This is a genomic window from Herpetosiphonaceae bacterium (assembly GCA_036374795.1).
Taxonomy (GTDB): Bacteria; Chloroflexota; Chloroflexia; order Chloroflexales; family Kallotenuaceae; genus LB3-1.
Map to the genome: position 1 here is coordinate 1 of DASUTC010000003.1, position 56,454 is coordinate 56,454.

The 56,454-nt window shown below is 62.1% G+C and carries 53 protein-coding genes and 1 riboswitch (1 of these 54 only partly in view); of the genes, 25 read left to right on the plus strand and 28 right to left on the minus strand.

Going from position 1 to position 56,454, the window contains the following annotated elements; all coding sequences use genetic code 11:
* The first annotated feature begins 301 nt into the window (after positions 1-301).
* Entirely contained in the window at positions 302-730 is a 429-nt protein-coding gene (locus VFZ66_00115) for a BlaI/MecI/CopY family transcriptional regulator (protein ID HEX6287555.1), read from the plus strand.
* A gap of 235 nt (positions 731-965) precedes the next feature.
* Here the strand turns inward: VFZ66_00115 and rimO are convergent, their stop codons facing one another.
* The 6 genes from rimO to speB all read right to left on the minus strand — a co-directional run bounded on the left by rimO (position 966) and on the right by speB (position 5,882).
* Entirely contained in the window at positions 966-2,408 is a 1,443-nt protein-coding gene (rimO, locus tag VFZ66_00120) for a 30S ribosomal protein S12 methylthiotransferase RimO (protein ID HEX6287556.1), read from the minus strand.
* Between the two features lie 118 nt (positions 2,409-2,526).
* Positions 2,527-3,024: a YajQ family cyclic di-GMP-binding protein gene (locus VFZ66_00125; GenBank protein ID HEX6287557.1), complete on the minus strand. Its 498-nt coding sequence runs from the start codon at positions 3,022-3,024 to the stop codon at positions 2,527-2,529.
* Entirely contained in the window at positions 3,025-3,894 is an 870-nt protein-coding gene (locus VFZ66_00130; protein HEX6287558.1) for a RodZ domain-containing protein, read from the minus strand.
* 75 nt (positions 3,895-3,969) lie between these two features.
* On the minus strand, positions 3,970-4,413 hold the full coding sequence (locus VFZ66_00135) for a hypothetical protein (GenBank protein HEX6287559.1): 444 nt from the start codon (positions 4,411-4,413) through the stop codon (positions 3,970-3,972).
* Between the two features lie 48 nt (positions 4,414-4,461).
* Complete coding sequence (locus VFZ66_00140) at positions 4,462-4,866, minus strand: RusA family crossover junction endodeoxyribonuclease (GenBank protein ID HEX6287560.1); 405 nt, start codon at positions 4,864-4,866, stop codon at positions 4,462-4,464.
* A 113-nt stretch (positions 4,867-4,979) separates the two neighbouring features.
* Positions 4,980-5,882 (minus strand): agmatinase, encoded by a 903-nt coding sequence (speB, locus tag VFZ66_00145; GenBank protein ID HEX6287561.1) that lies wholly within the window; start codon positions 5,880-5,882, stop codon positions 4,980-4,982.
* 104 nt (positions 5,883-5,986) lie between these two features.
* On the opposite strand from speB, the gene VFZ66_00150 reads away from it, so the two are divergent.
* The gene (locus tag VFZ66_00150; protein ID HEX6287562.1) at positions 5,987-6,205 is read left to right on the plus strand and encodes a hypothetical protein; all 219 of its coding nucleotides are present in this window, start codon (positions 5,987-5,989) and stop codon (positions 6,203-6,205) included.
* 51 nt (positions 6,206-6,256) lie between these two features.
* Here VFZ66_00150 and speY read toward each other — a convergent pair whose 3' ends face one another.
* From speY to VFZ66_00165, 3 genes are all read right to left on the minus strand, one after another.
* On the minus strand, positions 6,257-7,408 hold the full coding sequence (gene speY, locus VFZ66_00155) for a deoxyhypusine synthase (protein ID HEX6287563.1): 1,152 nt from the start codon (positions 7,406-7,408) through the stop codon (positions 6,257-6,259).
* A 268-nt stretch (positions 7,409-7,676) separates the two neighbouring features.
* Complete coding sequence (locus VFZ66_00160; protein ID HEX6287564.1) at positions 7,677-8,249, minus strand: hypothetical protein; 573 nt, start codon at positions 8,247-8,249, stop codon at positions 7,677-7,679.
* A 240-nt stretch (positions 8,250-8,489) separates the two neighbouring features.
* Entirely contained in the window at positions 8,490-9,077 is a 588-nt protein-coding gene (locus tag VFZ66_00165) for a hypothetical protein (GenBank protein ID HEX6287565.1), read from the minus strand.
* Positions 9,078-9,272: 195 nt separating this feature from the next.
* On the opposite strand from VFZ66_00165, the gene VFZ66_00170 reads away from it, so the two are divergent.
* Positions 9,273-9,965 (plus strand): hypothetical protein, encoded by a 693-nt coding sequence (locus VFZ66_00170; GenBank protein HEX6287566.1) that lies wholly within the window; start codon positions 9,273-9,275, stop codon positions 9,963-9,965.
* 109 nt (positions 9,966-10,074) lie between these two features.
* On the opposite strand, the gene VFZ66_00175 is transcribed toward VFZ66_00170, so the two are convergent.
* Together VFZ66_00175 and VFZ66_00180 are read right to left on the minus strand one after the other, a co-directional pair.
* Entirely contained in the window at positions 10,075-11,046 is a 972-nt protein-coding gene (locus tag VFZ66_00175; GenBank protein HEX6287567.1) for a hypothetical protein, read from the minus strand.
* 219 nt (positions 11,047-11,265) lie between these two features.
* The gene (locus tag VFZ66_00180; GenBank protein HEX6287568.1) at positions 11,266-12,366 is read right to left on the minus strand and encodes an aminopeptidase; all 1,101 of its coding nucleotides are present in this window, start codon (positions 12,364-12,366) and stop codon (positions 11,266-11,268) included.
* Between the two features lie 222 nt (positions 12,367-12,588).
* Here VFZ66_00180 and VFZ66_00185 point away from each other — a divergent pair, with 222 nt between their 5' ends.
* Positions 12,589-13,494: a hypothetical protein gene (locus tag VFZ66_00185; protein ID HEX6287569.1), complete on the plus strand. Its 906-nt coding sequence runs from the start codon at positions 12,589-12,591 to the stop codon at positions 13,492-13,494.
* Between the two features lie 57 nt (positions 13,495-13,551).
* Here VFZ66_00185 and VFZ66_00190 read toward each other — a convergent pair whose 3' ends face one another.
* From VFZ66_00190 to VFZ66_00205, 4 genes are all read right to left on the minus strand, one after another.
* A complete protein-coding gene (locus VFZ66_00190; GenBank protein HEX6287570.1) occupies positions 13,552-15,351 on the minus strand; it encodes a response regulator in 1,800 nt (599 codons plus the stop codon).
* Positions 15,352-16,105: 754 nt separating this feature from the next.
* The gene (locus VFZ66_00195; GenBank protein ID HEX6287571.1) at positions 16,106-16,747 is read right to left on the minus strand and encodes a hypothetical protein; all 642 of its coding nucleotides are present in this window, start codon (positions 16,745-16,747) and stop codon (positions 16,106-16,108) included.
* Between the two features lie 237 nt (positions 16,748-16,984).
* Positions 16,985-18,187, minus strand: coding sequence for a cysteine--tRNA ligase (gene cysS / locus VFZ66_00200; GenBank protein ID HEX6287572.1), 1,203 nt, complete (start codon positions 18,185-18,187; stop codon positions 16,985-16,987).
* A 188-nt stretch (positions 18,188-18,375) separates the two neighbouring features.
* Positions 18,376-18,828 (minus strand): hypothetical protein, encoded by a 453-nt coding sequence (locus VFZ66_00205; protein ID HEX6287573.1) that lies wholly within the window; start codon positions 18,826-18,828, stop codon positions 18,376-18,378.
* 69 nt (positions 18,829-18,897) lie between these two features.
* Here VFZ66_00205 and VFZ66_00210 point away from each other — a divergent pair, with 69 nt between their 5' ends.
* Positions 18,898-19,695: a class I SAM-dependent methyltransferase gene (locus VFZ66_00210; protein HEX6287574.1), complete on the plus strand. Its 798-nt coding sequence runs from the start codon at positions 18,898-18,900 to the stop codon at positions 19,693-19,695.
* Between the two features lie 298 nt (positions 19,696-19,993).
* Here the strand turns inward: VFZ66_00210 and VFZ66_00215 are convergent, their stop codons facing one another.
* The gene (locus VFZ66_00215) at positions 19,994-20,158 is read right to left on the minus strand and encodes a hypothetical protein (protein HEX6287575.1); all 165 of its coding nucleotides are present in this window, start codon (positions 20,156-20,158) and stop codon (positions 19,994-19,996) included.
* A gap of 192 nt (positions 20,159-20,350) precedes the next feature.
* Between VFZ66_00215 and VFZ66_00220 the strand changes: the two genes are divergently transcribed.
* From VFZ66_00220 to VFZ66_00235, 4 genes are all read left to right on the plus strand, one after another.
* Positions 20,351-21,340 carry a lysylphosphatidylglycerol synthase transmembrane domain-containing protein gene (locus VFZ66_00220; protein ID HEX6287576.1) on the plus strand — a complete coding sequence of 330 codons (990 nt, stop codon included), beginning with the start codon at positions 20,351-20,353 and terminating at the stop codon, positions 21,338-21,340.
* A gap of 33 nt (positions 21,341-21,373) precedes the next feature.
* Positions 21,374-22,654: an NAD(P)/FAD-dependent oxidoreductase gene (locus VFZ66_00225; protein HEX6287577.1), complete on the plus strand. Its 1,281-nt coding sequence runs from the start codon at positions 21,374-21,376 to the stop codon at positions 22,652-22,654.
* Positions 22,655-22,726: 72 nt separating this feature from the next.
* Positions 22,727-24,076, plus strand: coding sequence for a hemolysin family protein (locus VFZ66_00230; GenBank protein HEX6287578.1), 1,350 nt, complete (start codon positions 22,727-22,729; stop codon positions 24,074-24,076).
* A gap of 148 nt (positions 24,077-24,224) precedes the next feature.
* Complete coding sequence (locus tag VFZ66_00235) at positions 24,225-24,863, plus strand: CoA pyrophosphatase (protein ID HEX6287579.1); 639 nt, start codon at positions 24,225-24,227, stop codon at positions 24,861-24,863.
* Between the two features lie 245 nt (positions 24,864-25,108).
* Here the strand turns inward: VFZ66_00235 and metH are convergent, their stop codons facing one another.
* Together metH and VFZ66_00245 are read right to left on the minus strand one after the other, a co-directional pair.
* Entirely contained in the window at positions 25,109-28,702 is a 3,594-nt protein-coding gene (gene metH, locus VFZ66_00240; GenBank protein HEX6287580.1) for a methionine synthase, read from the minus strand.
* Positions 28,703-28,759: 57 nt separating this feature from the next.
* A complete protein-coding gene (locus tag VFZ66_00245) occupies positions 28,760-29,053 on the minus strand; it encodes a hypothetical protein (protein HEX6287581.1) in 294 nt (97 codons plus the stop codon).
* Positions 29,054-29,199: 146 nt separating this feature from the next.
* A riboswitch (SAM riboswitch) is annotated at positions 29,200-29,315 on the minus strand.
* A gap of 177 nt (positions 29,316-29,492) precedes the next feature.
* Here VFZ66_00245 and VFZ66_00250 point away from each other — a divergent pair.
* The 3 genes from VFZ66_00250 (at position 29,493) to VFZ66_00260 (ending at position 31,644) form a co-directional block, all read left to right on the plus strand.
* On the plus strand, positions 29,493-30,494 hold the full coding sequence (locus tag VFZ66_00250) for an alpha/beta hydrolase-fold protein (GenBank protein ID HEX6287582.1): 1,002 nt from the start codon (positions 29,493-29,495) through the stop codon (positions 30,492-30,494).
* 26 nt (positions 30,495-30,520) lie between these two features.
* Positions 30,521-31,150: an SGNH/GDSL hydrolase family protein gene (locus VFZ66_00255; GenBank protein HEX6287583.1), complete on the plus strand. Its 630-nt coding sequence runs from the start codon at positions 30,521-30,523 to the stop codon at positions 31,148-31,150.
* Between the two features lie 95 nt (positions 31,151-31,245).
* Entirely contained in the window at positions 31,246-31,644 is a 399-nt protein-coding gene (locus VFZ66_00260; GenBank protein ID HEX6287584.1) for a VOC family protein, read from the plus strand.
* Positions 31,645-31,740: 96 nt separating this feature from the next.
* Here the strand turns inward: VFZ66_00260 and VFZ66_00265 are convergent, their stop codons facing one another.
* Entirely contained in the window at positions 31,741-32,028 is a 288-nt protein-coding gene (locus VFZ66_00265; GenBank protein ID HEX6287585.1) for a hypothetical protein, read from the minus strand.
* Between the two features lie 164 nt (positions 32,029-32,192).
* Positions 32,193-32,648 carry a hypothetical protein gene (locus VFZ66_00270; protein HEX6287586.1) on the minus strand — a complete coding sequence of 152 codons (456 nt, stop codon included), beginning with the start codon at positions 32,646-32,648 and terminating at the stop codon, positions 32,193-32,195.
* A gap of 243 nt (positions 32,649-32,891) precedes the next feature.
* Between VFZ66_00270 and VFZ66_00275 the strand changes: the two genes are divergently transcribed.
* From VFZ66_00275 to VFZ66_00300, 6 genes are all read left to right on the plus strand, one after another.
* Positions 32,892-33,671, plus strand: a complete 780-nt coding sequence (locus tag VFZ66_00275) for an inositol monophosphatase family protein (protein HEX6287587.1) — start codon at positions 32,892-32,894, stop codon at positions 33,669-33,671.
* A complete protein-coding gene (locus VFZ66_00280; protein HEX6287588.1) occupies positions 33,668-34,753 on the plus strand; it encodes a radical SAM protein in 1,086 nt (361 codons plus the stop codon). The genes VFZ66_00275 and VFZ66_00280 overlap by 4 nt, the downstream gene beginning before the upstream one ends.
* A 180-nt stretch (positions 34,754-34,933) precedes the next feature.
* Entirely contained in the window at positions 34,934-35,401 is a 468-nt protein-coding gene (greA, locus tag VFZ66_00285; protein ID HEX6287589.1) for a transcription elongation factor GreA, read from the plus strand.
* Between the two features lie 108 nt (positions 35,402-35,509).
* Positions 35,510-37,009, plus strand: a complete 1,500-nt coding sequence (gene lysS / locus VFZ66_00290; GenBank protein ID HEX6287590.1) for a lysine--tRNA ligase — start codon at positions 35,510-35,512, stop codon at positions 37,007-37,009.
* Between the two features lie 39 nt (positions 37,010-37,048).
* Positions 37,049-37,264 (plus strand): hypothetical protein, encoded by a 216-nt coding sequence (locus VFZ66_00295; GenBank protein ID HEX6287591.1) that lies wholly within the window; start codon positions 37,049-37,051, stop codon positions 37,262-37,264.
* 32 nt (positions 37,265-37,296) lie between these two features.
* Positions 37,297-37,692 (plus strand): type II toxin-antitoxin system death-on-curing family toxin, encoded by a 396-nt coding sequence (locus VFZ66_00300; GenBank protein HEX6287592.1) that lies wholly within the window; start codon positions 37,297-37,299, stop codon positions 37,690-37,692.
* A 115-nt stretch (positions 37,693-37,807) separates the two neighbouring features.
* Here VFZ66_00300 and VFZ66_00305 read toward each other — a convergent pair whose 3' ends face one another.
* Positions 37,808-38,776: a polyprenyl synthetase family protein gene (locus tag VFZ66_00305; GenBank protein ID HEX6287593.1), complete on the minus strand. Its 969-nt coding sequence runs from the start codon at positions 38,774-38,776 to the stop codon at positions 37,808-37,810.
* 207 nt (positions 38,777-38,983) lie between these two features.
* Here VFZ66_00305 and infC point away from each other — a divergent pair, with 207 nt between their 5' ends.
* The 7 genes from infC to pheT all read left to right on the plus strand — a co-directional run bounded on the left by infC (position 38,984) and on the right by pheT (position 47,284).
* Positions 38,984-39,628: a translation initiation factor IF-3 gene (infC, locus tag VFZ66_00310; GenBank protein ID HEX6287594.1), complete on the plus strand. Its 645-nt coding sequence runs from the start codon at positions 38,984-38,986 to the stop codon at positions 39,626-39,628.
* 15 nt (positions 39,629-39,643) lie between these two features.
* A complete protein-coding gene (gene rpmI, locus VFZ66_00315; GenBank protein HEX6287595.1) occupies positions 39,644-39,847 on the plus strand; it encodes a 50S ribosomal protein L35 in 204 nt (67 codons plus the stop codon).
* A 193-nt stretch (positions 39,848-40,040) separates the two neighbouring features.
* Positions 40,041-40,400 (plus strand): 50S ribosomal protein L20, encoded by a 360-nt coding sequence (rplT, locus tag VFZ66_00320; protein HEX6287596.1) that lies wholly within the window; start codon positions 40,041-40,043, stop codon positions 40,398-40,400.
* Between the two features lie 72 nt (positions 40,401-40,472).
* Positions 40,473-41,216, plus strand: a complete 744-nt coding sequence (locus VFZ66_00325) for an RNA methyltransferase (protein HEX6287597.1) — start codon at positions 40,473-40,475, stop codon at positions 41,214-41,216.
* 587 nt (positions 41,217-41,803) lie between these two features.
* Positions 41,804-42,841, plus strand: a complete 1,038-nt coding sequence (gene pheS, locus VFZ66_00330; protein ID HEX6287598.1) for a phenylalanine--tRNA ligase subunit alpha — start codon at positions 41,804-41,806, stop codon at positions 42,839-42,841.
* Positions 42,842-44,698 (plus strand): glycosyltransferase family 39 protein, encoded by a 1,857-nt coding sequence (locus VFZ66_00335; protein HEX6287599.1) that lies wholly within the window; start codon positions 42,842-42,844, stop codon positions 44,696-44,698.
* A gap of 66 nt (positions 44,699-44,764) precedes the next feature.
* Entirely contained in the window at positions 44,765-47,284 is a 2,520-nt protein-coding gene (gene pheT / locus VFZ66_00340; protein ID HEX6287600.1) for a phenylalanine--tRNA ligase subunit beta, read from the plus strand.
* A gap of 79 nt (positions 47,285-47,363) precedes the next feature.
* Here pheT and VFZ66_00345 read toward each other — a convergent pair whose 3' ends face one another.
* From VFZ66_00345 to VFZ66_00375, 7 genes are all read right to left on the minus strand, one after another.
* Complete coding sequence (locus VFZ66_00345) at positions 47,364-48,650, minus strand: beta-propeller fold lactonase family protein (GenBank protein ID HEX6287601.1); 1,287 nt, start codon at positions 48,648-48,650, stop codon at positions 47,364-47,366.
* Positions 48,651-49,079: 429 nt separating this feature from the next.
* Entirely contained in the window at positions 49,080-50,789 is a 1,710-nt protein-coding gene (locus tag VFZ66_00350) for a phytase (GenBank protein ID HEX6287602.1), read from the minus strand.
* A 347-nt stretch (positions 50,790-51,136) separates the two neighbouring features.
* Complete coding sequence (locus tag VFZ66_00355; GenBank protein HEX6287603.1) at positions 51,137-51,937, minus strand: glycosyltransferase family 2 protein; 801 nt, start codon at positions 51,935-51,937, stop codon at positions 51,137-51,139.
* Positions 51,938-51,967: 30 nt separating this feature from the next.
* A complete protein-coding gene (locus VFZ66_00360) occupies positions 51,968-53,143 on the minus strand; it encodes a glycosyltransferase family 4 protein (GenBank protein ID HEX6287604.1) in 1,176 nt (391 codons plus the stop codon).
* A gap of 14 nt (positions 53,144-53,157) precedes the next feature.
* Positions 53,158-54,495, minus strand: coding sequence for a glycosyltransferase family 2 protein (locus VFZ66_00365; protein HEX6287605.1), 1,338 nt, complete (start codon positions 54,493-54,495; stop codon positions 53,158-53,160).
* A 42-nt stretch (positions 54,496-54,537) separates the two neighbouring features.
* Entirely contained in the window at positions 54,538-55,794 is a 1,257-nt protein-coding gene (locus VFZ66_00370; protein ID HEX6287606.1) for a glycosyltransferase, read from the minus strand.
* A 95-nt stretch (positions 55,795-55,889) separates the two neighbouring features.
* Positions 55,890-56,454: the 3' portion of a hypothetical protein gene (locus VFZ66_00375; GenBank protein HEX6287607.1), read on the minus strand. 425 nt of this gene lie beyond the right edge of the window; 565 of the gene's 990 nt are visible here — the last part of the coding sequence; the start codon falls outside the window, past its right edge — the gene reads right to left on this strand; it ends in the stop codon at positions 55,890-55,892.

A 56,454-nucleotide genomic window follows, 5' to 3' on the forward strand; every position in this document is an offset into this window, starting at 1 on the left:
GCGGGCGAATCAGCTTGCCGCTGCTGGCGCTCGTCGGCTCGAAGCGCTCGTTCAGCCAGCCGAGATGATACTGCATCATGGCGTAGAACGGCTCGATGCCCGGCTGCGGCTCTGGAAAAACATCGCGCATCGCGGCGACGATACGCTCGTGGATATCTGGATGGTGCATAGCTGCTCCAAAAAAGAGGCTGGTACGGCTTGTAATGAGGCCGTAATCCCAACTGCTATACAGCAGACTACCCTGAGCGCTACACTACATGGTGCAACTCAAGAACGCTGCCTTTGAAAGGAGTCGCTGAATATGCCACGACAGCCTGAATTTCGCTTCAAGCCAGCCGCCGGTGGTCTGGTGAAGGTGTTGGGGCCACTCGAAACCAAGATTATGCAGATCGTGTGGCGCGAAAAATCGATCACCGTCAAACAGGTACACCGCAAGCTGCAAGATAGCCCTGAGAAGCCCGATATTGCCTATACGACCGTGATGACGACGATGACCCGCCTTGCCGATAAGGGCATTCTGGATCGCCGTCGCGATGGCCTGGCCTATGTGTATACTCCCGCCGTGACCAAAGATGACTTCGAGACGATGATGGTGCGGCGTGTCCTCGATGGGCTGATGGATGATTACGAAGACGAGACGATCGATTACTTGCTGGACTACCTGGCCCGCAACGATCCGAAGCGACTTCAAAAGATGCAGCGCGAGCTACAAATGCGCGCCGCGAGCTAGCTCTTTACGGACAGCGCCCCCTGAGTTGCATAGGAAACGGCAGTGCATCATGCACTGCCGTTTGCGCGCTAAGCGTTAAGTGCAGAGTCAAAGAGTCTGCTCGGAAAACAGGATGCGCGATTCTACATAAAAAAGGGAAATGATCGGGGGACGCACCCCCGGTCTGACGGCGCACGACGTGCATCATCAACATACCTCGGTTCTCTCTGGCCCTCACTCCTGGCATGCCGACGTATTAGGCCGCTGCTCGCGCCTCTGTCGGCTGCGGAACGATGCTGCCCCATAGATCGTACGCATTGGCATGCTCGATCATCACCTCGACGAACGAGCCTACCGGCGCTTCTCCAAACGCCCACACGAAATTATCGATCTCAGGCGCGTCGCGGAACGAGCGTCCGATCACGACCGGTCGGCCCTCCGCATCGCCGATGCCTTCGACCAGCACCCGCAGCGTTCGCCCGACCCAGCGCTGATTCTTGCGCAGCGAAACCTGCTGCTGTAGCTCGCTGGCCTGCTCGAAGCGGCGCTGCTTCACGCGCTCGCTGACCTGCCCGCCCAGAGTCGCGGCGTGGGTGCCTGGCTCGTTCGAGTACTTGAAGAAGCCCGCCCGATCAAACTCCATCTCGTCCAAAAACTCCAGCAGCGCATCGAACTCGTCGCGCGTCTCGCCCGGAAAGCCGACGATAAACGTCGTGCGGATCGCGATGTCGGGCACCAGCCCGCGCAGGTCGGCGATGATCTGTTTGGTCTTGGCGGTGTCCGGTGGGCGGCGCATACGGCGCAGCGTGTCGGGGTGGGCGTGCTGCAACGGCATGTCGAGATAACACGCGATTTGCGGATAGTCGGCGATGGCCTGCATCACGCCCGGCGTGATCGACGCGGGATAGGCGTACATCAGCCTGATCCAGCGATCGTCGGGCACGACCTGGCACAGCTCGCGCAGCAGCACCGCCAGCCCATCCTGCATCTTCAGGTCGCGGCCATAGTCGGTGAGATGCTGCGCGACGAGGATGATCTCGTTGGCTCCTGCCGCTACCAGCTCGCGGGCCTCGCCCAGGATCGCGCCCATCGCTTTGGAGCGCAGGTCGCCTTTGAACGACGGGATCGCGCAGAACGCGCAGCGCAGGTTACAGCCGTCCGAAATTTTGAGATAGGCCGACGGCCCGGTGATGTGGCGCTTGATCGGCGTGGTGCGCCAGTCGCCGTACGTTCCCAGCGTCGCCGGATCGGCCACCGTCTCGACGGTCACAGGTGCCAGCTCGATCAGCGGCTTGGCTGCTTTGGCGGGCGACGAAGCGGCTGGCATCAGCTCGATCAGACCGGCGCTGCGCTTGCTGGCGCTCGGCGCGATCACCTCGCCGATGCGCATCCACTCCTTGGTCGAGAGCGTCGCATCGATGCCCGGCACCTCGCGCGTCAGCTGCTCGCGGTGGCTTTCGGCCATGCAGCCCGCCGCCACAAGCCGCTGCCCGGGGCGCTTGGCCCGCGCCAGGCCCTGCAACACGCCGACAGTTTCGTCGCGCGCGGCCTGAATAAACGAGCAGGTGTTAACAATCACGACATCGGCCTGCTCAGGCGAGCCGACCGCGTTATGGCCCTGCGCGAGCAGTAGGCCGTGCATTCCTTCGCTGTCCACGTTATTCTTCGGACAGCCGAGTGTAATCAAATGGTATTTCATCGTTTGTATGCAGCCAGGCAGCTATGTGACGCTGGCATCAAACAGGGGCGCAATCGAGCCGCCCCCGCTAAGGTTTCCCATTGTAATTGTGACGATTCCTCGAATTGCTTTACGCACCTTAGCGATAATTGGTGAACTGGAGCGGCACCGGAAAATCATCCTGGCGCTCGCGCAGCGTCCGAATCACCGCTTGCAGCTCATCCCGACTCTTGCTGCCGACGCGCACCGCATCGCCCTGGATGCGCGCCTGCGCTTTGGGATGGCGCTCTTTGATCAGCTTTTGCAGCTTTTTCGCCAGCTCGTCGCTGATGCCCTGCCTGAGCGTGATCACCTGCTTGACGCGACCGCCGCTGACCTCCTGAATGTCGCCGTAGTCGAAGATCTTCAGCGACAGGCTGCGGCGCAGCGCTTTCGTCTCCAGAATATCGCGCACGGCGCTCAGGTGCATCTCCGACTCGGTGGTGAGCGTCAGCTCCTTGTCGCCCAGGTCGATCTCGGTTTTGCTGTCTTTGAGATCGTAGCGCGTGCGCACCTCGCGCTGGGTCTGATCAACAGCGTTGACGAGCTCCTGGCGATCGAACTCGGATACGATATCAAAGGTCGATTCGGCTGGCATCTATGGTCTACTCCCTGTTGGCTCTGGTGCTCTGATAGTCTCTTTAGCCGTACCGCCGCGCACGCTGCCCATCAGCCCGCGACTCTGGCCGTTGACGATCAGTTCGACGGCGGAGGCATCGCCGACATGCAAAAAGACCTCGCGCTGCGCTTGAAACGTTTTGCTGGCGTTGGCGAGCAGCGTGCCCGTGTAATCGGTCCTGCCGTCGACCGCCACCGTCATCCACGAGCCGCGCGCGGCGTTCGGCGCGATCCGCACCTCAACCACGAGCGGAGCCTGCACGCCTGGCGTCGGGCTGGCACCTGGGCTGGCTGCCGGGCTTGCCGCCGGGTTGGGCGATGAGGCTGGCAGCGCCGGATCGGCTGTCGGCGTGGCAGCGGGTGGCAGCGGGCTTGGCGGCGTGCCCGACGGCTGGAACGTAGCGGTAGGAAACTGGGTAGCCGTGGGCACCGCAGGCGTCACGGTTGGGCCAAGCGTAATCGTGGTCGGTCGCATCAGCCCGGCTGCCTGCGCTACCAGATAGAGCACGCCAAGCAGCACCAGAATAGCAAAGAACGAGACGAACGCGCTTGGTATCAGGCACGAGCGCGTACGCGGCGGTACCGCTGCGGGCACGACCTTAATGCGATCGGTGGGCGCACCCCGCTCACGACGGTACAGCAAGATCAGCTCGTCGGCGGGCAAATCCAGGAACTGTGCGTAGTTCCGTATAAACCCACGGGCATACACATCGCCCGGCAATTGATTGAAATCGCCTTCTTCGAGCGCCTGTAAGTACCGCAACAAGATGCGGGTACTTGCCGAGGCTTCGTTTAGCGTGATCCCACGCGCTTCACGAGCTTCGCGAAACCGCGCGCCTAGTTGGCTCATACAACATTCAACCTTATGGTCATCGGGCTGTATTATACACGATCTGGTATCTCTGGGACCGTTGGGGGAGTGATCCTAGAGGATAGTATGCCATACGAAAAAGCCGATACCGGCGGTGAGGGCCAGGACGAAGAGGGTAAGCGCCAGTAGCAGATAGTGCCCTCGCCAGCTCTGACCACCGTACTCGTGATGGTGCAGATGCGAGCGCAGCAGCAGCCGTTGCTCGCGATAGCGGCTACGAACGAATTGGCCGATCCGCCGCGTCTGCTGGTGATTGGCCTGGCTCCAACGGCGGAGAATCAGGCGAATGCCGATCGCAATACGGCGCAGCGTTGGGTCGTGCGGCCCGAGCAGCACGACCCCCAGCGCAAAAAAGACGACGCCAGGCAGAACCGGCAGCATCACGCCAAGCAGGCCGAGCGCAATCGTGCTCCAGCCCATGATCCGGCGGATCATCGAGCGCGGTATGTGACGGCGGTGCATCCGTCGGCGCATATGAATGTGTCGATTCTGGCTCATGCTCTTATATTGTACCAATCATCAGGCCGCCGTGTTCTGATAGGCTGCTTATAGCACCTGCCGCTCCTCGTCGAAGTCCCAGGTTTGGAGCGCCTCCAGCTCAACCTCGATGCGCGGATGCAGCGGATCGATGCGCTTCACAAGATGAATATCGACCACGCGCCGGTCGTCGATGCCGAGCGACTGGCAGATCACGTCCTGGGCGATCTTGAGCCCGCCGTCGAGGTCGCGGCGCAGCGGCGTCTCGAAGTAAAAATCGATGAACAGCGCCAGGTAGCCCTCTTGCAAGGCCGCGCTGAACGCATCCGGCAGCACCAGCCGGTCGAGGACCTGCCGCGCCTGGGTTTTCCAGCGCTGCGCCGGGCGGCTCAACACCCGCCGCCCGTTGACGGTCGCGTACTGGTTGTTGACGCTCGGCGGCAGCGGTAGCGCAAAATGAACGATCTCAGCCATAACTCCCATGCACCTACTGAGCAAACCGGATGCCAGAAGATACGCGCTACGAAAGAACAAAGAACAAAGAACAAGGGAAATCTTGAGCTTTGAACTTCCCGACCGTGCAGCGCTTAGCGGCCCAGCTCTTTCGCCAGCAGAATGTTCATCACCTTGTAGGTCAGCTTCGCGGCCAGATAATCGGGCGCTTGCATGCCCGGAATCGGCGCTAGCTCCATCACATCGAAGGCCAGCACGCGCCCGGCGTTGGCCGCGACAATCCGCACCGCCTCCAGCACCTCGTTCCAGGTCATGCCGTCCGGCTCCGGCGTGCCCGTCGCAGGCATCAGCGCGGCGTCCAGACAGTCGATGTCGATCGTCAGGAAGACCTGCCGACCGCGCACGAACTCGGCCAGCCGCTCACGATGCTTGCCCGCGTGAATATCCTCGGCAAAAAACGTCTCGACGTTGTCGGGCTGTGTGGCAATAAACTCGGCCTCGTCGCCGCTCAGCGAGCGGATGCCAAGCTGAAGCACCGGCCCGCCGCCATTGTCGATCACCCGGCGCATCGCGGACGCATGCGAGAAGGGCGTGCCCTCGTACTCGTCGCGCAGATCGGCGTGGGCATCGAGCTGCACCGTTACGAAGTCGCCAAAGACCTGATGCAGGCCGCGCGCCACGGAGCCGCTGATCGAGTGCTCGCCGCCGATCACACACAGCAGCGCCTCGCCCGCGTAGGCCGCGACCGCCGCCGCGATCTCGGCGTGCGCTGTCTGCGGATCGCGGTAGTTCGGCGCGAGCGACGGCAGCGTATGCACGCCGTACGTCAGGGCAGGCTCGGAGCCAAACTCGCGGTCGTACAGCTCCACCTGCTGCGACGCGACCAGCAGCGCGTAGGGGCCGTTGCGCGTTCCCTGGCCGTAGCTGGTGGTCAGCTCGTAAGGCACCGGCAGCAGGATCACCCGGCTGCTTTCGCGGGCACAATGCTCTTCGGGCAGGCCCAGGAAATTGAGCGGCGGTAGAAATTCATAGCTCATACACGATCCTCTCGTCACTACCGGATCGAGCGCGTCAGGTCTTCGGTAACGCGCTACAATCTAGGTGATGCAATTGATGCTCAAGCTGAAACGGGAGTCGTCCAATGCCACAAGATAAGAAGCGGGTATATCGTCAGCAAATGCTCGGCGAGCGCCGTCATCTCCAGAGAGCGCTCGACCTGCTCGAAAAAGGCGAGCCAATCGCCGACGCGGAACAGCCCAGGAGTCGCGACGGACAGCCGCTGACGATCGAGCAGATCCGCGAGCGCATCCGCGATCTGGAGCGCCAGCTCCACATCAAGCCAGCCGACGCGGAGGCCTAAGCTCGCCTGCGGTGGGGCTGAGGCGCGTCTGCTTCAGTCCCACGCTGTCGCCTAGCCTTCGGGATGCGGATGTGAGCGTCCGACAGCGGTGCCGCCTGTCTCGCTTGGCGCTAGATCGGCGATGTCGTCGGGCGGCGCGTGCTGCTCGTAGGATTCCTTGAGCCGTCCCATCAGCTCCTCGCGCCGATCGTAGAGCCGCTTGAGCGGACGCTGCTGGCATACGTCGAGGACATACGCGGCCACGATCGGCATCGCGATCGTCGAGTCGGTGTAGCACACGATCGTATCCGGCAACTGGTCGGGATCGACCTTGCCCCAGGTCATGGCCTCGCTCGGCGTCGCGCCCGACAGGCCGCCGGTATCAGCGCGCGCATCGGTGAACTGGATAAAGTAGTCGTGGCCTTTTTCGGGAATGCCCATGATCTCCTGAATCTGCGGCTCGGTCTGAAGAATAAAATTCTTGGGCGAGCCGCCGCCGAAGATCACCACCGCCGACTGGCCGCCGGTGTGCTTGGCGCTATAGACAATCGCCGTCGTCTCGTTCACATCGGCCTCGACATCGAAGCGTAGGTCGGAGCCTGCCAGGCGCATCGCGGCGATATTCATGCCGATCGTCGAGTCGCCCGGCGACGAGGTGTAGATCGGCACGCCCGCCTCGTAGGCCGCGCCCAGCACCGAGCGGTAGCTGGTGCCCAGGATCTTCTCGCGCTCGCGGACGTACTTGCCCAGGTTATAGTGCAGCTCGGCGGTGCTCATGGTGCGCTGAAATTCGGGCGCTTTAAGCACCTGGCGCAAGAACGCATCCGACTTAAGCAGCACGTCCTGATCGAACAAAATATCATAGATACGGATGATATGCCGCTCGCGCAGATCGAGATCGTTGACGTTGGGCGATGTGCCAAAGAGTTCAAAGCCGAGCGAGCGATGAATATCGTGGTAGAGATTCGCGCCCGTCGAGACGATCCAGTCGATGTGGCCCGCCTCGATCAGCGGCACCAGCGACGAGTAGCCCAGCCCGGTGGGCGTGAGCGCGCCCGAAAGCGTGACGCCGACGGTCGTATCCGCGCTGAGGATACGTTGCGCTAGCAGGTGACACGCCTCGCGCAGGCGGGCCGCATTGTAGGCAAAAAAATGTCCGTCGACCAGCTCTCGCACCGACGTGCCGCCTGCGAGCGGCTGTGGATCGAGCTTCCGTCCGTACATATCCATTCCCTCCGTATAACCAGGCGTCCATCCTAGCCCAGCGCCTCGATCGGCCTGCTCGCTGAGCAGACGGATGCGTCGCGCCGATGTGTGTGCTTGCACCGCGCCCATGATAGCATCATCTGCGCGCGGCACTGCATCGTCAGCAGGAATGCAGCCATGCGTGGCGGAGGGCGGAAACGTTGAACCGGCTATCAGCCCTGATAGCCGGTCCAACCGCTGGGGGTGGAGGGTGGAGGTACGAGTCTTTAGGCATCAAGCGCGCTCGTCACTCGGCAGAAGTATCGCCGGATGACCACACAGCTTCAACAGTTCGGCGCAGCGGCACACAGCCGACGATCAGCGCCGCTGTAACGTCGGCCAGCGCTTGCGGAGGCTGGTTCTGTCCAAGCAGCCAGAGCACAAGCGGGATCAGCAGCACCAGCACGCCGATGAGCGCCAGGATCGGCCAGGAAATGCGGCGCGCACGGACGCCGGTGGGAGCAAAGCGGGGCTGCGCTAAGCGGCTAGCCGGTGAGGTCGGGGTAGGTGTCGTCTCGGCGATGAGCTGCTGCTGAACGGCGGAGGCAGCGAATGCCTGAGATGCTGCCTGGACGACTCCTTGCTCTTCGAGCGCGCGCAGCGCAGCCTGAGCGCGGTGATCGTCGGGGTTCAACGCCAGCGCCTGTTGGAGACATGCCCGTTTTTGCGTAGGATCATCCTGGGCAGCGGCCAGCCAGAGCCAGCCCTCGGATTTGAGCGGCTCGGCTTGCGTACACTGCTGGAGCAGCGCGCGGGCTGTTTCACGATCGCCATTGCGTAACGCCTGAATTGCTCGTTCTAGCGATGGATCGGTGGACATAATACGCTCCCAACAATACCTGAACGGCTGCGGCGGCGATGCGCTCAGCGGCATCGTCCAGACCATCGTGCAGCCTCAACCAACGCAATCGGTACGGCTGAATCCAGTGTAAAGTAGACCGGGAGCGTCCGCACGCGGCGGAAGTCCAGCGTGATGATAGACGATGTGCTTGTGGAGAGTAGGACAGTACGGCGATGCGTAGTAGGCGATGCTGCCGGGCCATACAACGCGATCTGGTGATTAGGGAAGAACCTCGTGCTCGTAGGCGATCACCATCGCGTGTAGCCAGCACCAGACATCGCTCAGTAGTTGCAGCAGCCGCGCGCGGGCAGCGGGCGGCCAGCCAGGGCAGAGCAGATCGGCATCTTGGAGCGTTACTTCGAGGAGCTGAATCAGCACCATAGCGTGCGTGCGCGGCTGGAGCCAGAGCATGCCGCCGCTCTCAACCTGCTCAAGGTAATCTGGATGCCACACGCCCGGCCACGGCAGATCGCCGAGCTGGCTCACGATTGCTTCGGCAACGTCGGGATAGAACGGCAGATCGCGCATGCGCCCGGCGCGATCGTTGGCTTTGAGCCAGGCGATCATCACGCGCAGCGCGGCAAGCTCAGCGCCGCTCAGGTACAGCTCGCAGGTGTTGGCAAGGTGCTCGTAGGGGAGGACATGCAGGCCGGGCTGGGGATCGTCGGCCAGACAATCGAGTTCGGCGCGCAGCACATCCCAGGCGTGAAGCTGCTGATCGAGCGTCGTCAACGGCAGGCCACTCAGTGTTTCCCAGGCTAATCGCGCTTCCTCGGATAATTCGCTGTAAGCAACATGATGTTCCATACTCAACCTCGATCCGTCTGTTCTGTCGCTGTTTTAGCTGGAATGTGTGCTGCTCTATAATACTATCAATGCGCGTTGGTCAGATTCGTCATCGCCGGTTGGTGGCGGAGGGCAACCTTCGCCCGCGTGATGTATGGTATCCTTCGGCCTGCATGTTGTCGGCAGATCACCATTCTCTGAAAGTAAGCTATGCACATGGTATCTCGATTCGATTCTCCAGGTCGCTGGCTCGTACACCTTGTAGTGATTGCGCTGTTGCTGAGTAGCTGCGGATCAGCGGCCCGGCCAGCGCCAGCAGCGACAATCGCGGCAGGACCGCTGCCCGCCGATTGGCAGCGCGTCGATCTACCGCAGTTGTCGCTCGCGCTGCCACCAGAGTGGGCCGTTACCGATGCCGCCGATGTCGATCTGAGCAGTGCCGTCACCGAGATGGCGGGGCAGAATCCTCAACTCAAGACAGCGCTGGAACAGGGCCGTGCAGCGTTGACCTCCGGCCAGGTACAGCTCATCGCGTACGATCTCGACCCGGCGCGGATCGGCGAGAGCGGCTTCCCGACGAACGTTCGGCTTGGCCGTCACGTCTTTCCAGATGCGCCAGCGCCCGAAACAGTTGCAGATGTCAATGAGCAAGATTTACGCCAGACACCCGGCTTTAGTGAGGTCCAGCGCGCATCTGTCGCTATTGGCGATCTCACGGCTACACGCCTGACCTCGAAGCTGCAAATCAACGACGTTGCGGGACAGCCGCTTGCGCTCGCCTTAGAGCAGTATCTACTGATCAACGGCAACGACCTCTACGTGCTGACCTTTACCACGCCAACTGATCGTCAGCAGAGCTACCGCGCGGTGTTCGATCAGATCCTTGGTACCGTCCGCGTCGAGTCTTAATCTTAGTACAAGTGTTCTAAAATTGCAAGCTGACTGACCAAGCGAGATGTGCTTGATGTGGCGCGAGGAAGCTCTCTGAGGAGCCTCGCGCCGCGAGATCGCGACCGGTTTAGGGCAGCTTGATGCTCGAAACGGTGAACGGCAGGTCAGGCGTGAGGCCGGGACCACGCCGATCGAACTGTGAGTTGACGACCAGCAGCCGCCCGCGCGCCTCGGCGATCGTGGTGGGGAAGGCGAACGATGAATCCGTGGTGCTGGAGACGACGCTGCCGCGCGACAGATCGCCGGAGAGCCGAATCTCGACGATCAGCTCCTGGCGGTTACGGACGACATAGAGCCTGTGGCCTTTGAGCAAAATACCATCGCCGTTCGTGACGGTCGCGCCGCCGAGATCGATCTCAGTAACCTCTCTGGTAGCGATCTCGATGCGGAAGAGCTTGCCCGTGTTCGATTGCACGACGACGAGGTACTTGCCGTTGGCGCTGGCGGCGATGCCGTTGGCGTTAAAGCCCGGCTGATAGACGAAGGGCGTTCCAGTGAAGTCGAGCCAGGTCTGGAACTCGAACTGGCCCTGCTCGTTCTGGGCCACCCGGTACAAGAACGGGTTGATCGAGTCGGTGAAGTAGGCGACGCCGTCTTTGGCGATCGCCAGATCGTTGATGAAGGTTGCGGTGAGATTATTGTCGAACGCGGCAAGCAGCGCTCCGGTAGCGGTATCGTAGACAAAGACCTTGCCGGTATTGCCGCCAGCGATGAACAGCCGCCCCTGGTCATCGACCTTCAGGCCAACTGCCGCCGTGCGCCCATCGGTATTGCCCGGCAGGAATATCTCGGTCAGCGGCTCGCGAACGTTGCCCCGGAAGATCGCGCCGTTGGTGGTGCTGCTCACGAAAAAGTCGCCGCTGGCGCGGTCGAAGGCGACACCTTCGGGAAACACGGCAGCGCCGGGCAGGATGTATTGCGTGGGACGAGGATCTGTAAGTGGTCGGTCGGTCGGCGCGGCACCTGCCTGCTGGGGAGCGAATGCGGCGAGCGCTACGATCAGCATTGCGACGAGCGATACCACCTTGAATCGCATCATGCGTCATCCTCCTTATCGCGCGAATAGCTCTTCGTTTTAGTATACGAAGATTCTCACGCTTTGATCTTTACAAAGATCAGACAGTCGCGGGCACATGCGCTGACCGCGCCTGGCATCTGGCCGCATTGCGGTCTGGTGGAGGACGCAAAGAACACGTAACAGGGACGACACTCTGCCGTCTCTGTTACGTGTTGCCGGTTGGCTGCGGTTGGGCTGGGCCTAGATGATGAACTTACCGGCCTGGTAGCACAGCTCGCCATCGGCATAGACCTCGCCCTGGTGCAGATCGCAGACCATATCCCAATGGAGGCCGGATTGGTTCTTCGCGCCCGTCTCAGGGTAGGATGCGCCTAAGGCCATATGCATCGTTCCGCCGATCTTTTCATCGAACAAAATATTGCGGGTGAAGCGCTCGATACCATAGTTGAGGCCGAACGCCGCCTCACCAAGAATGCGCGCCCCGGCATCCATGTTCAGCATCGTCTCCAGAAACTCCTGGCCGCGCGCTGCGGTCGCCTCGACGACCTTGCCGTCCTTGAAGGTCAGGCGGACATCTTCGGCCTCACGACCGTTATAGACCGATGGATAGGTGAAGCGCACGTGCCCATTCACCGAATCTTCGAGCGGGCCAGTGAAGACCTCGCCATCGGGGAAATTCTCTTTGCCGTCGCAGTTGATCCAGGTCCGGCCTTCGCAGCGATACTCGATGTCGGTATCGGGCGCGACAATGCGGATGTGCTTGCACGTGTTGAGGAAATCGACGATGTGCTGCTGCTGGTCATGCACGCGCCGCCAGGCCGCGATCGGATCTGCCTCGTGGAGCAGGCCAGCGCCGTACACGAAATCCTGGTAGTCTCTCAGCGACATATTCGCGTCCTGGGCGTGCGACTCAGTGGGATAGAGCGTGCCGCTCCAGCGGAGCTTACCTTCGCCATAGCGCTGCATCATCCGCTGGGTAGCGGGTGAGAGCGTCTTTTTTCGCAGCGCCAGACGCTCTGGATCGATCTGGCTAAACTGCTTGGTGTTGGACTCGCTCCAGATCGAGAGCAGCGTGTCGGCCTCTTCCACCTCGCGCATCAACTGGGGCGCGAAGAACTTGAGCTGTTCGAGCGATCCCTCCTTGAGCAGCAGCTCTTCAAAGTTGGGATCGGTGATGCGATACGTGACGAACGCGCCGGAGCGAACTGCTTCGCTATAGACCTCGTACAGCAGCGGCAGCGCATTGGCTGGTCCGCGCAGGGCAAGCTTATCGCCCGCCTTGACGGATAGCGAGTACTGAACCAGGACCTGTGCTAACTTTTGGACGCGCGGATCTGGCATACGGCTTTCCTTTGATGCTATCCAATGATCGGAAGAAGACCGGATCTGCTTGATTGACATATGCGCAAGAGAGGCATACAATCAGCCCCCGCTATGCGCGTCATCCCCGACATCTGTCTGTGCGGGATCGCGCAAGAGTCAGAGCGTTCGAGATCTCCATCATACCGTACCATGAAGCTCCATGCACGGCAATGATGGAATACTTGTCATCTTAGGAGGTCTATGCGCGGTCCCCGTTTTGACCGGATTGTACCGCTGGTAACGCTGGTGCTGGTTGGTCTGGGCGTTGTTTTTCTCCTTGAGCTGAACACCGAGCTGCTGGTGGTGAACGTGGGCGGGAGTCTGCCATCCTTCTCGGTCGCCTGGGCGCTGATCAGTGTGCTGGCGCTGGTGACAGGGATCGGCGTCGAGCTGATCGCGCGCGCGCACTCGCGCATCTACACATCGGGCTGGATGACAACCGTCGCGCTCGGCCAGCGGCGGCTTGAGCTGGCGCTACCGCTATGGATCGTTCCGGCGCTCACGCCGATCGCCATGTTTGCATTCTTTCGGCTGTTCAAAGGAGGGCTACAAACTAACGCCTACCTGCTGGTGCTGGTCGCTACCGCCGTGCTGCTGCTGCTGGTGCTGACGGCGCAGCACTACCTGATCGAAGGCGACGAGTCGGCGCGCAAGATCGCGCGGAATGTGCAGAGCGTAGTCGCCTATGTGCTGATCTTCGCGATCTTTAGCGTGATTACCTTCAATCGCTACCGCACGCTGTACGCGCTGCTGCTGGTATTTCCTTCGACGCTGCTGCTGGCCGCCGATCTGCTGCGCAATCGTGTTCCGGCGCTGTGGCTGGCCGCATCTGGAATCGCGCTGGTGCTGATCGAGAGCTACTGGGCGCTTAACTACTGGCCCGCCTCATTCTGGCTCAACAGCGCGGCATTGCTGGTCATCTTTTATGTGCTGGTCGGTTTGGTGCAGGGAGCGAGTGAGGCCGCGCACGAGCGAGCGCCGGAGCAGGCGGGTCTGACGCGCCGGGTTTTATGGGAATATGGCCTGCTGGGCACAGGCGCCTTGATCGCGCTGGCGATTGCAACGGCAGTGCTGCGCTCACAGAATATCGATCTGCGCGGCCCCTAGTTTCGCGCTCCAAGTTCCATGTTGCCTGCCCCTGGTTCTCGGTTCTTTACGCGCTGCTCATGCCACGCGGGCTTCTTTGACGACGGCGCGGATGTCGTCGAGCGAAAAGGGCTTCTCAACAATCGCGGTGACGCCTGCCTCACGCACCTTCTCTAGCTGCCGTGGGTCGATATGTCCGGTAATCACCACCGGCTTAACCCACGGCATGCGCTGCCGCACCTGCGACAGCAAGGTCAGCCCATCCATCTCCGGCATCGTCAGATCGGCAAAGATCAAGTCTACCGGCTCGCGTTTGAGCGCCTCCAGCGCCTTGCGCGGCTCGGTGAACCAGTGGGCGATATGCCCCTCTTGCGTCAACATGCCATGGAGCGCCTTGGCAATCAGCGGCTCGTCGTCGACCACAATCATATGCAGCGGGGTTTGATCCGGCTCCTCGGCGGGCGATGGTGTAGTTCGGCCTGGATCGATCGGCAGGCGGATCGTCATGATCGTGCCGCCGCTCTCGCGGTCGTTGAGCGTGATCGAGCCGCCGTGCTCGGTTATGACGCCGTAGGAGATCGCCAGGCCCAGGCCGGTGCCACCGTGGAGCTTGCCGTTGTGGCCCGTCTTGGTGCTGACAAACGGCTCGAAAATTTTGTCGCGGATATGCGCAGGCACGCCGCTGCCCGTATCGCTGACCGACAGCACGGCGTAGCCATCCTGCTCGTAGAGGTCGATCGTCAGCGTACCGCCGTCGGGATACATCGCATCGATGGCGTTGGTCATCAGGTTGAGCATGACCTGGGATAGCATGCCGACGTCGCAGTGCAAGAGCGGCACCGGCGCGAGGTTACGCACCACCTCGATATTCGCCCGGCGAAACTCGGCCTGAAGCATCAGCATCACCGGCTCGATCGCGCTGTTGATGTCGGCAAGCTCACGTTTCGGCTCCAGCCGCCGCGCGAAAGTCAGCAGGCCACGGGTGATACTGCTACCCTGCTGCGCGGCCTGCGCCACAGTATCGAGCGCGGATCGCTGCTCCTCCGGGGTGTTGGTGATCAGGGCAAGCTGGGCAATGCCGCTGATACCGGCAAGCAGGTTGTTGAACTCGTGGGCCACGCCCGCCGACAACGTGCCGATCGCGGCGAGACGCTCGGATTGAACGACACGTCCCTGAGAGGATTTGAGGTGCGCGATCAGCCGGGCCTGGTAGATCGCAAGCGCGGCCTGGGCGGCAAAAGTCTCAAGCAGGCGAATATCGGGATCGGCCCAGGCAAAGTGGGAGGCGCTCAGCAGCACCAGACATCCGACCATATCGTCGGGCGTGACGAGCGGGACGAGCAAGACGGGGTGCCCATCGGTGGTCTGCGTGACATACTCCTGATCGAGCTGGACGATGTGCCGATGCGCACAGACCATGCGCAGCTTCTCGCTCCACTCGCCGATCGGCAGCGTCGGGCCGGTGCGTCCGCGCGTGACAATTTCGTCAGCCTCGCCTATCTCACCCCAGACCAGCACGCTGGCCTGGCGGATCGGAAAGACCTCCATCAGGTGCTTAAGCAGCGTATCAAGCTGGGTATGCACATCCGCAGCCGAGAGCAGAATCGTCGTCGCTTCCTGAACCTGGCGCTGCTGGTGAGCCAGACGCGCTGTAGCCTCCTGCTCCTTGAGAAGATTGGCATGAACCGCAAACGAGCGATGCAGCGCAAGCAGCGGGATCAGCCCAACCACAAACAAGCCCGCGTTCTCGTTCCCAAGCCAGGCTAAAATCAGGCCATACGGCAGTAATGCTAGATCGAAAAAGTTAAAAACATTGAGCGTTTCGCCCCAGAGAGTCCTGAGCTTTTGCTCTTTGACCAGCACGAAAAGCACGCCCATCAAGCCTGTTGATAGCGCAAGATATACGGCGAAGACGGATAGGATTTTGATTATATTGGAAAATTGGGTGTCTGTTTCGGTTTCCAGTAATGATGCGCCGCCAAAGCTGTGGATCAAAATCGACATGATTCCAAAGACAATGGCCTGGAACCCTATGTTAAACAACGTTTTGGGTAGCGGCTTTTTATGCATGATGCCGTATAGTGTCGGCGCAACGATAGCGATACCGATGACGGCAAATGGTTGAAAGATAAATGCTGCGGCAACAAGAATTGCTGTACTTATATTTTGTACAAGTATTTTTCCATAGAAAATAGGATTGAACTCTACCGCGATAGTGATCAGAATGAAGGTGATAAAAAAGAGCACACCTTTATTAGATCTATCATTTTCATCGGGGAAGTAAATTGTGGTGTAAAAGCTGATAGCAAGGATGGTAAGCGCACAGCCATAGATGAGATATAAATAACGTCTCAGCGGAGTAGGTAAAGAATGCATGTTGTAGGTCCCTTATCGGGCATCAAGGGGAGAGCGAGGATGAGCACTCCTCTAGGTTATCTTAGTTCCACCGAGCGATTTCGGACTTGCCCTGTGCTACGTCCCAGCGCATACGTGTCTGCCTCTTTAGTAATCGTGATGAATACTGCCGTAGTACTCATCCGCTCCGCTCATTTACCTGATTTACCAATGGAGTTTCCGCTCTGCCTGAGATTTAGGCGGGCCGAGAGAGTGCTCATCTTCACCTTTCAGCATATCATGCCGTCGTCAGTTCTGCAACTGGGCTATGACGCTGATTTGATAACCAGCCAGCTAACCGTCGGTTAGTAGCTGCCAGAACGGAGCGCGCCGCCGCCTCGGCAACGCTGCTCCGCACGAATGCTGTGCCAAGCAGGTGTTCGACATCGATGTCCTGACAGGTGACATAGACCGTGATAACCTCACGCGATCCAAACTCTGCCGATTGTACACCACCGAGGCTAAACGGCGCGTGAGGAACGAAGAGCATATTGATCGCAGCAATTGCCGCTGTGCTAGCCGCATGTGCAATGCTCTGCTCGATCGGGTAGTGTGCTCGATACTTCTGCTCGCCGTTGATCAGCTCTACCTCGACAAACATGCCATCGATCTGCTGAATCTGCTCAACTCGTCCGAGCACAATGCGCTCCGACGCAGTAGTATCCCCTGTTTGAACCAGGCTAATCCGCCGGTAGTCGATCCGATAGGCGTAGCGCACGATCAACAAGCTCTCTATGTCGCGAACGATCTTTTTAGGCGAGCGACGCGACGAGGCTGCAACATGGATCTCGCCAATGCCATCATCGCTCAAAAAGATACGAGCACCACGGACTCCAGGGATGGTCAGCAGGGCCTGTTCGAGCGTAGCTGTGTCGGGCAAGGACACGCCACCCTGAGAGATTGCCTTCAACACGAAAGCCTCCGGTAGCTGGACAAATGGACGCAAATACAGATGACGGTACTCTGTTTAGGGTGAGATATTGTAATGCCTAATCGGATGATGCTGTGCAAAGGTATAAACTTTGTTAGGCATTCTTGGTGATTTATAGAGTAGCGTATCTGGCTAGCCCCGGCGAGTCGCGAAATGGTACTTTAGGGCTAGGTTTCTATAGTTCTCTTAAACAGGCCAAAGTTGCGCTCCAAGAACGTTTGCCATGTCGTGCAAGACACGCTGGGCTGGGCGCACATCCTGTTGGGCCTGCGCTGCGGTAATAACTGCGGCTGCCAGATCCGACAGGACGACGATGGCGGTGGGGGTATCGAAGTTGTCGGCCAGCGCGGCAAGGAATCGCGCGCGGTCCTGCTCGCCGTCGAGCACATAGCCGCGATCCGCGCCGGTGGCTGCCAGCGCCTCCCGCAGCGTCGTGACGATCTCCTCGGCGCGCGCGACCGCCTGATCGGCATACTCGAACTCCGCGCCATAGGGATAGCTCAAGATCGCCAGACGTAGCGCAGGCGGCGAGTAGCTCGTCAGCACCTCGTCGACAAAGACCATGTTGCCCAGCGATTTGGACATTTTCGTGCCGCTGAGGGACACCATGCCGGTATGCATCCAGTAGCGCACGAACGGCGTCACGCCCGTCACCGGCTCTGCCTGCGCGATCTCGCAGGCATGATGCGGGAAGATCAGATCCGTGCCGCCGCCATGAATATCGATCTGCGAGCCCAGGTACTCGGTTGCCATGGTTGAGCATTCGATATGCCAGCCGGGGCGTCCTGGCCCCCACGGGCTCTCCCAGGCGGGCTCGTCCTCTTTTGAAGGCTGCCAGAGCACGAAATCCAGCGGATCGAGCTTGTTGGGATCGTCGGGGTTGTTGCCCATCTCATTCGCCATCGCCAGCATCGTCTGGTAATCGGCGTGGGCGATTGCGCCGAAGTTCTCATGCGATGCGGCATGGTAGTAGACGCTGCCGTTGCGCACGTAGGCGTGGCCCTGCTCGATCAGCCTGGTGATGACCGAGATCATCTCTGGAATAACGCTGGTAGCCCGCACGTAGAACTCCGGCTTTTCGATGTTGAGCCGCTGCAACGCTCTGAGGTAGCGCTCGGTCTGCTGCTCGCCGAGATCCTGCCAGCGCACGCCGTCGCGCCGGGCTCGCTCAAACAGCGGCTCGTCGATGTCGGTCACGTTTTGCACGTAGCGGACGCGAAGGCCCTGATGTTCGAGGTAGCGTCGCAGCGTATCATAGACGACGCCCACGCGCGCATGGCCCAGGTGGCTGGTTTCGTATGGTGTGATACCGCAGACGTACATTTTGACCACGCCGCTGGGAAACTCTGCTTCCTCCACGCGGCGACTTAGCGTGTTATAAAGTCGCATAGGAGCCTTATCGTATGCTGAAAGAATCGGCTGCGCGCCAGCCGCACAGCCGTTGTGCTACACAGTGCATGGATCGTGTCGGTCCTATCCTGGTGCAAGTTCAAAGAGGCTTGTAGACAGTGCTCTGCTCCGACCCTGAAAAGATTTAAGCTCGTTGGGAGCATCCCACAGCCTGGCCTGACGGCACGCTAAATATTACACTGCATCGCGATAGCCTGCATCCAGCCGCTCACATCGACGGGAGTCGGCAGCTCGTCCATGGCGGCGACAAGCCACTGCTGGTACAGATCGGCGTAGCGATCCAGCGCGAAGATGCCAGCCTGGGCCGTCTCAGGAAGGAATCGCTCGTACACCTTGTTGGCGCTGTCGATCAGGATCGTGAACGGCAACGAGCCGAGCGTGCCCGCCGCATCCTCGCTGCCGACCACGACGATACCCCGCGCCGGTAGCTGACGCCAATCTTCCGCGTGTCGTGCTAGATGCTGAAGATACTGCTGCGCATCAACGCCACTGCGGAAGATCAGCAGGAGCAGATGTTCGCGCCCGCGCTGTTTGGCGAGATTGTGCGGCTGCCCGTATTTGTCGGGCAGCGTGAACAGCGGCACAACTTTATGGAGCGGCAACTTTGCACTCTGTTTCATATCCACCTCCAGATCGCTAACGATCCGTCCTACCTGGATTATACTGCAACTATGTAGCCAGGAGACTCTATGCGCGATAACTATGCGCTCGACGCCGAGCTGTACGATGTTGTGTATGCCGATTATACCGATGATATTGCGTTCTACGTCGAGGAGACGCGCCAGGCGGATGGGCCGTGTCTGGAGCTTGGCTGCGGCACGGGGCGGGTGCTGATTCCGGTAGCCGAGGCCGGGGCGACCGTGACGGGCCTGGATGTTGCCAAGCCGATGATCAGCCGTGCGCGGCGCAAGGTGGCGGCGCTTCCCGACGAGGTGCGCGCGCGCGTGACGCTCGGCGAGGGCGATATGCGCTCGTTCAAGCTCGATACGCAGTTTGCGCTGATCTACATTCCGTTTCGCGCTTTTCTGCACCTTATGCAGGTCAGCGATCAGCTTGTGGCGCTCAACAATATTCGGCGGCATCTGCGGCCCGGCGGTACACTGGCGCTCAATTTCTTCGATCCGTCGCTCGAATATATCGTCAGCCACAGCGGGCCGATCGGCGGGGCGCTGCATACCACTGGCGAGACGTTTGTGGAACCGCGCAGCGGGAATCTGCTGGTGGAGTGGGCAACCGTGCAGTATACCCAGCATTTACAGCGGATCGACCAGTATTTTATCTATGATGAGGTTGATGCGCGCGGGCGTGTGGTTGGGCGGCTGTATCGTCATTTGCAGATGCGCTATATCTTTCGCTGGGAGTTCGAGCATCTGCTGGCGCGCTGCGGCTTTGAGGTGGCGGCGCTGTATGGCTCGTTCAACCGGCAGCCCTATGGCAAGGCAGGCCAGGAGTTGATCTGGGTGGCGCGAAAATGTGAGGATGGGTAGAGAACAAAGAACAGGCGCACAAGGGACCAAAGGGAGCAAGCGGCGCACCGAGCACCCAATTCCCCTGGCCTGCGCCGCGAAGACGGAGGCCAGCCTAAACGCCCGGCAAGGCGGGTGCCCTCCGGTCGTGGGGTACACGCTGGGCGGCGATTGGCGGGAGAGCCAAGAGCCAAGTTCAAAGAACTCGAAACTCGAAACTCAAAACTTTGAACGCGAAATGTCGTAGTGCCGGGCCGTGAGGTGGCGCGACACCGCGCAGCATCGGTGTGGCTGGTATGGCTTGCCGCGCGGTGCCCCGCTATGCGACCCGCTGCCCGTAGCCCGCGCGCAGCAGCTCCATCATCAACTGATCCAGCACTGCCTCCGCCTCAAGATACGAGCGAGCATAGCCCACAAGTACGCCGTCCAGATAGATTGCAAAGTCTTGTGTGTTGCGGCTGTACATAATATTCTTACGATGCATACTCGGACTCCTGTTTGTACTCGTTACGTCTGGTTGTATTTTAGCACGAACGTTCTGATTTATCAAGTATCTGATTGACAAAAGCCGTAGGCATCGTTATGATCCGCATGGCAGCGTGGGTACCCTCCGGGTAGCGCTGCCATATTTGTGAAAGAGGGTTGCGCGTTGCGCTCGTGGAAATTCTGGTTCGGGGTGTTGGTGAGCGCCCTATTTGTATGGCTGACGGCGCGAGGGTTGGAGTGGAGCGCGTTTTATTCGGCGCTGCGCGGCGCGCGCTACGAGTGGCTGCTGCCAGCGGTCGTGGTCTATTTCGGCGCTGTCTGGGCGCGCACCTGGCGCTGGCACTATATGCTGCGGCACATGAAGCCGGTGAGCGTCGCGCGGCTGTTTCCGGTGGTCGTGATCGGCTATATGGGCAACAATGTCTATCCGGCGCGAGCGGGCGAGGTGATTCGGTCGTATGTGCTGAAGAAGAAAGAAGGCGTGAGCGTCTCGGCCTCGCTGGCGACGGTGGCCCTGGAGCGGCTCTTCGATGGGCTGGTGATGTGCGCGTTCGTCTTTTTCGCGCTGCCGTTCGCGCCGCTGCCGCCGATCTACCAGCGGATTGTGATCGGCTTTAGTCTGCTCTTCTTTGTGGTGCTGATCGTCTTCTTGCTGCTTGCGGCGCAGCCCGATCGGACGGATGCCTTGGCGGCGCGGCTGATCAACGCGCTGCTGCCGCTGCGTATTCGGCCCGGCGCAACGGCGCTGGCGAGTAAGTTTCTGATCGGCCTCCACGCGCTGCGCTCCCCGCGCGAAGTGGTGATGATCCTGCTGACATCGGTCGCTATCTGGCTGACGGAGACGGGCAAGTACTGGGTGATCGCGCACGCATTTCCAGAGCTGAACGTCAATTTCATGGTGCTGATGCTGATGACGGCGGTCGTCAATCTGGCGACGACGCTACCCTCGGCGCCCGGCTACGTGGGCACGTTCGATAAGCCGGGGATCGAGATCCTCAAGGCGTTCGGGCAGCCCGCAAATATCGCCGCCGCCTATACGATCGTGCTGCATGTCGCGCTGTGGCTGCCGATCACGCTGCTGGGCTTTGTGTTCATGGCTCAGGAGAGCCTGCGCTGGCGTGAGCTGGAGCTGGTGACGCACGACGATCCGACGACCACTCCCGCAATCTTGACAGAGTAGCACACACAATGCGCAGTACAGGCAACGAATAATATGAAGATTGGCATCATCGGCGGCGGCTTTGCAGGTCTGACCGCCGCGTACGATCTGCTCAAGGCGGGGCATCAGGTGACGGTCTTCGAGGCCGCGCCGCAGGTGGGAGGGCTGGCCTCCGGCTTCAAAGGCGAGGGCTGGGACTGGTCGCTTGAGCGCTTCTACCACCATATTTTCAGCACCGACGCGGCGATCATCGAGCTGGCCCAGGCGATCGGCGCGGGCGAGATGATCTTTTTCAACAGGCAGACGACGGCCTTTTTCTGCCCTGAGCACGGCGCGCATCCCGTGACGACGCTGGGCCTGCTGGCGTATCCACATCTGCCGCTGATCGACCGGATTCGGTTTGGCGTGAGCGGCCTGCAACTGAAGCTGCGCGGCGACTGGCAACGTCTGGAGCGCGAAACCGCCGAGCGGCATCTGATCCGCTGGGCCGGGAAGCGGGCCTACGCCGCGCTGTGGAAGCCGCTCTTTGACGGCAAGTTCGGCCCGTACGCGCCCGACATCAACGCGGCCTGGATCTGGGCGCGGGCCAAATCGCGCTCGTTCAAGCTGGGCTACTTCAAGGGCGGCTTTCAAGCCTTTGCCGACGCGCTGGCCGCGTCTGTCAGCCAGCGTGGCGGCACGATCCTGCTGAACAGCCCGGTCCAGCGTCTGGCGCAGGCCGATGGCGGCTGGCAGGTCTGTCTGGAGGGCACCGAGCAGCACTTCGACCGCGTGATCGTCGCGTCGTCGCCTCCGGTGCTGAGCAGGCTTGTGCCAATGCTGCCGGACGTTTATACTGAGAAGCTGCAAGCGCTGAAGTCGATCGGCGCGGTGGTGATGGTCGCTGCGCTCAAGCGGCAGCTCTTGACCAATGGCGTCTACTGGCTGAACATAACCGAAGGCGTGCTGCCCTTTCTGGCGCTGGTCGAGCACACAAATATGATCTCGCCGCAGCACTACGGCGGCGATCGGCTGATCTACTGCGGTGATTATCTGCCGGTGGAGCATCGCTATTTCTCGATGTCGGCGGAGGCAGTGCAGCAAGAGTGGCTGGCGACGCTGAAGATTGCCAATCCCAGCTTCGATCAAAGCTGGGTTAAGCAGACCTGGCTATTCCGCGAGCCGTACGCGCAGCCGATCGTGCCGGTGAATCATTCGCGCAATCTGCCGTCGCTGCGAACGCCGCTGGATGGTTTATTCTTTGCCAGCATGAGCCATGTGTATCCGTGGGATCGCGGAACAAATTTTGCGGTGGAGCTAGGGCATCGCGTGGCGCGTGAGGTGCTATCGGGGTAAGGTCCATAACGCGCCGTCTCAGTAGCTGCCGGCAGCCGCCATGTGCGGCGCTGCGCGTAGTGTAAAGGTGTTATGGAAGACTCAACAGGTAGTCTGGTTATTCGGATCATGGCCGTTCTGCTGCTCGTCGGTTTGAACGGCTTCTTCGTTGCGGCAGAGTTCGCGCTGGTCGGGGCGCGAGCCTCGCGGCTGGATCAACTCTCCGAAGAGGGACGCGGCGGCGCGAAGCTGGCGCGCTACATGCAAAACCATCTCGATCGGTATATCGCCGCGTCGCAGCTCGGCATCACGGTGGCGAGCCTGCTGCTGGGCTGGCTGGGCGAGGATACCTTTGCCCAGTTGATCGAGCCGCCCGTGGCGCATGCGCTTGAGGCGCTGCTCGGCCCGATCCCGGCGGTTTCGGGCTATGCGACGGCGATCAGCACGACGATCGGCTTTGCGGTGGCGATCTTTATCGTCACGACGCTGCATATCGTGCTGGGCGAGCAAGCGCCCAAGGTCTTTGCGATCCGGTCCGCGGAGCAGGTCGCGATCTTTTGTGCGCGGCCTTTGCAGATCTTCAACAATGTGTTTGCCCTGCTGATCCGCTTTCTCGACTGGCTGACCAATCTGGTGCTGCGGCTCTTCGGCGTGCGCGGCCAGACCGGCCACCACGGCCCGCCGACGCTGGAGGAGCTGCGGATGATGGTGCAGGCCAGCGGCAAGGGCGGTGAGATTGCCCAGGAAGAGCAGGAGTTGCTGATCAATGTCTTCGACTTCGGCTCGCGGGCGGCGTATCAGGTGATGATTCCACGCACCGATGTGCGAACCATCGACGACGATGCGACGGTGCGTGAGTTTCTTCAGATGTTCAGCGAAACCGGCCACACGCGCTTTCCGGTGCTCGGCTCAGGCGGCATCGACGATGTGCGCGGGATTATCTCGGCTAAGGATCTGCTGGTTGCGCTCGGCGACGGCAGCATCTCCTTCGATCAGCCGATCCAGCCGTTGATCCGGCCCGCGTTCTTCCGCCCCGACACGAAGCGCGTCAGCGATCTGATGCACGAGATGCAGGGGGATCGGCAGCGCATGGCGGTGCTGATCGACGAGTACGGCGGGATGGCCGGTATCGTGACGCAGGAAGATCTGGTCGAGGAGATCGTCGGCGAGCTGGACGACGAGCTGGATACCAATCCCGACGATATTCGTCCGATCGACGAGCAGCGCGCGGTGGTCGAGGGCAGCACGCACATCGACGATGTCAACCATGAGCTTGAGCTTCAGATCCCAAGCGGCGATTACGAGACGATCGCCGGATTTATCCTGAACTGCCTGGGCCGTCTGCCGAACGAGGGCGAAACCATCCATTACGATGGGATCGTGCTGACGGTGCTCGAAATGCAGGGGCCGAGGATCGCGCGGGTTGAGATTCGGAGGACGTGAGGCGCAAAGAACCAAGAACCAAGAATCAAGCGAAGAACAAGGGATTAAGGGATCAAACCGGGTGCCATGCCCAGAGGGCACCCGCATGGGCGACGGACGCACCAAGAGCCGGAAACTTGGAACTTGGAACTTGGAACTCGAAACTTCTATGGCACTCGATCTACAGACGCTCAAGCAGCGGCTGACCGATCCGGCTAGCGATGGCCTCTGGCTGCGCGATCGGCTGATGCTACATTTTGTCGATGGCGGCGCGGCGCGTCCGATCGCGCCGCCGCCGGGCGCGCCCACGCCACATCAGGGCGCGGTGCTGGCGCTGCTCTACCCGCACGACGGCGAGATCTGCCTGCCGCTGACGGTGCGCAACGCAGCGCTGCGCAAACACTCCGGCGAGGTGTCGCTGCCGGGCGGGCGCTTCGATGAGGACGATCGCGAGCTGCGGCGGACGGCACTACGTGAGGCGTGGGAGGAGCTGGCGATCACTCCGGCGGCGGTGACGCTGTGGAGTACGCTCACGACGGTCTGGATTCCGGTCAGCAACTTCCAGATCACGCCCTTCGTCGGCTGGTCCGATCTGCGTCCGGAGTTCACGCCCGCCACCAGCGAGGTCGCCGAGCTGATCGAGGTGCCGCTGCGCACGCTCATCGATCCCACGATCATCCGCGCCGAGGAGTGGGAGCGCAACGGCGTGCGGATGCATGTGCCGTTCTTTCAGGTGGGCGAGTATAAGGTCTGGGGCGCGACGGCGCTGGTGCTGGCCGAGCTGGTGGGCAAGCTGGTCGAGCGGTAGCCGGCGCCGCCATACACAGCCGCTACAACCCTTGATCTCCATTTCGCGAATATATGAGAATAATCCACGGCCTTAGAGATCGGATCGCCCGCACCCCGACAACGCAGCAATACCACCGTCGGGGCGTATGCAATACGCCCCGAATCCAACGCGCCATGACCACCAAGGACGAAGGGTTGGGGCACGCGGGTGCCCTCTGGGCATGCGTGCCCTGGATCGTACGGTGATAACAACCCGATATGGTCTTATCCCAACGCCTGCGCTACGTCCTGCTCGGCCCGCTCACGGATACCGCCGCCGATCGAGAAGTACGTCGCCTGCGGATGATGCACCACGATCGCGGCGGTGCTCTGCTCCGGCACGATCTGGAACGACTCGGTCAGCGTCGCGCCGATCGTCTCAGCCGGGAGAAGCTGCCAGACCTGCGCGTGCTGCTCCAGATCCGGGATCGCGGGATAGCCCCAGGAGTAGCGCTTGCCGCGCTTGGGATCGTCGCTCAGGCCCAGGCCCTTGCGGATGACCTGATTGGTGTACTCGGCCAGGCCCTCGGCAGCAGTAACACCCAGGCCATGCACGAAGTACGAGCGGCTGTAGTCGCCCGCAGCCTGGAGCGCGTCCACGTACTCGGTCGCAACCTGGCCCATTGTCACCACCTGGAAGGCCGCCACATCGACCCGCCCGCTCTCGACGCTGGCGAAGTAATCGGCCAGGCACAGCCGCTCGCGCTCCGGCTGTCGCGGAAAGGCAAAGCGCTGTAGCTCACGCAGAAACTCCGGCTTGAGCGTGCCCTTGGCCTGTGCCCACAGCGCCGGATCATAGATGATCAGATCGTTGCCGTCGGATTGCACCGGGAAGAAGCCGTAGGTCACGGCGGGCTTGAGCCAGCCGCGCTCCTGAGCATCGCGCTGTAGCTCGCGCAGCCGGGGCATGAACTCGCTGTCAAGCAGCCGCCGGTACTCGTCGCCCTTAGCGTTCTTCGCGCCCCACTGGAGCCGGAAGAGCGTGTTAAGATCCATGTGCTGCCAGACATCCTCCAGCCGAATGCGCGTCGTCGCCTGCGCGCCCCAGAAGGGCGGCGTCGGAATGTCGATGTCGGCGCGGACATTGGAGCGGATCTTGGCGACGTTCTTTTCTTTGCCGAGCTTTTCGAGCACCGTGCGGCCTCGCTCCGGCTCGCGCAGCGCCTGGGTCGCCGCGGCGATCGTCTGGTGGACGAACGTCTCGCGGCGATTGGGATCGACCAGCTTATCGACGGTTTCGAGGCCCTCGAACGCATCCTTGCAGTAGAAAACGCCCGAATCGTATGGCTCCTCATCGCCGACGAACAGGATGCGCTGGCCGTACTGGCGGTTGATCGCAGCGCCGCCGACGATCACCGGGAAGTTCAGGCCGCGCCGGTGCAATTCCTGCACGCACAGCGGCATCTGCTTCGAGGTGCTGACCAGCAGCGCGCTCAGGCCGATCGCGTCGGCGTCGACCTCGATCGCCTTCTCGATGATCGTGTTGAGCGGCACCTGCTTGCCCAGGTCATAGACCGTATAGCCGTTGTTCGACAGGATCGTGTTGACCAGGTTCTTGCCGATGTCGTGAACGTCGCCGTAGACCGTCGCCAGCACAACCTTGCCTTTGGTCGTGCCCTGCTGCTTATCGAGATACTGCTCAAGATGCGCGACGGCCTTCTTCATCACCTCCGCCGACTGAAGCACGAACGGCAGGATCAGCTCGCCCGCGCCGAACTTATCGCCGACCTCTTTCATCGCTGGCAGCAGCACGTCGTTGAGGATCGCCACCGCCGCATCGCCACGCGGCAGGCCCGTCTCCATGCGCGTCTGAAGCGTCGCGTCGATGTCGCTGTCGATCGCCTCTTTCTTGCGATGGACGATCTTCCAGTGGATGCGCTGATCGACGGTCAGGCCCTCGGTCGGATCGGCCTTTTCGTCCTGCTCCGCCGCCTGATTTTCCTCATAGAACTGGATGAAGCGCGCCAGCGCCTGGTCGTCGCTATTGAAGATCAGATCTTCGCAGACCTTGCGCTGCTCCGCCGGAATGTCGGCGTAGGGCGTGACGTGCGCCGGATTGATGATCGCCGAGTCGAGGCCGGCTTTGACCGCATGATACAGAAAGACCGAGTTGAGCGCGCCGCGCGCGTGCGGCGCGACGCCGAAGCTCAGGTTGGAGACGCCCAGCGTCGTGAAGCAGCCGGGGATCTGCGCCTTGACCAGCCGAATGCCCTCGATCGTCTCGATCGCCGCGCGGCGCAGCTCCTCCTGGCCGGTGGTGATCGGGAAGGTCAGCACGTCGAAGATCAGCGCCTCGCTGGGCACGCCGAACTCGTCGTTGGCGATCTGCGCGATACGCTCGGCAATCGCCAACTTCTTCTCGGCGGTATGCGCCATGCTCTCCTCGTCGATCGTCATCGCCACCGTCGCCGCGCCGTAGCGCGCCACCAGCGGCAGCACCCGGTCGATCTTCTCGCCGCGACCGCCTTCCAGCGAGACGGAGTTGACGATCGCGCGGCCCGGGTACATTTGCAGCGCGGCCTCCAGCACATCCGCCTCGGTCGTGTCGATCACCAGCGGCAGCTCGATGTTCATCGTCAGCTTCTTGAGCAGCCTGACCATCTGCTCCTTCTCGTCGCCGCGCTCGGTCATCGCCACGCACACATCGAGCACATGCGATCCGGAGTCCATCTGCTCGCGGGCAACCTCCATCACGCCATCGTAGTCGTCGTTGAGCAGCAGCCGCTTGACCTTGCGCGATCCCAGCGTGTTGACGCGCTCGCCGATCATCAGCGGCGCGGGCTCCTGCACCAGCGCTACGGCCCGAATGCCCGACGAGACGCTCGGCATGTACTCGATCTCGCGCTGCTTGGGCGGCGTGTCGTGGCCCACCACCTCGCGCAGCCTGGCGATATGCGCTGGTCGCGTGCCGCAGCATCCGCCGACGACCGCCACGCCGTACTCGCGGACGAACTCGCCCAGGATGCGGGCGAACGGCTCCGGCTCCATCGGGAAGACCGTCTCGCCATTCACTTCGATCGGCAGGCCGGCGTTGGGAATGCACGAGATCGGCAGCCGCGAGTGCTGACACAGGTAGCGGATCGCGTCGCGCATATGCTCAGGGCCGGTCGAGCAGTTCAGGCCGATCACATCCGCGTTCATCGCCTCAAGCGTGGCGATCATCGCCGGAATATCGGTGCCGAGCAGCATGCGACCTGAGACATCGAGGAAGACCTGCGCCTGCACGGCCACATCGTGGCGCTCAAGCGTCTCTTTGGCGCGACGAATGCCGTCCAGCGCGGCCTTGACCTCCAGAATATCCACGCTCGTCTCGATCAGCAGCACATCCACGCCGCCTTCGATCAGCGCGACCGCCTGCTCGTAGAAGGTATCCGAGAGCTGCCCGAAGGTCACATCCGACAGCGCGGGATCATCCGAGGAGGGCAGCTTACCGGTCGGCCCGATCGAGCCGGCCACGAAGCGCCTGCGCCCGTCTTTGGCCGCGTACTCGTCGGCCACCGAGCGCGCCAGACGCGCCGCGTTGACGTTCAGCTCGTGGGTCTGCTCGGCCAGGCCCCACTCTTCGAGGCGCATGCGGGTAGACTGGAACGTGTTGGTTTCGAGCACGTCACAGCCCGCCTCCATGAACGAGGTGTGAATCTGGCGAATGATGTCGGGCCGCGTCCATGCCAGGTAGTCGCGCGCGCCGTTGTAGCGCTCGCCGCCGAAGTCCTCCGCCGTCAGCGGATACAGATCGAGACTGGTGCCCATCGCGCCATCGTAGACCAGCACCCGCTGGCGCAGCGCTTCGAGATATGGCGATGTCCGTGTATGTGTCATGCTTGGTCCTCTTGATGTTCGCTGTGTTGCGAATAGTTCAGCCTATCGGCTTCGATGCTACGAGCCGCAGCCCGGATAGCTGATCCACGGCTCTGCCACGGAGCGGCGGCGGGCGTGCCAGCCCAGCGGCAGCCGCGCCAGGTCCAGAATCGTCGGATCGTGCCGCGCGAGCGTGCCAAGCTCGACGGTGATTTCATCCTCGGCATCGATCAGCCGCGCGTCGAGAAACAGCCAGGTCCCATCTTCGATCGCATGAGTCGCGAACAGGATCGGCGCGCCGTCGCGGATCACGCGCTGGCTGGTAATCGCGACGGTCGCCTGTGGCTCCGTGAACGTCCAGGTAGTGCTCATAGCCTCGTGGCGCGCCGTCAGGCCGGGATGGGTGCCCCCAACGCTTGCCCTGTCTAAGGATCGATCAAGCACAGGTAACACTGTTCCTTGATAGCGCACTAGCTGCACTAAAAAACCTCTCACGCTCGTGAGAGGCATCCAGCACCTCCTCATCTGCCAGACCAGGTCTGCCGGAATTGGCACCCACTCAACGACAGAGATTCTATCGTTCCGGGTTGCCGGGGCTTCGTCGGGCCGGTCCCTCCGCCCCTCTGGATGAGGTTTTATTCGATTGGTAGGCAGTGTACCATTCGTCGCAGGCGTCGTCAATCGGCAGTTTTGCTCGCTCGTATCGTGCATGAGCGCTGCTCGGACGATCGCATCGCTCGGTGTCGCGGCTGGCTGTCCGCGATTGGGCGCTTTCTGCTACAATCGGCCTGGTTCAAAGCGAGGTGTGAGCATGACCAGCCGGATTGTGTTCGAGACGATCAGCAGCGATGCGCTTGCCGACAACCCGCTCGGCGATCCGCACGTCCGCACGCTGCCGATCTATCTGCCGCCCAGCTACGACACAGCGCCCGATCGGCGCTATCCCGTGGTCTGGATGCTGGCCGGGTTTACCGGGCGGGGCCAGATGTTGCTCAACGATAATCTGTGGACGCCGACGATTCAGCAGCAGCTCGATCTGCTCATCGCCAGGGGCATGGGCGAGATGATCATGGCGCTGCCCGATTGTGCGACGCGCTACGGCGGCTCGCAGTATCTCAACTCCGCCGCCACCGGGCGCTACGCCGATCATCTGCTGGATGAGCTGGTGCCGCTTGTGGACGCGCGCTACCGCACGCTGCCGGGTCCGCAGCATCGCGGCGTGATGGGCAAGAGCAGCGGCGGCTACGGCGCGCTGATCCACGGGATGCGCCGCCCCGATGTCTTCGGCGCGGTCGCGTGTCACAGCGGCGATATGTACTTCGAGCTGGTCTATAAGCCCGATCTGCCCAAGTTTCTCAACCGCATCGCCCGCAACAGTTACGATCCGCAGGCATTTCTGGATGAGTTTTTCGCCAAGGCCAAGAAAAGCGGCTCCGACATCGGCGCGCTGAATGTGCTGGCGATGGCCGCCTGCTACTCGCCCAATCCCGAAGCCCCCGGTCTGCCGATCGATTTCCCGATCGATCTCTATACCGGCGAGCTACGGCCCGACGTGTGGGCGCGCTGGCTGGAGCACGATCCGGTCGAGCTGGTCGCGCGCTACGCCGACAATCTGCGCCAGCTCAGGCTGCTCTTCTTCGACTGTGGCACGCGCGATGAGTACAATTTGCACTACGGCGCGCGGATTCTTGCCCGGCGGCTGAAGGCGGCGGGAGTAGCCTTTGAGCACCAGGAGTTCGACGACGATCATCGCTCGATCTCGTATCGCAACGATGTATCGCTGCCCAAGCTGGCAGCGGCGCTCGGCGCATAACCGTGCATTAGCAGGAAGGTGGTAGCTTGCTCTTCCAACAACATCAGAAGATCGTCTTTATCGGCGACAGCATCACCGACGCCGGGCGGCGCGGCGTGGGCTCGCCCTACGGCACAGGCTACGTCAATCAGGTGCGCAGCCTGCTGCTGGCGCGCTATCCCGATCTGGCGCTGCGCTTCGTCAATCACGGCGTGGGGGGCGATACGACACGCCATCTCGCCGATCGCTGGGAGCGCGATGTGCTGGCCGAGCGTCCCGACTGGCTGGTGCTGATGATCGGGATCAACGATGTGTGGCGCTCGTTTGGCCTGCATCCTCACGAGGCGGTGCCGCTGCCGGAGTACGAGGCGATCCTCCGCGATCTGCTCGATCGCACACGGGCGGCAACCGGCGCGCGGCTGATCCTGATGGAGCCGTACATGATCGAGGCTGACCGCAGCGTGCCGATGCGCCGCCAGATGGATGGCTATGGCGAGGTCGTTGGCCGTCTCGCCGACCAGTACGCCGCCGTGCTGGTGCGCACGCAGGCTGCTTTCGACGCGGCGCTGGCCCACAGCACGCCCGAAGATTGGGCAGATGATCAGATTCATCCTAACAGCGCCGGACATGCGATCATCGCGCTGGCGCTGCTGCGCGCGATTGGCTTTGAGCTGTAGATTGCCGTAAGGCCGTTCGGGGGAGAACCCTGGAACTGCTCCATCCTTTGGAAACGACCTGCCTTGGATGGTTCATACAGGAATGAGGTGCGAAGATGGCGACGTTGAACAAGCTTACGCCCAATCTGATGGTCGAGGATGTCAACCGGACGCTCGAATTTTACACGCGGCTCCTTGGCTTCGAGCGCCTGGCAAGCGTGCCGGAAACCGGCCAGTTCGATTGGGCAATGGTCCAGCGCGACGGCGTGCAGTTGATGTTCCAGGCGCGCGCCAGCCTGGGCGGGGAGGTGCCAGCGCTGGCAGATGCGCCGATCGGCGCGTCGCAGACGTTCTATATCGAGGTGGAGGGCCTGGACGAGCTGTACCGACAGCTCAAGGATCAGGTCGAGATCGTCGCCGAGCGGCATACGACGTTCTACGGCACCGAGGAATTTGCCTTCAAGGATTGCAACGGCTATGTGCTGGCGTTCTCCGAGGCGCAGAATCGCGCATAGCAGGAACGAGCCGCATCCTGGGAGGCTGAGTCGCCAGGATGCGCGCTGCCGCTCTGCCGAAGGCTCGTCCCGCGTACTGCGTTACTCTGCAAAGCCTTAGCGGACCATGTCGGAGGCACGCCGCCCCGATGGATCGCAGCGGATCGCCCGATGCGCGAGATCGGTGTGGAAGATGTAGCGCTGGCCGCTGTGCTCCAGCGTCACGCGGTAGCCCGGCGTGATCACCTGCATGTACATCATGCCCGGCTGCGGACAGCCAAGCGAGCTATCGCTCCACTCCATCTCTTCCACGTCGACGATCTGAACCGCCTGTGCGTCGCAGCCGAGTGTGTCCGCAAGCTGCTGCCGGGCGAGTACCACAACCGGCTGATTATGCTGGCTCATCGTTGTGCTCCTGAAACAAAAGAACTGGAAGCAGTTGCTTCCAGTCCATCAATAACCGTTCCGGCGCTTGTGCCGGATCAAGACGCATGTGGGCGAAACAGCGTCCGCGATGTTGCACGAGAGAGGAATTGTTGGAGCTTCCCCAAACGCGGCCTGTCGTCGCGCTACCCGCCGAGCGGCTTGGGATCGCCCTTGTCGCACCAGATCGCCTGCTGGCCGGTGCGGTCGGTATGCACCTCGTAGGTCTGCGTGCCGTCGCTGTAGGTCAGCTTGTAGCCCGGCACAATCATTTCGGTGTACATCATATCCGGCTTGGGGCAGCCCAGCGCGCCATTCGACCACTCAACCTCTTCTTTGTTCTGAAGTGTGAGACTATCTGCGGGCTTGTTGATTTCAGTCGATAGAGCGGTGATCACGTTCTTTTCCAGCTCTCCCAGGCTGCCCATCAGGTCGGTTCCGGGGCTGCCGGATACCGAGCTGTCGCCGGATGCAGCCGATGCAGAAGGTGAGGGCATCGTCGAGGCCGGAGCCGATCCGGTCGAGTCGCTGCCGGTGGATGGGCCTGCCGCGCCGCACGCAGTGAGTGAGAGCAGAAGCAAGCCAATGGCTAGTTTGCGCATGTTGTCCTCCTTGGAGTGTGTCGATTGATTCAAAGACGCGACTTTTGATCGAAAAGTTCCTCAGCCTGAATGCTCCGGGTAACGCAGGCCTTGAAACAATGCCAAGAGTCGTGCCGGGGGAGCGCTATAGTATCGCTCAATGTAGCCTAAATGTGCAAATCGCGCGTGATCGGTGTGATGCCCGTTTGCTGGTACAATGCCTGCGTAGACAAAGCGATCCTTTGAAATAGACCGATAGATCTCATGCTTGAATTTACAACTGCGGTCGCCCGTGAGGCCGGCGCGATCCTGCGCTCCGGCTTTCGCGGCCAGCGCCGCCTGGATTATAAGAATCGAACCGAGCTGGTCACGGATATGGACCTGGAGAGCGAGCGGCTGATCGTCGCGCGCATCGCCGAGCGCTTTCCCGATCATCAGATCGTCACCGAGGAGGGCGGCGGACGCGAGCAGCACTCGCGCTACGTCTGGCTGGTCGATCCGCTCGACGGCACCAATAACTACGCCCACGGCGTGCCGTTTTTCGCCGTGTCGATCGCGCTGATGGTCGATGGCGTGCTTCAACTTGGCGTGGTCTACGATCCCACTCACGACGAGTGCTTCACGGCCACCGCCGACGGCGCGGCGCTGCTCGACGGCCAGCCTATCCGCGTATCGTCCGTCGCTTCGCTGCGCCATGCCCAGCTTTCGACCGGCTTTGCCTACGATCGCTGGTCGGGCGGGCCTACCAATCTGCCGGAGATGCAGGCGCTCATGATGGAGTGCCAGAGCATCCGCTGCATGGGCTCGGCGGCGCTCGATCTGTGCTCGGTTGCGGCAGGCCGTAGCGACGGATACTGGGAGCTGTATCTCAGCCCGTGGGATAGCGCGGCGGGCGCGCTGATCGTGCGGATGGCGGGCGGCACGATCAGCGCTACAACCGGCGGCGCGTACAGCCCGTGGACGCCGGACATGGTCGCGACCAACGGCGCGATCCACGGCGCGATGCTGGATCTGCTCTCCAAAACAAGGACGGAGCGGCTATGACAACCTATGTTGAGGAGCGGCTGCCCGGCGCGGCGCTGAGCCAGCGTCGCCCGATGGCAAACGAGCTCTTCTTGTCCAACTACCTGCTCGGCACCTATGGCGGCTGTGAGTTTGCCTGCCAGTACTGCGATCTGGCGATCAGCTCGATCCGCCCGCTCGGCGAGGCCGTGCATGCCTACATGGACGTGCCCGCGCGTCTCGACCGCGAGCTGGAAGAGGTCGATCCGGGCGATGTGGTGGGGCTGATCCTCAGCGATCCGTATCAGCCAGCGGAGCGCGAGCATCGCCTGACGCGCCAGACGCTTCAAGTGCTGGCACAGCTTGGTCAGCCCACGGTGATCCTCACGAAAAGCCCGCAGGTGCTCGACGATCTGCGCCTGCTCGAAGTGATCCACGAGCGGGCGATGTGCGTGGTGATCTTTACGCTGCCGACCGCCGACCACGCGCTGAGCGAGAAGCTGGAAGGCCGCGCGCCCTCGCCGACGCTGCGGCTGGACGCGGCGCAGATGCTCCATCGGGCGGGGATTCCGGTGGGCTTTGCGCTCCTGCCGATCGTGCCCTACGTCACCGACTCGACCAACCACCTGTCGCGCACGCTCAACAAAATCGCCGCGACGGGCGCGGACTTTGTGGTCTGGGATTACCTGGGCATTCCCAACGAGCGCCACCGCGAGCGGATCGACGATATGCTGAGCTATATCGCGCGCATGCCGTCGGCGTACTACCGCGACATCTACGGGCAAAAGTCCTATCCGGGGCTGGACTATCGCATCAAGATCGACGAGGAGCTGATCCGGCGCTGCGACATGCTCGGCCTTGAGGTGCGCGTGCCGCACCGGGTCTATCATCGGCGCATCTCGCCCAGCAACGAGATCTCGCTGCTGCTGCGGCACCAGGCGTTTCGCGACGCCGCTCAGGGCCGCGATCGGCTGGCGCAACTGCACCGATCACTGGCGGAAGAGTCGTATCTTGGGCGCTTCGATCAGGTACGCATGATGCAAAGCCCGCTCTGGACCACGATCCAGGGCATCCTTAATCCGCCGCCGCTGCCGGAGGATGAGGGAGCGCCAGCGGCAACCTAGCCCGTCAGACTCGCCCACACATGGACCGTTTAACTAGTGGACAAACCGAGATCGATGCCGTATAATAGCAACACGGCAGGCATCCCCTGCCGTTTGTGCGCACATCTGGGGGCAGTGCAGCAGAGTCCAACTGGGGGTTACGGCTCTCAGTTTTTCAATTTTCCCCACCGAGGATAACTCATGACCGAAAAGCCCGTGTATCTCACACGTGAAGGCTATGCCAAGCTTCAGGAAGAGTTGAAAAACCTGATTGAAGTCAGGCGGCCTGAAATCGCTGAACGTATCAAACAGGCGAAAGACCTGGGCGATCTTTCGGAAAACGCCGAGTACGAAGCCGCGAAGAACGAACAAGCATTTAATGAAGGCCGCATCCGCGAGCTAAATTACATGCTGAATAATGCTCAGCTTATTGAAGACAGCAATGGCAGCAAAGAAGTTCGGATCGGCTCGACGGTGACAGTGCGTGAGGAAGATGGTGAAGAAATCACCTACACGATTGTTGGCTCATCCGAAGCGAAACCTGCTATGGGCAAGATCAGCAACGAATCGCCGGTGGGTAAGGCGTTGCTTGGGAAACATGCGCGCCAAAAAGTGACCGTTGAAACCCCTGGTGGGGCGTATAAATTAACGATTGTGAAGATTAAGTAGCTGCGCCGGAATAGAGCATTTTGAAAGAGAACAAAGGCTGGCGATGAGCTACAACCTTTGTTCTTTTTCTTTTATCCGACAGCGCAGACCTTGGCAGTTGGAGTAGCTATGGAGTTGAACGATTTACAGCAGACGCGGCTGAATAAGCTTGAGCGGCTGCGCGCTGCGGGCGTGGATCCGTTCCCTCCGCGAGTCGAGCGAACGTACACGACGCGGCAGGTTCTCGCCGATTTTGACAGACTGGCCGAGACGCAGGAGCCGGTCGCGCTGGCTGGCCGGGTCATGCTCCGGCGCGTCATGGGCGGCTCGTCGTTCGCGCATATCGCCGACGATCAGGGGCGTATCCAGATCTTTCTTAGCAAAAAGGACCTGGGGGCGGATGACTATAAGCTCTTTGCCGATACGACCGATCTGGGCGATATTATCGGCGTGCGCGGCTATGCGTTTCGCACCAAGACGGGCGAGCCGAGCATCTTTGTGCAGCAGTGGCGCATGCTGACGAAAGCGCTGAATCCGCTGCCGGAAAAGCACGCGGGCCTGAGCGATGTTGAAACCCGGCTGCGCCAGCGCTACGTCGATCTGATCGTCAACGAGGACGTGCGCGAGACGTTTCGCGTACGGGCCAGGCTGATCTCATCGATCCGGCGCTTTCTGGACGAGCGCGGCTTTTTGGAGGTGGAAACGCCGGTCTTGCAGCCGATCTACGGCGGCGCGGCGGCGCGTCCGTTTACGACGCATCATAATCAACTGCATCAAGACCTGTATCTGCGGATTGCGCCGGAGCTGTATCTCAAGCGGCTGATCGTCGGCGGCTTCGATCGTGTCTATGAGATCGGCAAGGCGTTTCGCAACGAGGGCGTCGATCGCTTCCACAACCCGGAGTTTACGATCCTGGAGTGCTATCAGGCCTACGGCGATTATAACGACATGATGGCGCTGACCGAGGAGCTGATCGCGTATGCCGCGCGCGAGATCACCGGCAGCACCGCGCTGACATTCGCCGGGCAGACGGTCGATGTCACGCCGCCGTGGCCGCGCGTCACGATGCGCGACGCGATTCTGGAGCAGACCGGCATCGACATCGCCGCGACCACGACGCTGGAGAGCCTGGTCGCCGAGATCAAGGCGCAAAAGCTCCAGGTCGATCGCAAGCCAACCTGGGCCAAGCTGGTCGATGAGCTGTTCAAGGAGTATGTGCGGCCCAAGGTGATCAGCCCGCATTTCATCATCGACTATCCGCAGCCATTGTCGCCGCTGGCGAAGCGCAAGCCCGACGATCCGGCCTTTGTCGAGCGCTTCCAGCCGCTGATGTTTGGTGCCGAACTCGGCAACGCCTTCACCGAGCTGAACGATCCGCTCGATCAGGAGCAGCGTTTCGTCGAGCAGGGCCGCGCGTATGCCGCTGGCGACGACGAGGCGATGCAGATGGATATGGACTTTTTGAACGCCTTGATGACGGGCATGCCGCCGACGGGTGGCCTGGGCCTGGGCATCGATCGGCTGGTGATGTTGTTTACCGGACAGGAAACGATCCGCGAAGTGATTCTGTTTCCGCATTTGCGACGTATTGAAATGGAGGAGCACCAGGCATCCGAGGCGCAGGCATAGCTCAGCTATGCCGGTGCTGGGGATGGATGGTCTACAGCTATGCCGAAAGCATTAGTTATCGAGCGTGAAAACCTGCCGACCGTGGTGCAGGGCTGGCTCAAGGCGGTTGGTCTGGAAGATGCCGAGACGGTGGAGCTGGTCTTTACCGAGCGCGAGGTGCTGCTGCGCCGCCCGACCGATCCCAAGCTGCGCGAGTGGGCCAAGAGCGTGACGGATCAGTACGATAAGACGTTTAAACGGATGCTGGGACTGTAGGCGGACAGCACCCGGTATTGAAAGTTGTGGTTATGAACTATCTGCTACGTGACGACATCCTCGACCTGCATACCTTCGCGATCGAGCGCTATGGCGGGCGGTTGGGCATCAAAAGCCAGGATAAGCTATTGAGCGCCGTGAACGCGCCGCAGCAGGTGCTGTTCGGCGAGGAAGTCTATGTCGATCTTGCGAGCAAGGCGGCGGTGCTTGGCTTCCAACTGCTCAAGAATCGTCCCTTCGTCGAAGGTAACGAGATCACGGCGCTGCTGGCCGTGCTGCGCTTTTTAGATGTCAACGATGTTGCTGTCACCGAGGCGCTGGCCGAAGCGATCGCCAGCCAACTGCAAGCGGTGCAGCGCTCCGAGGCCAATCGCGATACGCTGGCGGCCTGGCTGCGCGACCGGCTTGAGGTTCAGGTCGAGGAGTGATCTGGCGCGTTCTGCGGCTCGATCCAGGCAGCGCGATACGCGAATCGCAAACGGGACGTTTGATGCAACGTCCCGTTTTGTCTTGGCTACGCTTTTTGTCTTGGGACAGCGCGTGCTACATCTTGCGCCGCAGCACCAGCTCAGCCAGATCGATCAGACCATCTCTGACCGGTGAGTCGGGGAAGATGTCGAGGCGCTGGATCGCCTTGTGGACCAGTTGCTCGGCATCGGTGAAGGCGCGTTTGGTAGCGCAGACGCGCCGGACCTCGGCCACGGCGGCGGCGACCAGCTCCGGGCTAGGGTGGTAGCTCATGGCCGCCTCGCGCACCACCTCATGCGCGCCCTGCGTGATGGCGTAGAGCACCGGCAGCGTGATCGTGCCTTCTTTGAGGTCGTGTCCAGCGGGCTTGCCGAGCGTCTGCTCGTCGGCGGTGAAATCGAGCACGTCATCGACGATCTGGAAGGCCAGCCCGATCTCGTAGCCGAACAGCCGCAGCGTCTCGACGTACTCGTGCCTGCCGCCACTGGCGAGAATGCCGCCTTCGGCGGCGCACTCGAAGAGCGCCGCGGTCTTGCCGCCGATCTTGGCGTAGTACTGGTCGAGCGCCGTTTGAAGCGGCTCGACATCGGTGACGGGCGATAGCTCGGCCTCGCAGATGCGCTCCACACCGCGCGCGAAGCTCTTGATGATGCGCGGATCGGATGCCTCTGCCATCTGGCCTGCCGCGAGCGCAAAGAGATAGTCGCCGACCATCAGCGAGACGTTGCCGCCCCACTTGCTGTGGACTGTCACGCGGCCACGGCGGACATCGGCCTCGTCGACCAGATCGTCGTGGACCAGGCTGGCCGCGTGGATCATCTCGATAGCCGTGGCGACGTTGTAGACTCGCGCCTCGTTGTAGTCGGGGCCGAGACGCGCGCAGAGCAGAGTCAGCGCGGCGCGAACACGCTTACCGCCCGAAGACAGCAAGTAGCGGCTTGCGACATTAAGTAATGCCGAGCGTGACTCGAACTTTTCGAGCATAGCACGATCGATTGCGTGAAGGTCGTGCTCCAGATCGATAGCCGCTACAAGCTGACTCATATGTGCCTCAGAAGTTTGTGAAATGCGCCACGTTTTTAGTGAACTTAAGAGTACCGATTAAGAACATAAAAGTCAATCAGTCGCGCGCCTGATGCGACCTACGAAGAGTACCGGAGGCCGGGCTTAGCTATCGTTAACAGCAGGCGATTCCGGTTGACGATCACGAATCTTCGTGCTATATTAAGCACTCAATAGTCCCCCTGCCATGTGGACTGGCTGGAGGGATTTCCTTTTGTCCATACACCAAGCTCAGGAGAAACTGCCATAAGGAACCAAAAAGCCCGCATCAACCGGCGCATCCGCGTCCCACAGGTCCGTCTGATCGACGAAGAAGGCCAGCAGGTCGGCGTCATCAACACGCAAGAAGCGCTGATGATGGCCGAAGATCGTGGCCTGGACTTAGTGGAAGTTGCACCCAATGCCGATCCGCCCGTATGCCGCCTGATGGACTACGGGAAGTTTCTGTACGAGCAGAACAAGAAAGCGCGTGAGGCTCGTAAGAACCAAAAGGTGATTGAAGTCAAAGAGATGCAGCTCAGCCCGATCACCGATGCTCACGATATCGAAGTGAAGAGTAACCGTGCCCGCCAGTTTCTGGGCGAAGGCCACAAGGTGAAATTTAACATGCGCTTCCGTGGGCGGCAGTTGGCGCACCAGGACATCGGCGTGCAAATGCTGGAGCAGATCGCCGAGAACCTGCGTGACGTTGCGGTGGTTGAAGTGCGGCCCACGTCCGAAGGCAGAATCATGACGATGATTATCGCTCCGCAGCCCAGCAAGGTAGCCGCGAAGCCACGCAGCGAGAAAGCAACGTCAGGTGGCCTTGAGCAATCAACCGAATCATCCGAATAAGGATACTGTATTCGTATGCCAAAGCTCAAAACACACAAGGGCGCTCAGAAGCGCTTCAAAGTGAACGGCGCGGGCAAGCTCATGCATCCCAAGGGCATGAAGAGCCACTTCCGCCGCCGCCGCTCGACGCGCGTCAAGCAGCAGCTCGACCGCATGCTGGTAACGGATAAGACCGTCGCCAAGCGCATCAAGAAGAAAGTTCTGCCGTACGGCGCGTAAGCTCATTCGGCGGGACCACCCGCCGAATCTTATGTGACATCGTTAAACGTCGTTCAACGGCAATCCCAACGAGACATATCCGGTCTGGCCGTTAGAACACATCGATCGACAAATCTTAGGACGGAGCTGACGTACCGGCTACGTGCGGCTCACTCCTACTCGCTCTTAAGAGTGTCCAAAAGGAGAAAACTCTATGGCTCGCGTTAAACGCGGCGTGATGACGCGCAAGCGTCACAATAAACTTTTACGACAGGCGAAAGGCTATCGTGCCAATCGTAGCCGCAACTATAAGGTCGCGCACGAGCAGGTGATGCGCTCGCTGGCGTACGCCTACCGGCACCGCCGCACCAAGAAGCGCGATATGCGCCGCCTGTGGATCGTGCGCATCAATGCGGCTACGCGGCAGCATGGCTTGAGCTACAGCCGCTTCATCGCCGGCCTGAAGCTCGCCGGGATCCAGATGGATCGCAAACAGCTTGCCGATCTGGCTGTGCGCGATGCCAGCGCCTTTAGCTCGCTCGTGGCCCAGGTGCAACGAGCGATCTCTGCCTAGTACACGCTGCGCTGACCCGTTCTTGGCGTGATCACGAGCACAAAAAACCCGCACATCAAACAGCTCCGCTCGTTGCTGACCAATCGTAAAGATCGGCGGTACGAGCGGTTGTTTGTGATCGAAGGCGTGCGGCTGGTCGAGGAGGCGTTGCAGGCGCATGCCGAGCTGGCGCTGGCGGTGTATAACCGCGAGCAGCTTGCCGCAACCGAGCGCGGCGCGGCGTTAGGCACGCAGCTTGCAGCAATGACGCAGGCATACGAGGCAGCGCCGGAGGTGCTCCAGGCCGTCAGCGACACGGTAACGCCACAGGGCGTTGTGGCTGCGGTGCGCTGGCCGGAGATCGAAGCGCCGCTGCATGGCGTGGTGCTGGTGCTGGACGCGCTGCAAGATCCGGGCAATGTCGGGACGCTGCTGCGCTCGGCGGTGGCGACGAGCATTAGCCAGGTGATCTGCACCGTGGGCACGGCAGACGTGTACAGTCCCAAGGTGGCACGAGCCGCAATGGGCGCGCACTTCCGGCTGTCGATCGTGCAAGACGTGACCTGGGACGAGCTGCCGCTGCTGCTCAGCACGGTCGATAACATCTATGCCGCCGTAGCCGATGCCACGATGCCGTACTACGCCGCAGACTGGCGACAGCCCTCGGCGCTGCTCATCGGCAACGAGGCCAACGGCGTCAGCGAGGCCGGGCTGGAAGCCGCGACCAAACGGATTTCGATCCCGATGGCGCCCGGCGTCGAATCGCTGAACGCTGCGGTTGCCGGAAGCGTGATCCTCTTCGAGATGCAGCGCCAGCGCAGGCTGGGACGCTCTTGACGTGCCGTTAGGCCGGGGATTTGGGGGTGTCCCCCAAAATTTCCCTGTTCTGTTGCAGAATCGCAAGAGCGCTTTCTCGAAAAGGTTCTGTGATTCTGCATTAACAAGCTTAACATGCTCTTGAAGCACATCAGGCGATGACGAAGCGAGGATAGACGGTAGGCTGTCAGAGAGCGCGAGGCCGGAGGCTGTGAGCCTGCGCCGGGACCGCCGCTATCCGTTCCCTTCCGAGCCGACGGGTGAACAGGGAAGAAGAACAGGGGAAAGAACAAAGAACAACGGAACAAAGAACAAAGGAATATCGCCTCTTGTTCTCTGCTCGCTGTTCTACGTTCCCAGCGCTCCTTCGTCCTCAGTAGCTCGCTCCGGCTGTCCACCGTTATCTGGACGATGAGTGAACGCGCGGCGTGGCTGCATCGGCGGCTGGGCGGCGTATGTTCAGAACCAGGGTGGTACCACGGGCCGCACCTCGTCCCTGACGAGCGTGCGGCTTTTTGTTTGGCTGTAATTCGTGTCTCACGTCGCGCCGGGCATGCCCAGAGATTGAACCAGGCGCGGGACGTGGAGCGTAGGGCAGGGAGGTACACATGATCGAGCAACTGGAACAGGTCGAGAAGCAGGCGCTAGCCGAGCTTGAGGCGGTCGGCGGGATAGACGCGCTGCGCACATGGCGAAGCACCTACCTCGCGAAGGCCGGGCCGATCGCCGAGATCAGCCGGGGAATGGGCAAGCTCAGCGCCGAGGAGCGTCCGCGCGTTGGGCAGCGGATCAACGCGATCAAGCAGACGCTTCAGGCGGCCTACGACACGCTGGAGCAGCGGTTGATGGCGGAGCAGCGCGCGCACGAGCTGGAGCACGATCGGGTTGATGTGACGCTGCCGGGCCGTCCGGCTGCGGCGGGGCGGCTGCATCCCACGACGCAGACGCTGCGCGAGATCGAGCGGATCTTCTCGCACATGGGCTTCACCGTGTGGGAAAGCCCGGAGGTCGAGACGGACGAGTATAACTTCGGGCTGCTGAACTTCCCGCCGGATCACCCGGCGCGCGACATGCAGGATACGTTCTTCGTCAAGATGCCGCCGGATAGTCCCAGGGTGGTGCTGCGAACGCATACCTCGCCGGGGCAGATCCACGCGATGCGACGCTTCGCGCCTGAGCCGGTGCGAGTGATCCTGCCGGGCAAGTGCTACCGCATGGAGCAGGTGACGGCGCGCTCTGAGATGATGTTCTATCAGGTCGAGGGGCTAGCCGTGGGCGAGAATATCACGATGGGCGATCTTAAGGGCACGCTTCAGGAGTTTGCGATCCAGATGTACGGCCCGGAAGCGGAGATTCGCTTTCGCCCGTCGTACTTCCCGTTCACGGAGCCGAGCGTCGAGGTCGATGCGCGCTGCTTCCTGTGCTCCGGCAAGGGCTGCCGCATGTGCAAGTATAGCGGCTGGCTGGAAATCCTTGGCGCGGGGATGGTTCACCCGAATGTGCTGCGCAACGGCGGCTACGATCCTGAGCGCTACAGCGGCTTCGCGTTCGGCATGGGGCCGGAGCGGATCGCGATCCTGAAGTACGGCATCGACGATATTCGCTGGTTCTGGAGCGGCGATCTGCGCTTTTTGGAGCAGTTCTAGTTGGCTGCGGTAGCTCACAAGGCGATACCTGGCGCGGAGGTACGTACCCGCAGCGGACTGACCGCTCAGCGCTGGCTGGCGGTGCTGATCGTGGCGCTGCACGTAGCGCTGGCGCTGGTCTGGAGCGTGGTGGTGCCGCTCGGCGAAGGCCCCGACGAGCCAGCGCACATGCGCTACGCGCTCTTCGTGGCGCAGCGCGGCGGCCTGCCGGTGCAGCGCGCGGCTCCGGCGGAGAGCGACGTGCCCGGCGAGGGACACCAGCCGCCGCTGGCCTACTGGCTGCTTCAGCCGGTGGTTTCCTGGCTGCCGCAGGAAGAGCGGTTGCTGGAAGTCGGGGCCAATCCCAGGTCGCGGCTGACGGGCGGGGACGAGCCGAGCCTGTATTTTCGCTCGACGCGCGACACATGGCCGTACCGGGGCGTCGCGCTGGCCTGGCACCTGGCGCGCGGCGTCTCGGCGGCGCTAGGCGGCGTCTCGGTCTGGCTGACGTACCTGACGGCGCGGCGCTGCTTTCCTGGTTGGCGCTGGCTGGCGCTGGGAGCGGCGGCGATCGTGGCCTTCAATCCGCAGTTCATCTTCGCGCACGCGCTAGTCTCGAACGATCCGCTGCTGATCGCGCTGGCGAGCGGGCTGGTCTACATCAGCATTGTGTTTGTGACGGCGCGACCGGGTGATCAGGCCGATGCGCGGCGACGGATGGCCTGGACGATCGCGGCGGGCGTGGTGATTGGCCTGACGCTGATTACCAAGCAAAGCGCGCTGGCCTTCGCGCCGCTGCCGCTGCTGGCGCTGGCGCTGCGACGGGCCGGGATCGCGCGCTGGCTGCGTGACAGCGCGCTGGTGATGGGGCTGGCGGCGGCGCTAAGCGGCTGGTGGTACGCGCGCAACCAGCGGCTCTACGGCGACTGGCTGGGACTGGACTCGTTCCAGCAGACGTTCGCGCCCGGCGGGATCGGTGAGTTCACCTGGAAGGGCTGGACCGGCGGGCTGTGGGGCTTGCTGCGATCGAGCTGGGGCACCTTCGGCTGGCTGACGCTGCCGATGAACGATGGCGCGTACTGGGCTTTTGCGGCATTCCTTGCGCTGGCCGGGATCGGGCTGGTGGCGAGCGCTGGCCGGGGCTGGTGGAGCGGACGCGCCGGGAGCGCGCTGCTGCTGACGAGCGCCGCCGCGCTGGCATTCGCCTGGACGGTCGCTTTTGCGCGGGTAGCGGGCGCGGTTGCGTGGCAGGGCCGCTTTCTCTTCCCGGTGATTCCGGCGCTGGCGGTGCTGCTGGCGTGCGGCCTGGGCGCTGTCTTGCCGGGTCGTAGCGCGCTGTGGACGCTGATTGGCTTGCTGCTGGCGCTGGCAGTAGCGCTGCCGCGCGGCCTGATCGCTCCGGCCTATCCGTCGTATGTGCTGCCGCCGCAGCCTGCGCAGACCGGCAACATCTACGGACGCTTCGACCTTGGCTGGAAGCGCGGCGTGGAGCTACGCAACGTCGAGGTGCCGCGCGAGGTCTTTGCGGGCGATACGATCACCGTGACGCTGACATGGCACGCGCTTGAGCAGATGGAGCGACCACGGACGGTCTTTCTGCACGTGGTCGACGATCGGGAGCAGATCGTCGCAGAGCGCAACGCGCAGCCGCTGGATGGCCTGTTTCCGATCAACGGCTGGGTGCGCGGCGATTGGATTCGCGATCCGAAAGCGATCGTGCTGGCGGGCGTAGTGCCTGGGACGTACCGGCTGGAGATCGGAATCTGGGACGAGACGACGGGGGAGCGGCTGGGCGTGTACGATCGCGACGGCGAGCTATTTGGCGATCGAGTCGACGCCGGGCCGATCGTTGTCAGGGAGCGACCGCCGGGGCGCTGATACATAGATCATTTTCCTGAGCGTGCCGGGCGCGAGATCGCAGCGGCGCGCAACCAAGGAGGCTGTATGCGTGTTCCTTTATCTTGGCTCAACGAGTATGTAGACATAACCATATCGCCGGAGGAGCTGGCCGAGCAGCTCACGCTGGCCGGTCTGGAGGTCGGATCGATCGATTATATCGGCGTGGAGGCCGCGCCCGGCTCGGCGTGGGCACCCGATCTGAGCGGCCCGACGCCGCCGGATCATATCCCGTGGGACCCTGAGCGCGTGGTGGTCGGCGAGCTGATCGAGGTGAGCCAGCATCCCAACGCCGACCGGCTGACGGTGCCGGTGGTCGGCTACGGCGCCGGGCGGTCGATCGCGGTGGTGACGGGCGCGCCCAACATCAAGGTCGGGATGCGCGGGCAGAAGGTGGCGCTGGCGCTGTCGGGCGCGCGGCTGATCGACGGGCACAGCGACACGCCCAGGTGGGTGACGCTCAAGCCGACCAAGCTGCGCGGCGTGGCATCGGAGGGCATGGTCTGCTCCGAGCTTGAGCTGGGCCTCTCGGACGAGCACGAGGGCATTCTGTTCCTGCCCGACGACGCGCCGGTCGGCATGCCGCTGCGCGACTATATCGGCGACGTGGTGCTGGACATCGATCTGACGCCGAATCTTGCCCGCGCGCTGTCGATCGTCGGCGTGGCGCGCGAGGTAGCGGCGATCACCGGGCAGCCGCTCAAGCTGCCCGATCCGCAGGTGGTAGCCGAAGGGCCGAGCGTCGATGGGCGCGTGCGCGTGACGGTCGAAGACTCGACGGATTGCCCACGCTTCACGGCTGGGCTGATCGAAGGCGTGACGATCAAGCCGTCGCCGTGGTGGATGCAGCAGCGGCTACGGCTGGCGGGGATGCGTCCGATCTCGAATATCGTGGACGTGTCGAACTACGTGATGCTTGAGTGGGGCCAGCCGACGCACGCCTTCGACGCCGACACGATTGTCGACCGACATCTGATCGTGCGGCGGGCCAGGCCGGGCGAGACGCTGCGGACGCTCGACAATCAGGATCGGAAGCTCTCGGCGGAGTATATTGTCGTGGCCGATCCGAGCGGTCCTGAGTCGCTGGCGGGCGTGATGGGCGGTGCCGAAACCGAGGTATCGGAGCGGACGCGCAACGTGCTGCTTGAAGGGGCTATCTGGAATCCGCCCGCGATTCGCCGCACGGTGCAGGCGTTCAAGCTGCCAAGCGAGGCATCGCGGCGCTTCGAGCGCGGCGTCGATCCTGAGCTGCCGCCGCTGGTCCAGCGACGCGCCCTGGAGCTGCTGCGCCAGGTTGCAGGCGGCACGGTCGCGCAAGGGCTGGTGGATGTGTATCCCAGCCCGTGGCAGCCGCAGCGCATCGAGCTGACCAGCGCCGAGGTGCGGCGTCTGCTGGGGATCGAGCTGAGCGCGGCGCAGATCGCGGATCTGCTATCGGCGCTCGGCTTCGAGTGCGAGGTCGGCGTAGACAGCGTGCTGGTGCTGGTGCCGTCGTACCGCCTGGACGTGTCGATGACGGCGGATCTGGTCGAGGAGGTGGCGCGGATCTACGGCTACCACAAGCTGCCCGCGACGCGGATGGCCGACGAGCTGCCGCCGCAGTACATCGATGAGGTGCAGATCGGCGAGCGCCGCGTCAAGGATACGCTGGTCGCGTGTGGCTTGCAGGAGGCGATCACCTACTCGCTGACGAGCCTGGAAACCGTCGCGGCGTTTCAGGGCGACATGCCCGACGCGGCAGCCTTCCCGGCGCTGGAAAACCCGATCGCGCCTGAGCGCTCGGTGCTGCGCCGCGAGATTCTGCCGGAGCTGGCGCAGGCGCTCGCCAACAACCTGCGCGAGCGCTCGCGGGTGGCGCTCTTCGAGGTGGGCCGCGTCTTCGAGCCGCAGCCGGGAGCGCTTTTGCCCGCCGAGCCGCGCCGCCTGGCGCTGGTGATGGCCGGTCAGCGGGAGCCAAGCTCGTGGCACGCGGCCACGCCGCCGACGATCGACTACTTCGATCTGAAGGGCGTGCTCGAAACGCTCCTGGTGCGGCTGGGCATCAGCGATCGGGTGACATGCGTGCCCGCCGACGATCCGCGCTTCCATCCGGGCCGCTCGGCCTATCTGGTGCGGTCGCAGAGCCAGGATGGAGCCGCGCCCGACCGGCTGGGCGTGCTGGGTGAGCTGCATCCCGATGTGCGCGACCGGCTGGCGCTGTCGGTGAGCCGGGCAGCCGCAGCCGAGCTTGATCTTGACGCGCTGCTGGCCCTGCGCACGCCGCCGCGCTACGAGGTGATCCACCGGCCTCCGGCGGTCTATCAGGACATCGCGGTGATCGCGCCGACCACGGTGGCGGCTGAGCAGGTACACGCTGTGATCCAGGCGGCGGCAGGCCCGCTGCTGGAGAGCGTCGGCCTCTTCGACGTGTACACGGGCGCGCCGATCCCTGAGGGCCAGCGCAGCCTCGCATTCCGTATGAGCTTCCGCGCCGCCGATCGCACGCTGTCGGATAGCGAGGTCAACAAGATCCGCGAGAAGATCATCCGGCGCTTGCAGAGCGAGCTGGGCGCGACCACGCGGGCGTAGCACAGCCGAGGGCGATCAGCACAAACAGCGACCCGCCGGGTTTTCCGGCGGGTCGTTGACGCTGCGTTGCCTCGGCGGGCTATGGCCTGATGATCGGCAGCCAGGCGCGTTTTTCCTTGGCCGGCGGCTGGGGCGTGGTGGCGACGATGATACTGATGTTGTTGCTCAGCGCGTTGGCGGTGACAATAAAATCAGTGCCATGTGCGATAGCGATTCCCTCAGGGCTGTCGGCGTTTGGCTGGCCTGAGCGGTTGAGCGAGACGAGCGTCTCAAACTGGAGCTTGTCGGTGCCGTTCGGATCAAGCTGGAACACGGCGACGGCGTCGCTGGCCTCAAGCGTGACGAAGGCGCGGAGCTGCCCGCCAACGGTGCCGATCGCGATCATCTCAGGCGTCGATCCGGTGGGAAGCGCACTCTCGCTTGTCTCCACGAGCGACAGACTCGGACCAGTATCGTTGACTCTGAACACGTTGACGCGATGGTTGCCTTCGTTCGCAGTGAGGACGTACTGATTGTCCGGCGTGACGGCGAGGCCATCGGGCCGAAAGCTAGAGCTTGAGGGCACATCGACGGTGGTTGCCGTTGAGTTGCTGAGCGGCGAACCAATATCGACGATGACCATATCACCGCTGGTTTCGAGCGTGACGAAGGCCCGCGCGTTGTTGGGGCTGATCGCCACGGCCTCTGGGTCTGGCGTGGGCGCATTCTCCACGGTCAGGGTTTTCGCGACGCTGCCGGTGGCGTTTCCGGTCGGGTCCAGATCGACGATCGAGATGCTGCCGGAGCTGGCGATACCGATCGATCCCTCGTTGGCAACAACCGCGAACTCGCCGTTAGCGGCAATATCGACCGATTCGGGATGGATACCCAACGTCAGCACGGGATCGGTGACAAGGCTCATGGCACCATTCGGGCCGATGTTGACGAACACGCCCAGGCCGGGAGCCTCGGTGTCGGTATTGGCGGGCGCTCCGCCCTCGCGGATCGTGATCAGCGCAAACCGGCCCGTGGGATGCACCGCGACGCTGGTCGGCAGCGGGTTGGTCAGCCCGCGCCCGGTCACGGCGGCGTCAAGATCGAGCTGGTTGACCACGATGCCGGTAGCCGGGCTGATCGTGGCGATATATAGGCGGCGCTCGCTGGTATCGCGCGAGCCGACGACGACCGCGTACTTGTTGTCGGGCGTAATGTCGATGATCTCGCTGCCGTCGATGTCGCCGTTCGAGCCGCTGGCGGGCGAGTTATAAACCGTATAGGTGGTTGCCGCGAGGATGTGCGCTACTGGTAAGGCCGACAGAACGACCGCGATTAACGGAACGATACTGCACGCTGTAAGCCATCGGATGATTGACCGGCGCTCAGTCATTAGGATTCTCCTCATCCCTTTTTCAAACTCTGCATGTCTCGGACCGCGCTAAGACAAGGTACTCACCAATCGTGTGTGGTCAACGAAGCGAACTGCGTCGATAAACGATCTGCTCCTTTCTAGGCGGTGGCTCGTGCAGAATCACGGCGCATGTTCTGGAAACAGCGTGCGAGATCCTGCATCAGAAAGGGGAATTGTTTGGGGAACGCCCCCAAACCCCCGGCCTGTCGGCGCACGAGCGATCGGTCACGTCGCAGCATCGACTGGGGATAGACGAACCTCCTCAGGCTGCGGTGCCGGAGTAGCAGCTTGCAGTACTCCGGTCCTGGTTCGATGCAGGACGTTCACTCTTCTATAACGCGCGGATAGTCCTAAAAGTTATCCTGGGTTCTCAAATTGTTTTGACATGCGTCGAAGTCTGGCCGCGGGCTACGGCTCTCCCCTGGCCCAGGGCACGAACGTACGATAGAGCGGCGTGCTGCCCAGCGTCACCACCAGCTGCGGCGGGGCGCTGCCCTCGCGTGACGAGAGCGTCAATCCATCGCTGCTATTGCTCGCCAGCACGAAGCTGTAGGTGCCGTTGCTGCTGACAACGGGCGCGACATTGTAGTCGACCCAGGTGTTGGCGCTGACCGCGCCGCGATCGTCGAGCGCGCTGCTTGAGTAGCTGATGCGCGTGTTCCAGGTTATGCCGGTTTCGGACCAGGCATTGGCGCTGGTGTGGACACTCGGCCCGTTGATCGTGCTCGTCGTCGCGTAGATCCGCAGCTTCGCGCTGGTGATCGGATGGATGATGCCCGCGACGGTGAAGCGCAGGTAGCTTTGCACGGCAGTAGTGCTGGAGCCGTCGGTCCGAAGCTGCGGCGCGGTGCCGTAATTGGCGTTGGGATTCGCCTGCTCGACGCGCGTATCGGCCTCGGCGGTAAAGGTGCGCGTGTTCGGCGGCGGCGATGGGCTGGGCGATGGGCTGGGCGATGGATCTGGCGCGCCGACTCTCCGTGGGTCCCACGCGGTATCGATCGTCAGACTGGGACTGAAAGCGTTGGCGATCGTCTGCCAGGGCACCAGCTTGAAGTTCTGGAAATTCTGGCTGTTAACCATGTTCGAGCCGTCCTGCGCGACAAAGACGCCCTGCGGAAAGCGCGGGCCGAGATTGACGTTGCTGACATCGATTCCATCGGTGCTTTGCACGGCGTCGATGCCGTTGCCCGCGCTGATCACGAAGGTATCGAGATAGGCGTTGTCTGCCTCGCGGCGGTAGACCAGATAGGAGTGCGTGCCCTGGCCCGACACGATCAGGTAGCCGGTACGCGCGCTGGTGTAATAGAGCGTCAGGCCCTCGACATCGGCGCTCAAGCCCGTCTCTGAGCTGGTTGAGTCGACCAGCACGCGCGCCGCCGGATCGTCGCCGGGCTCCGCGCCGTAGCGCCAGATGCCGACATCCTCCTCAGAGATGTAGAGCCGCGCCAGCTCGTCGTCGGCGACGCAGCCCTCGCTGGAAGAGCCCAGGCTGAAGCTGCGCACGCGCCGGGCGTCGACTTTGCCCGCGCCGTTGTCGAAAAGCTCCCACTGCTCAACGGTGCCCGTCGATGAGGTGAGAAAAACGTAATACTTGCCGCTCAAGGGGCTATGATACATGCAGGTGCCGTACGCAGTCATGCCCGGCGTGATCGTGCGGGCGGCGATCGGCTCAAGCAGGCGCGTGGCGGGATCGACGCGATAGATCGCGATGCTGTTGTTGGTGCGGTTTGTGGCTGTCGCCAGCGCCACAGATCCGCCGTCGAGCGGGAAGTTATAGCGCAGATCGACATTGTTCATGTTGCCGTCGGCGCGATACTGAAGCTCCTGTCCGGCGAGGCTATACACCGCCAGGCCGCCCTGCTTGTCGGTGCCGATGATCGTGCTCTCGGCGGTGTTGGTAGGATGAATCCAGATCGCGGGATCGTCGGCGGAGTCGCCGGTATGCGGCATAGGCTGCGTTTCAACTGTTGGCACGATCGAGCCGACAGCGGCGGTAGCCTGTGGCTGCGGATGCGCGGAGAGCGTGCCGATGCCGATGAAGAGAAGCATGGTGATCAGAATCAACGGCGTGCTGCGATGTGGGCGGCGCAGGTCGAGCCTGCTACGTTGGTTCAACATGTTACTTGAGTTCCGTCCTTTACCGTTGTCTTGAGCCCGTTGGTACCTCGTTAAACGCGGGTGAGTGTGGAGAAGTTATGCCGAGCGCGCTGTAGCACTTAAAATGCCACCGCGACGCTGCTGAAGCGTCGCGGCGGTGCGATTGTGCCAGGTTGTCGTGGGCTACACGAGTTCCAAGTTCCAAGTTCCAAGCTCCGAGTTGCGGCCCTCACCCCGGCCCTGCGGGGCCACCCTCTCTCCCATTGCATAGGCGAGGGGGAAGCTGGTTCTCGGTTCTTGGCTCTTCGTTCTCGGTTCTCCTTTGTTCCCTTGTTCCTTTGTTCCCTTGTTCTCCGTCCTGACGGCTACTAGCCGAGCACGCTCCACGCGCCGGGCGCGATGCCATTCATCGCGGCGTGCTCTCGCACAGCGGTGAGGGCGGCGGTCGCGTCGCTCTGCTCGATCGGCTGGAGCTTGGGCGCGACGCCGCGCCACGTCAGGCAGCGCAGCAGCGTAACGATCGCCTTGAATCCGTCGCTCTTCTTGATCTTCTTGCCTTCCTCGTAGGTCCGGCCCATGTACGAGATCGGCACCTCGTAGATGCGATAGCCAAGCTTCAGCACCTTGGCCGAGATCTCCGGCTCGATGCGAAAGTCGTTGCTCTGCAAGTGCAGGCTGCGCATAATATCGGTGCGCATCACCTTGTAGCACGTTTCCATGTCGGAGATCCACGAGTTGTACAGAAAATTGGTCAGCATCGTCAAAAACTTGTTGCCGATCGCGTTCCAGAAGTACATACCCGTATGACGGCCCATGAAGCGCGAGCCAAAGACGACATCGACCTTGCCCGCGATAATGGGCCGCACCAGCTCGTAGTAGTCGTTGGGATCGTACTCAAGGTCGGCATCCTGAATGATCACGATCTCGCCCTGGGCCGCGGCCAGTCCGGTACGAATCGCCTCGCCTTTGCCACGGTTGCGCGGCTGGCGGATCACCCGCACCAGCGGATCGCTCGCCGCGATCTCGCGCAAAATATCGGGCGTGCGATCCCGCGAGTGATCGTCGACGACAATGATCTCTTTGTCCAGCCGAACGTCTCGCACCTGATCAAGAATCTCGCGGATCGTGCGCTCCTCGTTATAGCATGGCACAATCACCGATAACAACATCTCTATCCTCCTAATGTATCATCTTTGTGTTTAAACGCGCCGCTCGGTCGATCGTTGCGCGAGGCGCGCCATGCGCTCCATATGCGCCTGCTCCAGGTACGGCACCATCCGCCGCACGACATGCTCCCAGGTGAAGACCGTCAGCACGCGCTCGCGACCTTGCGCGCCCATCTGCCGCCGCAGCGCCGGGCTGGTCAGCAGGCGCTCCAGGTGCCCTGCCAGGCCGGGTACGTCGTCGGGCGCGACGACATAGCCGGTTGCGCCGTGCTCGATAATCTCCGGCATGGCGTCGTTGGTCGTGCCGATGCAGGGCAGGCCATGCGCCATCGCCTCAAGGAAGACATCGCCCCAGGTTTCGCAGCGCGACGGCATGGCGAAGACGCCTGCGGCGCGGTACAGCGCCGTGATCGCCGCTCGGTCGCGGGTGGGCGCGATCCGGCGAATGCCGGGGCCGGAAATCTCCTTGTGTGTCACCAGCCACAGCTCGGCGTCCGGCACGCGCTCTCGAACCTGCCGAAACGCGGCTACAAGCTGCGCGCCGCCCTTGCGCTCGAAGCTGGTGCCGATGAACAGAATGCGCGGCGCGTCCGTGAGCGGCTGCGGCTGCGGCAGCGTCTCGAAGTTAATCCCGCCGCCGACCGCCGCGACACGCTCCGGCGGAATGCCGTAGTCGTCGATCATCGAGCGCCGCACATACGCGCTGCGCGTCAGCACGAACGCCGCCTGCCGCACGGCGAGCGTCTCCAGCGCGTTCCAGCGCTCGCTCTGAGCCGAGCTGGAAAACGGATCGCGCCAGGGATCTTCGCGCTGGGCCAGCCGGTACGTGAAATCGCAATAGGCGACGATCGGCAGGTCATGGGTCGTACCTGCCGCCGAGAAGATCGTGCCATGCTGAAAGATGACATCGGCCCGATCACGATAGACGCGGGCGAGATCCTGCGCTGTTCGGGAGCGGCGGTGAAAGCTCCAGATGCTTTTATACGTCGCCTCGCGCCAGCGATCCTTGGGCCAGCGGATCGTGCGCAGCGCGTTCTGATAACGATCCAGGCCGCGCAGCTCTACATCATGCACGGCTACGAGATGCGACTGAGCAGCCAGCTCTGCGAAGAGCTGACCATATTTGATCCGGGCATCGCTCACGGGCGCATGAATATTCCCAGTCAGCAGCCCCAGCACGCGAACCGGCGACTGGGTCGTTGTCGGCATTCGTTCCATGAGCGTCATCGATGCTGTAGCCGGGTATGTGATTGCGATCGATCCATATGTGACCCCGAAGCAACGGCGCTGAGATGGCCGTTTGCCGCATGATCCTGATCGGATATTGTACCCGACCCGGCGGCATCGGACGCCGAGGCTGGCGGCGCAATGTCAGCGTCTTGAACGGCATAAGGCTCCTGGCTGGCGTCACGCTCGGTGCGATCCCACATGGCGATGCGTTTGCCGGAGACGACCATCAGCCATGCGCGCAGCTCCGCGAGGTTGACCATGCAGAAGTAGTACGGGATCGAGAGCAGCTTGAACGGCCTCAGGCCGGCGAGCGGCGTCTGACGCAGCGCCAGGGCTGCGAGCGCAGAGCCGTAGAAGCCAAGCTGACCAAGCGTGATCAGGCGGTAGAAACGCCCGGCGCGATACAGCGTCGGGGACACGCCCAGCAGCAGCAGCAGCGGCCAGACAATGCTCCAGCGTAGCAGTTTATGCGAGAAGAGCTGGATCGAATAGAAGCCATAGCGCAGCGGATTGAACAGCGGTCGCTGTATCCACATGGTCCATAAACCCTGGGCGATCACCCGTACTTTGCGGCGAAACTCAGCATGATCCGATGACGCAATCGTTTGGTAGACGATCGCGTCCGGCTCAAGCACCAGCCGATAGCCCTTAGCAATCGCCAGCGTCGAGACGAAATGATCGTCCAGAACTCCTACCGGTATCGGCTCGAACAGCTCGCTGCGGAGCGCGTAGAGCGATCCTGCCGAGGCGATCATACTTCCAGACTGGCTTTGCAGGGTCTTCAGCGTTTGATCGAATCTCCAGTAGAGTCGCTCGGCAATATTGGCGGAGCCGCTCTTGACTCCCGATACATACACCTGATGACCGCCGACCGCTCCGACGCTTGGATCGGCGAACGAGCGAACCAGGAAACGCAGCGCGTCGGGCGCGAAGATGCTCGTCGCATCGGAAAAGAGCAGGATCTCGCCGGTTGCGCGCGCGACGGCTGCGTTGAGCGTTGGGATTTTGCCCTGGCGAGGCAATGCCAGGAATTGCACGCCGCGCTCGACATAGCCTGCGATAATCTCGTTCGTCCGATCGGTCGAGCCATCCGAGCCGACGATGATCTCAAGCTGATCGCGCGGATAATCGAGGGATAGCGCGTTGTCCAGCCGCTTGCCGATCCACTGCTCGCCGTTGTACACGGCAATCACCAGCGTCACGCGCGGCGTAATGTCGGCCCGCTTCACGGCGCGTCGCCATACGAGGCCGCGCGCCAGCATCAAGAGCGGAAAGCCAAGGTAGTTGTAGATAATCAGCCCAAGCGATCCCCAAAAAAGTGCTTTCCTCATGTTCCTTCCCTCCGGCTCAGACGTAGCAGTTTCTGGATGCGTCTATGGTTTCGGCTGTGGCATGTCGGACAGCGCGCGATGTGATACGCTCGCTGTGTCGGCTTTCCAGGGCCGAGATAGCAACTTGAACAGCGCGGCGGTATTCTGCTGAAGGTTGAACTCCTGGAGCACTTTTGCCCGGCCTGCCGCGCCGAGCTGTCGCCGTAGCTCAGGATCGTCGTAGAGGCGCCGGATGGCCTGCGCAAGCGACGGGGTATCGCGCTCCGGCACCAGCAAGCCTGTGCGTCCGTCCTCGATAAGCTCTGGAATCCCTGAGATCGCCGTGGCGATCACCGGCTTTTCCGTGGCGAGCGCCTCCATCAGCGCCACGGGAATACCCTCTTTCTTGCCGGTCCTGGTCGTCACGCTCGGCAGAACCATCACATCGGCGTCCGCGACCAGCTTGCTCACGCGCTGGCGGGGCTGATGTCCCAGCAGCGTGATCCAATCGCTCAGGCCAAGCCGCGCGATCTGCGCTGCGATCTGCGGGCGATCCTGGCCCTCGCCGACCAGCAGGCAGCGGAACTGAATACCCTGCGCCTTCAACTGGGCGCACGCCTCGATCAGATACGGGTGGCCTTTATAATCGCGCAGGCTGGCTACACAAATGATCGTGAAGGGGCGCTGGTCGGGCTTTGCCGGAGCGGGCTGAAAGACCGCCGGATCGACGCCGCAGCGGATCACGGCGATCTTGTCGGCGATCTCAGGCCCGTAAAGCTCCTGCAAGAAGCGCCTGTTGTAGTCCGAGATCGTCACCACGAAGCTGGCCTGCCGCAGCTTCTCCTCCAGCATCGCCTGCTCCTCGTAGATGTCGTGGGCGTGGGCCGTGATGCTATACGGGATGCCCGTGAGTCGCCGGATGACATACGCCGCCAGCGCCGGATGCGTTGCCCAGTGGGCATGAATATGCTCCACGCCGAGATCCTGCATCTGGCGCGCAAACAACGCCGCCTGCGGCACGACGACGAGCGCGCGCAGCAAAAAGCTCCATGAGCCGAGATTGCCGCGCAGCGCCGCTTTCCACGCCCTCAGATAGGCTGCCGGTCGTCGCCGCAGCCAGTGCCACTGCGCTCTGAGGACATCCACCGATAGGAAAGGGCTATAATGCACCCGCTCGATGACCGCGCGCGCTTCGGGATGCTGGACGTGATCGTGCTCCTGTATCAGCGGAAAGACCTCGACGTGCAATCCGAGCCGCTCAAGCTCAAGGATCTCGTAGAGGATAAAGGTTTCCGAGATCGTGGGAAAGCGCGACATCATGTACGCTATCGTTCTGGAAGCGGGACCAGTTGTGGGAGCAGCCGCGCGGGTGGTGTTGGTCATCGATCGTTGTTCCTCATCTGAGTCGATCAGCATTAGCTCCGCTCTTCGACATAAATAATCTTGCTGCCCTGCGGCTCGAACCTGATCGGGGTGGCCGCAAGCTCCGGCAGCGCGGCAATAATCTCGCCGTGCCGCTCGACGGGCGCGTACAGCAGCAAAAAGCCACCGCCGCCAGCGCCGAGGATCTTGCCGCCGATCGCGCCATGCTGCCTGGCGCGGCTGTACCACTCGTCGATGCGCCGGGTGCTGATGCCGCTCGCCAACTGCTGCTTGAGCATCCAGCCCTCGTGGAGCAGCGCGCCGAACGAGTCCAGATCGTTGGCGTTGAGCGCGTCGCGTAGATCCTGGGCCATGCGCGTCATCGTCCGCAGCGTCTCGCGGCGATCACGGTCGCGCTCGGTGTTGGCCTTCTGCTGTTCCAGAATATGCTCCGCAGAGCGCGTCATGCCGGTGTAGAGCAGCAGCAGCCGCTCCTGCATGCGCTGTTTAGTTTCCGGACGGCAGATGATCGGGTCGACAAACACGCTCTCGTCGGGATTGAACTGGATGTATTGCAGGCCGCCATACGCCGCGCTGTACTGGTCCTGCTTGCCGATC

What these genes read in the sequence shown, in the direction of transcription:
- VFZ66_00115 (HEX6287555.1), top strand. Translation starts at nt 302, where the DNA reads ATGCCACGACAGCCTGAATTTCGCTTCAAGCCAGCCGCCGGTGGTCTG.
- rimO (HEX6287556.1), bottom strand. Translation starts at nt 2,408, where the DNA reads ATGAAATACCATTTGATTACACTCGGCTGTCCGAAGAATAACGTGGAC.
- VFZ66_00125 (HEX6287557.1), bottom strand. Translation starts at nt 3,024, where the DNA reads ATGCCAGCCGAATCGACCTTTGATATCGTATCCGAGTTCGATCGCCAG.
- VFZ66_00130 (HEX6287558.1), bottom strand. Translation starts at nt 3,894, where the DNA reads ATGAGCCAACTAGGCGCGCGGTTTCGCGAAGCTCGTGAAGCGCGTGGG.
- VFZ66_00135 (HEX6287559.1), bottom strand. Translation starts at nt 4,413, where the DNA reads ATGAGCCAGAATCGACACATTCATATGCGCCGACGGATGCACCGCCGT.
- VFZ66_00140 (HEX6287560.1), bottom strand. Translation starts at nt 4,866, where the DNA reads ATGGCTGAGATCGTTCATTTTGCGCTACCGCTGCCGCCGAGCGTCAAC.
- speB (HEX6287561.1), bottom strand. Translation starts at nt 5,882, where the DNA reads ATGAGCTATGAATTTCTACCGCCGCTCAATTTCCTGGGCCTGCCCGAA.
- VFZ66_00150 (HEX6287562.1), top strand. Translation starts at nt 5,987, where the DNA reads ATGCCACAAGATAAGAAGCGGGTATATCGTCAGCAAATGCTCGGCGAG.
- speY (HEX6287563.1), bottom strand. Translation starts at nt 7,408, where the DNA reads ATGTACGGACGGAAGCTCGATCCACAGCCGCTCGCAGGCGGCACGTCG.
- VFZ66_00160 (HEX6287564.1), bottom strand. Translation starts at nt 8,249, where the DNA reads ATGTCCACCGATCCATCGCTAGAACGAGCAATTCAGGCGTTACGCAAT.
- VFZ66_00165 (HEX6287565.1), bottom strand. Translation starts at nt 9,077, where the DNA reads ATGGAACATCATGTTGCTTACAGCGAATTATCCGAGGAAGCGCGATTA.
- VFZ66_00170 (HEX6287566.1), top strand. Translation starts at nt 9,273, where the DNA reads ATGGTATCTCGATTCGATTCTCCAGGTCGCTGGCTCGTACACCTTGTA.
- VFZ66_00175 (HEX6287567.1), bottom strand. Translation starts at nt 11,046, where the DNA reads ATGATGCGATTCAAGGTGGTATCGCTCGTCGCAATGCTGATCGTAGCG.
- VFZ66_00180 (HEX6287568.1), bottom strand. Translation starts at nt 12,366, where the DNA reads ATGCCAGATCCGCGCGTCCAAAAGTTAGCACAGGTCCTGGTTCAGTAC.
- VFZ66_00185 (HEX6287569.1), top strand. Translation starts at nt 12,589, where the DNA reads ATGCGCGGTCCCCGTTTTGACCGGATTGTACCGCTGGTAACGCTGGTG.
- VFZ66_00190 (HEX6287570.1), bottom strand. Translation starts at nt 15,351, where the DNA reads ATGGGCGTGCTTTTCGTGCTGGTCAAAGAGCAAAAGCTCAGGACTCTC.
- cysS (HEX6287572.1), bottom strand. Translation starts at nt 18,187, where the DNA reads ATGCGACTTTATAACACGCTAAGTCGCCGCGTGGAGGAAGCAGAGTTT.
- VFZ66_00205 (HEX6287573.1), bottom strand. Translation starts at nt 18,828, where the DNA reads ATGAAACAGAGTGCAAAGTTGCCGCTCCATAAAGTTGTGCCGCTGTTC.
- VFZ66_00210 (HEX6287574.1), top strand. Translation starts at nt 18,898, where the DNA reads ATGCGCGATAACTATGCGCTCGACGCCGAGCTGTACGATGTTGTGTAT.
- VFZ66_00215 (HEX6287575.1), bottom strand. Translation starts at nt 20,158, where the DNA reads ATGCATCGTAAGAATATTATGTACAGCCGCAACACACAAGACTTTGCA.
- VFZ66_00225 (HEX6287577.1), top strand. Translation starts at nt 21,374, where the DNA reads ATGAAGATTGGCATCATCGGCGGCGGCTTTGCAGGTCTGACCGCCGCG.
- VFZ66_00230 (HEX6287578.1), top strand. Translation starts at nt 22,727, where the DNA reads ATGGAAGACTCAACAGGTAGTCTGGTTATTCGGATCATGGCCGTTCTG.
- VFZ66_00235 (HEX6287579.1), top strand. Translation starts at nt 24,225, where the DNA reads ATGGCACTCGATCTACAGACGCTCAAGCAGCGGCTGACCGATCCGGCT.
- metH (HEX6287580.1), bottom strand. Translation starts at nt 28,702, where the DNA reads ATGACACATACACGGACATCGCCATATCTCGAAGCGCTGCGCCAGCGG.
- VFZ66_00245 (HEX6287581.1), bottom strand. Translation starts at nt 29,053, where the DNA reads ATGAGCACTACCTGGACGTTCACGGAGCCACAGGCGACCGTCGCGATT.
- VFZ66_00250 (HEX6287582.1), top strand. Translation starts at nt 29,493, where the DNA reads ATGACCAGCCGGATTGTGTTCGAGACGATCAGCAGCGATGCGCTTGCC.
- VFZ66_00260 (HEX6287584.1), top strand. Translation starts at nt 31,246, where the DNA reads ATGGCGACGTTGAACAAGCTTACGCCCAATCTGATGGTCGAGGATGTC.
- VFZ66_00265 (HEX6287585.1), bottom strand. Translation starts at nt 32,028, where the DNA reads ATGAGCCAGCATAATCAGCCGGTTGTGGTACTCGCCCGGCAGCAGCTT.
- VFZ66_00270 (HEX6287586.1), bottom strand. Translation starts at nt 32,648, where the DNA reads ATGCGCAAACTAGCCATTGGCTTGCTTCTGCTCTCACTCACTGCGTGC.
- VFZ66_00275 (HEX6287587.1), top strand. Translation starts at nt 32,892, where the DNA reads ATGCTTGAATTTACAACTGCGGTCGCCCGTGAGGCCGGCGCGATCCTG.
- VFZ66_00280 (HEX6287588.1), top strand. Translation starts at nt 33,668, where the DNA reads ATGACAACCTATGTTGAGGAGCGGCTGCCCGGCGCGGCGCTGAGCCAG.
- greA (HEX6287589.1), top strand. Translation starts at nt 34,934, where the DNA reads ATGACCGAAAAGCCCGTGTATCTCACACGTGAAGGCTATGCCAAGCTT.
- lysS (HEX6287590.1), top strand. Translation starts at nt 35,510, where the DNA reads ATGGAGTTGAACGATTTACAGCAGACGCGGCTGAATAAGCTTGAGCGG.
- VFZ66_00295 (HEX6287591.1), top strand. Translation starts at nt 37,049, where the DNA reads ATGCCGAAAGCATTAGTTATCGAGCGTGAAAACCTGCCGACCGTGGTG.
- VFZ66_00300 (HEX6287592.1), top strand. Translation starts at nt 37,297, where the DNA reads ATGAACTATCTGCTACGTGACGACATCCTCGACCTGCATACCTTCGCG.
- VFZ66_00305 (HEX6287593.1), bottom strand. Translation starts at nt 38,776, where the DNA reads ATGAGTCAGCTTGTAGCGGCTATCGATCTGGAGCACGACCTTCACGCA.
- rpmI (HEX6287595.1), top strand. Translation starts at nt 39,644, where the DNA reads ATGCCAAAGCTCAAAACACACAAGGGCGCTCAGAAGCGCTTCAAAGTG.
- rplT (HEX6287596.1), top strand. Translation starts at nt 40,041, where the DNA reads ATGGCTCGCGTTAAACGCGGCGTGATGACGCGCAAGCGTCACAATAAA.
- pheS (HEX6287598.1), top strand. Translation starts at nt 41,804, where the DNA reads ATGATCGAGCAACTGGAACAGGTCGAGAAGCAGGCGCTAGCCGAGCTT.
- pheT (HEX6287600.1), top strand. Translation starts at nt 44,765, where the DNA reads ATGCGTGTTCCTTTATCTTGGCTCAACGAGTATGTAGACATAACCATA.
- VFZ66_00345 (HEX6287601.1), bottom strand. Translation starts at nt 48,650, where the DNA reads ATGACTGAGCGCCGGTCAATCATCCGATGGCTTACAGCGTGCAGTATC.
- VFZ66_00350 (HEX6287602.1), bottom strand. Translation starts at nt 50,789, where the DNA reads ATGTTGAACCAACGTAGCAGGCTCGACCTGCGCCGCCCACATCGCAGC.
- VFZ66_00355 (HEX6287603.1), bottom strand. Translation starts at nt 51,937, where the DNA reads ATGTTGTTATCGGTGATTGTGCCATGCTATAACGAGGAGCGCACGATC.
- VFZ66_00360 (HEX6287604.1), bottom strand. Translation starts at nt 53,143, where the DNA reads ATGCCGACAACGACCCAGTCGCCGGTTCGCGTGCTGGGGCTGCTGACT.
- VFZ66_00365 (HEX6287605.1), bottom strand. Translation starts at nt 54,495, where the DNA reads ATGAGGAAAGCACTTTTTTGGGGATCGCTTGGGCTGATTATCTACAAC.
- VFZ66_00370 (HEX6287606.1), bottom strand. Translation starts at nt 55,794, where the DNA reads ATGATGTCGCGCTTTCCCACGATCTCGGAAACCTTTATCCTCTACGAG.